The sequence below is a fragment of the Halomonas salipaludis genome (assembly GCF_002286975.1).
Lineage (GTDB): Bacteria > Pseudomonadota > Gammaproteobacteria > Pseudomonadales > Halomonadaceae > Franzmannia > Franzmannia salipaludis.
In genome coordinates this window covers 1-54,633 of record NZ_NSKB01000003.1, presented here as the reverse complement: position 1 = coordinate 54,633, position 54,633 = coordinate 1, and the positions used below count along the sequence as shown (strand labels likewise).

Below are 54,633 nucleotides of genomic sequence, written 5' to 3'. Positions count from 1 at the left end.
TGAGGAGTGAGTATGTCCGATACCCCCTATGACCAAGCCCTGGCCGCCATCGATGCGCTGCACGCTGAGGATCCGCGGTGCGTGGAGGTTGAGGGCGAGTCGCTGCCCCAGGAGCTGTTCTATGCGCGGCGCATGAGCGCCTGGCTGGAGACGCTGGCGGATTCGCCCAGTGAGCCGCTGCAGCTGGCGGTGCGTGCCCAGCATCTACAGCGCTGGAAGGTGCCGCGGGAGGCGTATCCCGAGGGCCGGGTGGGCTATCTGACCTGGCGTCGCGACCAGGGCAAGCAGGCCGGCGAGACCACCGCGCGGCTGATGGAAGAAGCGGGCTACTCGGCCGATGACGCGGCGCGCGCGGCGAGCCTGATCCGCAAGCAGGGCCTGGGCCGCGACCCGGAGACCCAGGCGCTGGAGGACTGCGCCTGCCTGGTGTTCCTGGAGAACTACTTCGGCGACTTTTCGCGCCAGGTGGAGCACGACCACCTGATCCGTATCGTGCAGAAGACCTGGAAGAAGATGTCGCCCGAGGCCCACGCGCTGGCGTTACAGCTGCCGATGAGCGCGGAGGCGCGGGGGCTGGTAGAAGAGGCGCTGGCCGGATGATAGCGCGCTGGGCCTAGCTTGACAGGGTGGCGGTGGCGGCCTAGATTCTCAATTGCAAATGATAATTTTTGTCGTTTGATTGAGCTGTCAAGGAGGCCGCGATGACATACAACGCCAATACCCCTTGCGAGGGGCCTACTCCGTCGCTGCAGGTCTGCGATGCCACCTCGAGCTCGGTACGCCTGGCCTGGCAGCGTCCGCGCCGAGCGGACCCGCTCTCCGAGGAGCAGCAGGTGCTGCTGGCGCTGCAGCACGAGGAGGCGGTGCACGAGCTGGTCCGCCGCCGGTTCCTGCTGACCACCGAACGCTACCTCAAGAGCGATCTGGGCACCCTGCTGGGCTAAGCGAGGCTGACGCTCAGCGTCTCCTCGGCCTCGCAGGGGTAGCCGTGGCGCAGGTGCAGGGTGCGCTCGTCGAGGGTCATCACCACCGCGAACAGGGTCTCCATGCGCTCGGCCTCGGGCATGCCCGGGTCGGTGTGCTTGCAGATCGCCATGGGCGCGTTGTGGTGGTCGCTGAGGACCTCGAACAGCGCGCCGACGCTGGCCGCTGGCGGTGGGTCGAGCAGCTCATCGAGGCGGCGCAGCCGCACGTGGGAGTCGGGCTTGGGGAAGTCGGCCACGCAGGCGGTGGCGGCCTCGGCGTAGAGGTGGTTGGTGTGGGTCACACGCCCTTCGCTGGGCTCGAGCACGCCAGGCGGCCCGGGCTGGACCTCGAAGCCGGCGGCCTGGCCGTCGGCGCTGGCGACCAGGAAATGCGCCGGCGAGGCGACGCGGTCCTCCTCGATGATGCGCCGGGCGCTGGCGAACCCATCGCTCTCGAGAATCTTGCGCAGCGCAAAATGAATCGGCAGGCCGTCGCCGCAGGTCTGTGAGCGGATGGCGTTGAGGCATACGCCGAGGCCGTGGGCGTTGAGGCCGATCTTGGCGACCATGCCGGCCTCGCCAACGCTGACCAGCGGCGGGGCGTCGTCGCCTTCGATTCGCAGTATCACCACGTTGTCGAGTTGGTCGGCGCGCCAGTCCCAGTTCTGAGCCAGCCACTGGTGTCCATGCTGATGGAGGGAAAATGCCGAACAGCCGCCGCTGGCCTGGGTCAGCGAGATCTCGCTGCGGCAGTTGAGGGTGAGGATGTCGTCGCGCTCGAGGCCGGCGCCCTGGGCGATGCCCGCCAGCTCGTCGAGGATCGCCGCAAAGCCGCGCTCGATGGCCGGCACGAAGCGCTGCGCCTCGCGCTTGGCAGCGGCCCAGTCTAGCCCCACGAAGTCCTGGAACAGCCGGTCGTACACCGCGATGCTGCGGCGAATCTGCGCGGCGTGGCGCTGGCCGTGGGCCAGGCCGATGGCGCGGCGGCTGCCGTGCAGGTGGGTCACGTCGAGCATGCGGGGCGCTCCTTGGCGAGTGAATTTCTCCCAGCCTACCGCGTGCAGCGTTGAAGTGCAGCGGGCGGCGCGGAGCGGCAATGAAAACCCACCGATTTTCAACAAGCTAGACACGTTCAAACGGCCGCTTGCGTTAACGCCGCAGCGCTTGTGTTTTTGCGTAAACACTTCCAGAGTTATGGAGGTACTAATTTAACTGGCAACAGCGAGAACAACCATGAAGAAAGCTCTGTTAGCGATGGCGGTGGCTGCATCCTCCGCCACGTTCATCGGTGCGGCGCAGGCTGACGAGGTCAAGATCGGGTTCCTGGGCGGCTTCACTGGCCCCATCGAGAGCCTCACGCCGCCGATCTTCGACGGCGCCCAGCTGGCCGTGCAGCATGTCAACGAGCAGGGCGGCATCCTCGGTGGCCAGACGTTGGTGATGCCGAACGCCGATACCACCTGCGCCGATGCCTCGGCGGCGTCCAACGCCGCGGACCGCATGGTCAATACCGAGAACGTTACGGCCATCGTCGGCGCGCTGTGCACCGGGGCCACCGTGGCCGCGGCCAACAACGCCGGCATCCCCGGCGGCGTGGTGATGGTCTCGCCGGCCTCCACGGCGCCGGCGGTCACCGACCTGGACGACAACGACCTGGTGTTCCGCACCGTGCCATCGGATGCCTTCCAAGGCGAGATGCTGGCCAGGTTGCTGGTCAGCAAGGGCATCACCGACGCCGCGGTGACCTACGTCAACAACGACTATGGCCAGGGCCTGGCCGATGCCTTCAATGCCACCTTCGAGGCCGAGGGCGGCATGGTCTCGGCCAGCGAGGCGCATGAAGACGGCCGCGCCGACTACCGCTCGGAGCTGGGCTCGCTCTCCTCCGGCGGCAGCGAGACGCTGGTGGTGCTGGCCTACGCCGACGGCTCGGGCCAAACCATCCTGCGCCAGGCCTACGAGAGCGGCATGTTCACCCAGTACGTGGGCGCCGACGGCATGGTCGGCGACAGCCTGGTCGAGGCGATTGGCGCCGACGTGCTCGAGGGTATGATCGCCACCCGCCCGGGCAGCCCCGACACCCCGGGAACCGAGACCTTCGAGGCGCTCGCCGCCGAGGCCGATATCGACCCCAGCGCGGTGTTCGCCGCCCAGGCCTACGACGCCGCCTTCCTGCTGGCCCTGGCCATCGAGCAGAATGGCAGCGCCGAGCGCGAGGGCCTCTCCGAGGCGCTGCGCAGCGTCGCTTCCGCCCCCGGCGAGCAGATCCTGCCCGGCGAGTGGGAGAAGGCCGTGGAGCTGATCGCCGCCGGTGAAGAGATCGACTACGAGGGTGCCTCGGGCAGCCACGAGTTCGACGAGAACGGTGACGTGCCCGGCGTGGTGATCGAGATGGTGGTGGAAGACGGCAGCTTCGTCAGCCAGGGCTTCCTGGATCCCGAAGCGCTGTAAGGCTCGACCTTCCCGTCGTCACTGGAGGGCAATACACCGCCCCGGGAGGCCAGCCTCCCGGGGCGGTGTCGTGATGCGAGGGGATGTTGGAGGTCTAGCCCATCAACAGCTGGCTGGCCAGGCCGCCTCCTACGATTAGCATGGCGAACAGTATCATGCCCAGAATGAAGGGGCGGATGCCCAACGCCTTGAGCTTCTCGAGGCGTGTCTCGAAGCCCAGCGCGGCCATGGCCATGGCCAGGGCTACCTGTCCAGCAATGACTAATGTCTGGTGCAGGCTGCTGGGCAAGTCGACGACACTATTGAACCCGACCATGACCATGAACCCGAAGGCGAACCATGGAATCACCAGTTTACCGGCCGCTGGACCTGCTCCCTCCTGGGCTGGCCGGCGCAGCCACCACTGCCCCACGATCAGCAAGAAAGGCACCAACAACATCACTCGTACCAGTTTGACGACGACGGCATTGGCGAGTGCCTCCTGGCCCACCGCATCACCGGCGGCCACGACTTGGGCGACCTCATGCACGGTCGCGCCGATATAGATGCCGTATAGCCCTTCGTTCATCCCGGAAAATTGGTAGAGCAGGGGATAGACGAGCATCGCCAGGGTGCCGAAGAGCACGACGGTTGCCACGGCCATCGAGGCGGCGGCGGGACGCGAGCGAATGGTGGTCTCGGTGGCAAGTACCGCGGCGGCACCGCAGATGGCGCTGCCGACACTGGTCAGTAATGCCGTCTCACGGTCTAAGCGCAATACCTGGGTGCCGATGTAATAGCCGCTGAGCAGCACGCTGATGACCACCACCAGGTCGAGCAATAGTACGCCAGGCCCAAGGGCGACAACCTGATGCAGCGTCAATGACAAGCCGAACAGCACGATGCCGCCGCGCAACAGGTAGCGGGTGGCGAACTTAAGGCCCGGTTGCATATCTGGCAGATGGCGTGCGAATGGCAGGTTGCCCACCATGAGGCCCATCAGCAAGGCGAAAACGAGGGGGCTGATACCACTAACGGCGAGTGCGGGCAGGCGGGCTAGCGCAAAGCTTGCCAGGGTCAAGGAGCCACATAGAAATAGACCTTGCCACATGATGACGTTATTCCTTCCGGGAGTATGCGTCACCAGCCTATGCAGTTATATTCCTTATGGTTATCATCAAATAACGATATGGCTATTCGGTAGAACCGATTTATGACGCCTCATGTGACGTTCCGACAGATGCAAGTCTTTGTCGCCGTGGCACGCGAGGGCACGGTGGTGGCCGCTGCACGACGCTTGAGTCTATCGCAGTCGGCTACCAGCCAAGCGCTATCCGACCTCGAGCGTCAGTTAGGCATTGATCTGTTCGAGCGGCTGGGTAGACGTTTGCGGCTCAATGACCTGGGGCGCCACCTCTTGCCGCGAGCCGAACGCTTGCTGGACGGTATGGCCGAATTCGTGGCAGCGGCTCAAGAACCCGAAGGCGACTTGCAAGGCACGCTCAATATCTCGGCCAGCACGACCATTGGCACCTACCTGTTGCCCCCCTTGGCAGGGCATTTCAGTAATCAGCACCCAGGAGTGGACCTGCGGCTCAGGTTGCGCAATACGGGAGAAGTGATAACCGACCTGCTGCGCTTCGATGCGGATATCGGGATGATAGAGGGGCAGTGCCATGAGTCGCGTCTGACTAGCGAAGCCTGGTGCCAGGACCAGCTCGTTATCGTCTGCTCGCCTCTGCACCCCCTTTCCGGGAAGGCGTGGCTCGATGACGCCGATCTAGCTGCTACGCCGTGGATATTGCGCGAGGCAGGCTCGGGCACGCGTGAAATCTTCGAGGCCGCTGTACTGCATCGCGTGGAACGGCTGCAGGTGCGCATGGAGTTGAGCCAGCATGAAGCCATCAAACAGGCCGTCAAGGCTGGCTTCGGACTAGGGTGCTTATCACGCCTCAGCGTGGCGGGGGAGCTCGAGCGTGGCGAGCTGGTGGCACTGGAGAGTGGCCTGGAGCTTTCCAGGATGTTTTCACTGCTCTGGCATCCTGATCGCTACCGCAGTCCACTGTGGCAGGCGTTCAAAGTCTTTAGCCTCGAGTATCCACGGTGGCTTGGTTGAGGTGTCCGTGACCGGCAAGTGTGATCGTTTTCTGCTCCCCGCGGCAGGAAGAGGGCAACGTGAGTGTGTGCCAGTGAGGGAGGGCATGCGAAGATATTGCATAACCAATGCTTATGCTTTTGTATTTTTTGTTTAATTGTTCTTATAAGTGTTTGGCGATAGCGTTAGTAAGGTCCCGACCCATAAAACACAACACGACCAAGGACCCTTACTATGTCAGTTATCCCCTTGAGAATCGCTGTCGTCCTGCTCGCTGGATTGTCGAGTGGTGCGCTTCATGCAGCCGACTACCCCCAGAAGAACATCGACTACATCGTGCCTTTTGCCCCCGGCGGAGCGGTTGACTTCACCGGTCGACTCATTGCCGAGGCAGCGCCTGAGGTCTTCGACGGACACGGTTTCGTCGTCAAGAACATGCCTGGCGGCGGTGCAGTCATCGGCCAGACCCATGTCAGTAGGGCGCCCGCCGACGGTTATACGCTACTGGCCATGACATCTTCCGTCATCAACAACGCGTTGACCAAGCCGGTCAGCTACGACCTCGATAGTTTTACGCCCCTGGCGCTGTTCAACCTCGACCCTGGCGTTATCGTGACCGCTACCGACGGTGAGTTGGAAGATCTCCAGGCCTTCTTGGATGCAGCGAGTAGTGACTCGGTCAGCATTGCCACGCCGGGCGATTCGACGTCGCACCATGTTACGGCGTTGGCTTTGGCCGAAGAGGAGGGGCTGAACTTCCGTTACGTCCACAACACGAGCGCTGCCTTGCAGTTACACCAGCTCATGGGTGGGCACGTGCAGGCAGGGTTCATGTCGCTAGGCGAAGCCATTGGTCCAGTGGAAGATGGCAGTATTCGCATCCTCGCGCTATTGGATGGAGCGCGCAACGACCTCGCTCCCGAGGCGCCAACCTACCAGGAGGTCACGGGGCACGAGTTCCAGTGGGGGACGTTCCGTGGCATCGCTGCGCCCGCTGGCCTGGCGGATGATGTAAAAGAGGAGTTGGAAGCGCGGCTTGGCGAGCTGCTTACCTCTCCCGACTTCGTGGAACGCATGGGGGAGGCAGGATATCGCGTCGATTACCGCGATGGCGATGCCTTCAGCGAGCTGCTGGAAGGGACCGCTGAGCAGATGTTGCGCGTGTTGCCCCTGCTGGAAACGGCGTCATGACCCAGCGACGCCTCTTTGCCCTGTCCGGCCACTGGCTGGACAGGGGACTGTCGCTGGTGTGTCTGGCCTTGGGTGCGGGCGTATTGATGATCGCCAAGGGCTACCCCACGTCGGCAGGAGCCTTGCCGATGATCCTTGGATGGCTGCTGATGGGCTGTGGAATCGGCCTATGGCTGTTTCCTGGAAAGCGCGCTGACATGCGCAATGTACGCATTGGCGGCTTGCTCTGGGGGATGGCCGTTTTCGTTGCGGTGTTATGGCTGTTTGCCTCGCTGGGTGCGGATGTCGCGCTGTTTGTGCTGTTCGTGGGGTGTGCCGTGCTATCGGGGTATCCACCGGGGCTGCGGTTAGTCGCAACTGCCTTGCTGTTTGTCATCCTGGTGGGGGCCATATTCGGGGGGCTGCTCGGCGTGCCGTTGCCCGGTCCTGTTTTCGCACTCTTCAGCGCATAACGTCCCACTCTAGCTCTCCGAGAGGAACGCATCATGGATTACTCGGCTCTGCTGGCTGCTGGAGCGCATGCCTTTTCCTTGTGGCCACTCTTGAGTCTCTTGGCCGGTGTTTCGCTGGGCCTGGTGGTCGGCTCCATCCCAGGCCTTAATGACACCATCACGCTGGCCGTGTTAGTGCCAATTACCTTCGCGCTGCCTTCTAATATCGCGTTTCCATTATTGGTTGGCGTCTATTGTTCGGCGTGTTTTGGCGGCGCCTTCCCCGCCATTCTGTTGAAGATCCCCGGCACGGCCTCCTCCGTGCTAACTGCTGTTGACGGCCATGCCATGACACGGCAGGGGCGAGCGGGTCAGGCCTTGGGGATTGCGACATACAGTTCGACGTTTGCCGGTACGCTGTCAGCGTTGGTGTTGATTTTCTTTGCGCCGATTCTCGCGCAGTACGCGCTACGCTTTGGGCCAGCAGAGTACTTTGCGCTGTGCATCCTGGGGCTGTCGACCGTCGTTGGGATGGGCGCCGGGAATGCCATGAAGAGCGCACTTGCCTGTCTGTTGGGATTGCTGGTGGCCATGATCGGCATGAGCCCCGAGTCGGGCTATCCGCGCTTCACGTCCGGAAATTTCTGGTTGTACGAGGGACTGCCCCTCACGCCTATTCTCATCGGCCTTTTCGGATTGAGTGTGGTGTTCGAGATGTTGTCGAGCGAGCGTTCCAATGCGCGCGACAAGGGCGCTGACGAAGTGCCGGTGCGCTTCGCCGACATGCTGCTTCCATGGAGTATGGTGCGTAGGTTGCTGCCGACCTGGTTGAATGCCTCCGCACTCGGCAACCTGGTGGGCGTTCTCCCCGGGGCAGGAATGTTAGTTGCCATCTACATGGCTTACGAGCGGGTACGTCGCAAGTTTGGCGAACGCTGTGGGCAGGGGCTGCCGGAGGGGATCGCCGCCCCGGAAGCGGCTAACAACTCGGTCGTCGCCAGCTCCATGGTGCCCTTGCTCTCCCTGGGCATCCCGGGGAATTCGACATCCGCACTTTTCCTGGGAGCATTGTTGATCCAAGGATTGCGGCCGGGCCCTTCGCTGTTTACCGATACACCTGATATTGCCTACCTCATCGTCATATGTTTCTTGATTGCAAACCTTGCGATGTTTCCCCTTGGGCTGTTGTTGGCCCGCATCATTCCCAACATGATCCGGTCGGTGCCGCGGGCACTACTCGCTGCCGCTATTGCTTGTCTCTGTTTCACTGGCGCCTTCGCCATTGGCAATAGCGTCTTCGGTATCATGGTCGCTGTGGCTTTCGGTATTATCGGTTTCATGTTCAACCGGCTCCAGGTACCCCTCTCACCCTTCATTCTGGCCCTGGTGCTGGCTCCGGTCATTGAGCGTGCGTTCTTTCAGAGCATGTCGCTGTCGGGCGGTTCGGTCGCATACTTCGTCACTCAGCCACTGAGTGCTGCCATGCTGCTCTTCACCTTGATTTTCATGGTGTGGCCACTCGGCAAGCTTATCATCCGGCGGCGTCGCCAAGTGCCGGGCTAGGCGCTGGCGAAGCAGCGCCGCCGACCTGGCTCGCCAGTAGCTGGTAGAGCTTGGTGGCCGCCTCGCTGGGATTGTCGTCGCGAAGATAAAGGTAGAAGTTGACGTTGGGTAGCGGCGGCAACCCCTGGCGTTCGCTCAAGACGCGGAACTCCGGTGTCACGACCTCGATGCTGCGCGCGGTGATGCCGAGCCCAGCGCGCACCGCCGACTTGATACCCGCCAGGTTGGGCGAGATGTAGCTCTCCTTGTAGCTCTGCCCATGCTCCTGTAGCGCCTCCAGGGCGATACGCCGGAAGATGCTCGGCTCGTCGGCGAGCACCAGGGGTAGTGGCCCGAGTTTGTCGAACTGGTAGTCGCTGGCTGCGATCCATACTACTGGCGAGTTGCGCAACACTATATGTGGGAAGTCCGGGGCCTCGCGGGTGGAGATGGTGAGATCCAGCTCACCGGCGAACAGCATATCCATCAAGTCTGGGCTGCGACCCACATGGATTGCCATCGACAAGCGCGGGTTGGCACGCGCGAAGCTTTGTAGAATCCCCGGTAGCACGGTATCGGCGATATCCGCCGGGGCCCCTATTCGGACGGGGCCGCTGAGCTCCTCGTCGTGTAGGGTAGCCCAGAGTTCGTCATGCAGGGCCAACAGGCGCCGAGCATACTCTTCGAGGCGTATGCCGGCCGCAGTGAGCTGCTTCTGGCGTCCTCGTTTGACGAACAGAGCCACCTGTAGCTCGCTCTCCAGACGCCCCATTTGTTGGCTGATCGCCGGTTGGGATTTATGTACCTTGTGGGCGGCCTTGGCAAAGCTGGTTTCATCACAGATAGCCACGAACGTTCGCAACAGAGATAGATCCAGATGGCGCATATGGTTAACCCCTACTTATGTTTTGTTCTTTAAAGCTTATTATATTTCTAAAGTTTGTTGCAGTACCTTGTAGAGGTGTTCTCATCACTACGGGATAAATTCATGGTGCATGCAAAGACGGTTCGCCAGCAGGCGGTGAACGACGTTCTCGATCGCGTACGACACGTCCTCGATCAACAGCAACTGAGTCGCCAGGCGCTTGACGACATACTCTTCGAGCTCAAGCAATTAGCGGCATGTGGCGAATTCTGGAACGCCGAGGACTTTCCGCCACCAGCAGAGGATGAACGCCAGGCTCGCTATCTGATCGACCAGCAAGACGATCAGACCATTGCGCTCTATCTCAATGTCATGCGGCCCGGTAAGCGGATTCCACCGCACAACCACACGACCTGGGCATGTATCGCTGCCGTTGAGGGCGAAGAAAGCAATACGCTTTACCGGCGCCTCGACGATGGCCTGATCGCTGGTAGAGCGACGCTCGAAGTGGATCGGGAGGTCGTTATCGGCCCCGGCCAGGGTATTGCTATGATGCCCGATGACATTCACTCGGTGATGATAGAAGGCGAGACCCCGATTCGGCATCTGCATCTCTATGGACGAGCCTTGGAGACGCTGACAGAACGTATCGCCTTCGATGTGGATGCGGGTACTTGCCGGATCATGGATATCGGCGTCAAGACACGCCAGCAGGGGGCTCGTTGATGAGTGCGATGACGCCCTGTGCACTCAAGCAGCACCTGGCGACCCCGGGGCGGGAAATAGCCTTTCTCGATATTCGTGAGTTCGGCGAGTATGGCATGGGACATCCCTTTCATTCCGTCAACCTGCCCCTCAGCCGGCTCGAAGCTGGCATTGGCCGACTGGTGCCGCGTCGCTCGGTGAGCGTCGTGGTCATGGACGAGAAAGACGAAGGACGTGCTCGCCATGCCAGGCAGTGCCTGAGCGATCTTGGTTACCGTGACGTGTCATGGTTGGCTGGGGGCGTCGAGGCCTGGAAAGAGGCGGGCCATGGCGTTTTTTCCGGCGTCAACGTGATGAGCAAGACGTTCGGTGAGCTGGTACATGAGCATTACCACACCCCATCGATCGCGGCATCGACGCTGGCTCATTGGCTGCAACGAGGGAAGTGCGTCCACGTCATTGACGGGCGTCCGCTCGATGAATACCGCAAGATGAACATTCCCGGCAGTATTTGTTGCCCTAATGGCGAGCTGGTCAAGCGACTCCCAACCATGCTCGATGGCGACACCTCGACGCCGGTGGTCATCAACTGCGCGGGGCGCACCCGCAGCATCATCGGCGCTCAGACCTTGCAATGGTTGGGGCTCGAGAACCCTGTCTTCGCACTGCAAAATGGTACCCAGGGGTGGCGGCTGGCTGGCCTCGAGCTAGAACATGGAAGCAACCGCCACTATCCCGCTGAGGTCATCCCCGGTTCACCGAACGGCGCCGCCGCGCGACGGCTTGCCGAAGCGCGTGGGGCTCAGGCGATCGATGCACAGACGCTGAGGACCTGGCTGGAGGACGATCAGCGCACCACCTATCTTTTCGACGTGCGTAGTGCCGAAGAGTACCGGCAAGCCACTCTTGCGGGGGCTGTGCATGCCCCGGGCGGGCAGCTGATCCAGGCCACCGATCATTGGGTCGGCGTTCACGGTGCTCGACTGGTACTGGTCGATGACGATGAGTGCCGTGCCCCCGTCATAGCGGCTTGGCTGGTCCTGATGGGCTTCGAGGCCACTTGGCTGAGTGGCGGCACGCAGCATTGGGCAGCATTGGCGCCTTGGACCGAAAACGCTGCGCGTGGTGGTGCCCGGCCACCTTCTCCTCCGGCTGTCACTAACCTCGACACTGCCCTCGATCCACTGACGCTGACGCTGGACGTACGTCCCGGCATGCAGTTTCGTCTCGGGCACCTGCCCGGAGCGCGCTGGATCAACCGGGCCCTGCTCGAACATCAACTGGACGATGCCGATACCAGCCACCCGGTGGTACTGGTTGGTGATGCGGAGGGGGCGGCATGTCTGGCGCCGGATCTCGAGGCATGGGGGTTCGATCGGATCGGCTGGCTGCAGGATGACCTCGATGCCTGGCAACAGCAAGGCATTGAGTTGGAAAGCACCCCGAATGACCCTAGCGATGCTGACTGTATCGACTACCTGTTCTTCGTTCATGATCGCCATGACGGCAACTTGGAGGCCTCCCGCCGCTATCTCGCCTGGGAGACCGGCTTGCTGGCCCAGTTGGATGAACAGGAACGTGCCACTTTTGCGCTTTAGGCGTGCCGAGAGGAAGCAAAGCATGCAACTAGAGACTGATCTGATTCACGTGGCTCGTCCTGAGCAGCGTCCCGCCCCGGTCAACCCTCCGGTGGTGCGGACCAGTACGGTGACCTTCGAGTCGTTGGCGGAGATGCGTGACACCAAGCAGCGCCGTGAGCAAGGTGAGCGGATGTTCAGCTATGGACGTCGCGGTACGCCTACCACCTACGCGTTGGAAGATGCCATTTCGCGCCTTGAACACGGCGAACACACTCAGCTGCTGCCATCCGGTGTCGCTGCGATCAACCTGGTATTCATGAGCTTGTTGGGGCCTGGGGCGCACGTAGTGATTGCCGATAGCGTCTACCAGCCGGTGCGCCGTATCGTGGAAGGGTGGCTACGGCCCTGGGGCGTGGCGGTCGATTACTTCGACGGCAGCGCCGAGCACCTCGTGGCAACGCTGCGCGACGATACCCGCTTGATCTATACCGAAGTGCCGGGATCGTTGGTGTATGAGATGCAGGATCTCCCGGCACTGGCCGCTATCGCCAACGAGCGGGGGATTCCACTTGCCGTAGACAATACCTGGGCGAGTGGGATCCGCATGCAGCCTCTAGCGCATGGTGCCGCGGTCTCTCTGATGGCGGGGACCAAATACTTGGTCGGGCACTCGGATGTCATGCTGGGCAGTGTGACGGCGAATGGTGATATCGGCCAGCGGCTACGTGAGACGGCGATCACCATGGGGCAGAGCATCGGTGGCGACGATGCCTACCTGGCGTTGCGCGGGGTGCGTACCCTGGCCTGCCGCATGGAGACGCATGACCGGCAGGCCAGGGAGCTTGGCGAGTGGCTGGTGGGCCAGCCCCAGGTGGTGCGTGTGCATCAGCCATCGCGCCCAGAGCATCCTGGCCATGCGCTATGGCAGCGTGATTTCACCGGTGGCAACGGCTTGTTGACGGTGGAGTTCAGCGCGGACACTCCGGCCCAGCGGGTCGACACTCTCGTGGATAGACTGACGCTATTCGCTATCGGTTCGTCCTGGGGAGGGTTCGAGAGCCTTGCCTTGCCATGCAACATCGCCGCCGCCCGTCAGTTGGATACCCGTTGGGCGTCGCGAGGCCCGTGCTTGCGCCTGCATGTCGGCCTAGAGGCCGTCGATGATCTAAAAGCGGATCTCGAGCAGGCTTGGGCAGCCGTACAAGTGGCGTAGGAACTGCTGCCAGCGCCCCGGCGCGTCGCCGTGGCGCTGGCGTATCACGCCCCCCTCACTGGTGGTGGGGCACCTTCTCCGGCATCAGGCCGCGCGGGGCGTAGCGCAGCACCAGCGAGATCAGCAGGCCGATGACGAACACCCGCGCCTGGAGCGCGCGACTCGAGATGTTCGACGGCGGCTCCCAGCCGAACCAGCCCTCGCCGATATACACCGCGATGTTCATCAGGAACAGCGCCAGCGGCTCGGACATCAGCCAGATGATGTAGACCAGCACGGCGCCGAAGATGGTGCCGAGGTTGTTGCCCGGCCCGCCGAGGATCACCATCACCAGCACCAGGAAGGTGTGGTTGAGCGGCAGGTAGCCCTGGGGGTCGAAGATGCTGTTGAAGTTGGTCAGCGCGGCACCGCCGATGCCCATCAGGATGCAGCCGAAGACGAAGATCTCCAGGCGGCGCTTGTTGATGTCCTTGCCCATCGCCGCGCTGGAGACTTCGTTGTCGCGGATGGCGCGGATCATCCGCCCCCAGGGGGCGTGATAGGCGCGGTGCAGCAGGAAGAAGATGCCGGCGATCACCACCGCGGTGAGCGACAGGTAGATCGCCCGGGACAGCACGAAGCCCAGCTCGCTGGGCCCCGGGGTTGGCCAGGGCAGCGGCGAGACGGTGGCGGTGCCGCGGGTCAGCCAGTCGGAGTTCTTGAGGAACGCCTTGATGATCTCGGCGATGCCCAGGGTGGCGATGGCCAGGTAGTCGCTGCGCAGCCCCAGGCAGATGTGCCCGATGTAGTAGCCGATGAAGCCGGCCAGGGCGCCGCCGGCGATCCAGCCGATCCACGACGGCAGCCCCAGGCCGCCGATGAAGCCGGCCTGGGAGCGAATCTCGTCGGTTACTTCGCGCAGCAGGCTGATCACCACCAGGTAGAGCACCACCGCCAGCAGCACGGCAAGGATGGTGCGCAGGCGCTTGGGCACGCCTAGGCGGTCGAGCTTGGTGGCGCCCCACACCAGCAGCACGGCGCCGACGATATACAGCAGCACCTGGCCCAGCTCGCCGGGCAGCTGGCTGTCCCAGAAGTCCTCGTTGACTGGGATGCCGAAGAACATGGCGCAGAAGCCGCCCAGCGCCACGAAACCCATGACCCCGGCGTTGAACTGGCCGGCATAGCCCCACTGGATGGTCAGGCCCAGGGCGATGATCGCGTAGCAGGCGGCCTCGACCAGCATGCGCGTGCTGTAGGCCGCGCCCATTACCGCATAGACGCCGAGGATGGCGACCAGCAGGGCGCCGAACAGCAGCAGTTCGCGCAGCGGCAGGCGGCGGGCGGGGCGTTCGCTTGTGTTGGGCGTCGTCATCAGATCACCTTCCCTTTGAACAGGCCGGTGGGGCGCCACACCAGGATCGCCACCAGGATGAAGAAGGGCACCACGATCTTGTACTCGGTGCCGACGAAGGCCAGGTTATTGGGCAGCGCCAGCCACTCGGGCAGGCGCTCCTGGAAGGGCCGCAGCAGTACCGCCCAGTTGAACACCGCCAGGGTCTCGGCGAAGCCGACCACGAAGCCGCCGGCAATCGCGCCGTAGGGGTGGCCGACGCCGCCGACGATGGCCGCGGCGAAGATCGGCAGCAGCAGGAAGAAGCTCAGGTCGGGCTTGAAGGTCACGTCCATCGACAGCAGGGTGCCGGCCACCGCGGCCAGGCTGCCGGCGATGACCCAGGTCACCGAGACGATATGGTTGGTGTTGATGCCCGAGGCGCGGGCCAGGTCGGGGTTGTCGGACATAGCGCGCATCGCCTTGCCGGTGCGGGTCTTGCTGAGGAACAGGTGCAGCCCGACCACCGCGGCCACCACCAGGATGAATAGGGTCACCTGGGGTTCGGTGACGATGATCGGGCGGGTCACCGCCTCGAAGGGCAGCTCGAGGCGGTAGATCTCCTTGCGCTCGGCGACGTACATGTTCTGCGGGCTGGTGCCGGCGAACAGGCGCAGCAGGCCCTGTAGCATCAGCGTCACGCCCAGCGAGCCGATGACGATGACGATTGGCTTGACGCCGTGGGCTCGCAGCGGCTTGTAGAACGCCTTGTCAATGCCCACTGCCACCAGCGCGGTGACCAGCATGGCGATGGGCAGCATGACGATGGCGGTGGGCAGGCCCACCACGCTGCCCGCCCCGGGGAAGGCCAGGCTCAGCAGCAGCGCCACGAAGGCGCCCAGCGTCATCATGTCGGCGTGGGCGAAGTGGGCGAAGCGCATGATGCTGAACACCAGCGTCACGCCGATCGCCCCCATGGCGTAGATCGAGCCGGTCACGCTGCCGGCTACCACCACGTTGTTGATGAAAAACACCAGTTCGTTCAAAGCGACATCTCCTGCGTTGGCACGCTGGCCACTGTTCTTGTGTCGGTCTTGTCGTCGCGGCGATCAGCCGCCCAGGAAGCTCTTGGCGACGTCGGGGTCGTTGAGCAGCGCTTCGCCGGTATCGGTAAAGCGGTTCTGCCCGGCGGCCAGCACGAAGCCCTTGTGGGCAATCGCCAGCGCCTGCTTGGCGTGCTGCTCGACCATCAGGATGCCGACCCCGGCGGCGTTGATCTTCTTGACCCGCTCGAAGATCTCGTTCATGAACAGCGGCGACAGCCCGGCGGTAGGCTCGTCGAGCAGCAGCACGCTGGGCTCGACCATCAGCGCGCGGCCCATGGCGACCATCTGGCGCTGGCCGCCGGAGAGTTCGCCGGCGGGCTGGCGGCGCTTCTCCAGCAGCGGCGGAAAGAAGTCGTAGATCTGCTCGAGCATGCGGCTGACGCCTGACGGGCGGATATAGGCGCCCATCTCGAGGTTCTCCTCGACGCTCAAGCTGGGGAAGATGTTGTTCTCCTGGGGCACGAAGCCCATCCCCAAGTGCACCAGCTTGTTGGGCGCGAGGTTGGTGATCGGCTCGCCGCGCAGGCGGATCTCGCCCTGGTTGACCTGCAGCAGGCCGAAGATCGCCTTGAGCATGGTCGACTTGCCGGCGCCGTTGGGGCCGACGATGACGCCGATCTCATCGGCCTCGATGCTCATGTCGACGCCGTTGAGGATGTTCATGCCGCCGTAGCCGCCGTGAACGTCCCGTGCTTCGAGTAGGGGCATGGTGGGTTCCCTGGATATTGTTCGCTATGCGGCGGCCTAGGCGGCGCCGGCACCGAAATAGGCTTCGATGACCTCGGGGTTGTTCTGGATCTCCTCGATCGAGCCCTCGACCATCACCTGGCCCTGGGCCAGCACGATCACTGGGTCGCAGAGCCGCGCGATCATGTCCATGTCGTGCTCGATGACCAGGAAGGTGTAGCCCATCTCGCGGTTGAGGCGCTCGATGTTGGTGATCAGCTCGCCGAGCAGGGTGCGGTTGACCCCCGCGGCGATCTCGTCGAGCAGCACCACCCGGGCGTCGGTCATCATGGTGCGGCCCAGCTCGAGGAGCTTCTTCTGGCCGCCGGAGAGGTTGCCGGCCAGCTCGTTGCGCACGTGGCTGAGGCCGACGAAGTCGATCACCTCCAGCGCGCGCTGGCGCACCTCGGTCTCCTGGGCACGCACCTGGCCGGGCTTGAACCAGGCCGCGTAGAGCGACTCGCCAAGCTGCCCGGGTGGCACCATCATCAGGTTCTCCAGCGCGGTCAGCTGGGAGAATTCGTGGGCGATCTGGAAGGTGCGCAGCAGCCCCTTGTGGAACAGCTGGTTGGCCGGCAGGTTGGTGATGTCCTCGCCGTCGAGCAGCACCTGGCCGCTGTCCAGCGGCAGGGCGCCGGCGATGATGTTGAACAGCGTCGACTTGCCGGCGCCGTTGGGGCCGATCAGCCCGGTGATCGAGCCGCGCTCGACGCTGATCGAGCAGTCGTCGATGACGGTCAGGCCACCGAAGGCCTTGTGCACGTGCTTGACGTCGATGATGGAAGGCATGAAGTGTCCCGCGAGTAGCTGTTGTTATTGGCATGCGGCGCCGGGCGGACGGCCACCTGCGGTGGCCGTCCGCGGGATCAGCGCGCGCTGCCCTCGACCAGGAAGGTGCGGCCGGCGGCGAAAGCGCCGACGATGACGATAGCACCCAGCGTGGGGATCAGATAGCCGTCGACCTGCGGAATGGTGCGCAGGAACACGAACGACACCGCCGCCGGCGCCACGAAGCGCACCAGGAAGCGCCAGGTCTTGAACCAGCCGTCGCTGGTGCGCAGCTCCTTCATGACCTCGCTCTGGGTCAGCGCCCAGCCGGCGAACAGCGCGATCAGCAGGCCGCCCAGCGGCATGAAGATATTGGTCAGCAGCTCGATGAAGTCGAAGGCACTGCGCCCGAACAGCGTATGGAAGATGGTGCCTTCGGCCCAGACGTTGAAGCTGACCACGGTGAGCAGGCCCATCAGCCAGGCGCCCAGGGTCACCAGGCTCACCGCCTTGGGGCGGGTCAGGTCGAAGCGCTCGACCAGAAACGCTGCCACCGGCTCGATCAGCGAGATCGACGAGCTGATCGCCGCGCCCAGCACCAGGATGAAGAACACCCCGCCGACCAGCGCGCCGAGCGGCATCTCGGCGAAGGCCAGCGGCAGGGTCACGAACATCAGGCCGGGGCCCTGGCCGGTCTCGAGGCCGGCACCGAACACCAGCGAGAAGATCGCCAGGCCGGCGACCATGGCCACCGCGGTGTCGACGAAGGCCACCGAAATGGCGGTGCGGGTCAGCGACACCTCGCTGGCCATGTAGGCGCCGTAGGCCATGATCGCGCCCATGCCGAGGCTCAGGGTGAAGAACGACTGACCCATGGCCTGCAGCCAGCCCTCGAGGCTCAGGTCGGCGATATTGAAGGTGAACAGGAAGGTGGCGGCAGCACCGATGTCGCCATTGGCGATGCTGTAGAACAGCACCAGTAGCAGGATCGCGAACAGCGCCGGCATGATGATGCGCAGGCCGTTCTCGATGCCCTTGTGGATGCCCATGCCGACGATCAGCGCCGAGGCGATGATAAAGACCGTGTGGTAGAGGGTCAGCAGCCCCGGCGAGGCCAACAGGGCGTCGAAGCCGGCGCCGATGGTCTCGGCATCGGCGCCGACCAGCGCGCCGGAGAACATCTGGCCGGTGTAGTGCACGGCCCAGCCGGCGATGACCGAATAGAAGCTCAGGATCAGGAACGCCGAGGCGGCGCCCAGCCAGCCGATCGACTCCCAGGCTCGCGAGGTGCCGTGGGTTCTGGTCAGGTGGCGCATGCCCATGATCGGACTGCGGCGGCTGGTGCGACCGAGCATGGTCTCGGCAATCAGGATCGGGATGCCCACCGCAAAGATAGTCAGGGCGTAGACCAGGATGAAGGCGCCGCCGCCGTTCTCACCGGTCAGGTAGGGGAAGCGCCACAGGTTGCCAAGGCCTACTGCCGAGCCGACCGCGGCCAGCAGGAAGGTGCCCTTGTGCGTCCAGACGTTATGCGTACTCATGTTGTGTGTCCTGAAGCTTGAACATTGGCCTTGTGAGCCATCGTGGCCATGCACGCGGGATGGCGCGGCATGACAGAGTCATGGCGAGCGCGGAGTTTACTCGCCTGTGGCGCATTCGTTAAGAGGGCGTTGGTCGCCGCGGCATCAGTCGTCGCTGTCGTCCCGATCAGGGTCGTCGCTGGGCTGCGGCTCGAAGGCGCGCGCCGCGTCGGGCAGGCGTACGGTGTCGCCGAGTACCAGCTTGCCGCACGACTTCATGCGCTCGCCGTTGGCTGGGTCGATCAACGCCACCACGTCGCCGATGCTGGTGCCGTCGACGTAGGCGGCGACCTTGATGCGCACCACCATGCCGTTGAGCCGCGCCGAGAGCACGTCGCCGGCGCCGGGCTCGACGTAGCGCTCCGGGTGGTTGGCAAAATGGTCGGCGACGCTATCGCGCCCCGGGGCGTCCCACTCCACGTGCTTGTGCATCGATTGGCCTCGCTCTCGAACGTGCGTTTGTCACCCCAAGAGTAGACAGGTTTCTACGCCACGAAAAAAGCCCACCTTGGTGGTGGGCTTCAACGCTGCGCTGGCGCGCGGCGATCGACGAGGGGTGTGCATCAGTTGCCGAGCTGTTGTTTCACACTGGCAAAGGCATCGAGTGCGGTGTCCAGATCGTCGCGGCTGAAGGCCGCCGACATCTGGGTGCGAATGCGCGCCTGGCCCTTGGGCACCACCGGATAGGAGAAGGCGGTGACGTAGATGCCGCGCTCGAGCATGGCATCGGCGAAGCGTGCCGCCAGCGCGGCGTCGTGGAGCATGATCGGCACAATGGGGTGCTCGCCGGGCAGCAGCTCGAAGCCGAGGCGCTCGAGGCCGGCGCGGAAATACACCGTATTGTCGGCCAACTGCTGGCGTAGCTCGCTGGAGTTGGCCGCCAGTTCGAGCGCCTTGAGCGCGCCGGCGACCACCGGCGGCGCCACGCTGTTGGAGAACAGGTAGGGGCGCGAGCGCTGGCGCAGCAGTTGGACGATCTCGCGCCTGCCGCTGGTATAGCCGCCGCTGGCGCCACCCAGCGCCTTGCCCAGGGTGCCGGTGGTGATGTCGACGCGTTCGATGCAGCCATGGTGTTCAGGGGTGCCGCGCCCGCCTTGGCCCATGAAGCCGGTGGCATGGCAGTCGTCGACGTGGACCAGGGCGCCGTAGCGTTCGGCGAGGTCGCAGATCTCGTCGAGGGGGGCGATATAGCCGTCCATCGAGAACACCCCGTCGGTGGTGATCATGATGAAGCGCGCGCCGTCGCGCCGGGCGGCCTCGAGCTGCGCCTCGAGGTCGGCCATGTCGCGGTTGCGATAGCGGTAGCGCTTGGCCTTGCACAGCCGCACGCCGTCGATGATGCTGGCGTGGTTGAGGGCGTCGGAGATCACCGCATCCTCGGGGCCGAGCAGGGTCTCGAACAGCCCGCCGTTGGCGTCGAAGCAGGACGGATAGAGGATGGTTTCCTCGCTGCGCAGGAACTCGCTCAGCGCATGCTCGAGCCGCTGGTGCAGGCGCTGGGTGCCACAGATGAAGCGCACCGAGGCCAGGCCGTAGCCCCACTCATCGAGGCCGACTCTGGCCGCCGCGGCGACCTCAGGGTGCTGGGCGAGCCCGAGATAGTTGTTGGCACACAGGTTGAGCATCTCGCCCTGGGGCGTGCCGATACGCGCGCCCTGGGCCGAGGTCAGCGGCCGCTCGTGCTTGGTCAGGCCGGCCGACTCGATGGCCTCGAGCTCGCGCTGCAGGTGATCCTGAAATTCGCTGTACATGTGTCACTCCCAGTTCAAGATGACCTTGCTGGCGTCTCCCGACAGCATGGCATCGAAGCCCTGCTGGAACTCGGTGTAGGGCAGCCGATGGGTGATCACCGGCGAGATGTCGAGCCCCGATTCGATCATCACCGACATCTTGTACCAGGTCTCGTACATCTCGCGCCCATAGATACCCTTGATGGTGAGCATGTTGAAGATCACGGTGTTCCAATCGATGGCGATCTCCTCGCTGGGAATGCCCAGCATCGAGACCTTGCCGCCGTGGCACATGTTGGCCAGCATGTCGCGGAACGCGGCCGGGCTGCCCGACATCTCGAGGCCGACGTCGAAGCCCTCGGTCAGCCCCAGATCGCGCTGCACCTCGGCGAGGCTCTCATGGCGCACGTCTACCGTGCGGGTGGCGCCGAGGCGCTTGGCCAGCGCCAGGCGACCGGGGTTGAGGTCGGTGACCACCACGTGGCGGGCGCCGGCATGGCGGCACACCGCCGCAGCCATGGCGCCGATCGGCCCGGCGCCGGTGATCAGCACGTCCTCGCCCAGCAGGTCGAACTGCAGTGCGGTGTGCACCGCGTTGCCCAGCGGGTCGAAGATCGCCGCCACGTCGAGATCGATGCCTGGCTTATGCTCCCAGACGTTGGACATCGGCAGCACCAGGTACTCGGCGAAGGCCCCGGGGCGGTTGACCCCCACGCCGCTGGTGTGGGCGCACAGGTGGCGGCGCCCGGCCAGGCAGTTGCGGCAGCGCCCGCACACCACGTGGCCTTCGCCGGAGACGATCTGCCCGGGGTGGAAGTCGTTGACGTTGGAGCCCACCTCGACGATCTCGCCGACGAACTCATGGCCCACCACCATCGGCGTGGGGATGGTCTTCTGCGCCCAGCTGTCCCACTTGTAGATGTGCACGTCGGTGCCGCAGATGGCGCTGCGCTTGACCTTGATCAGCACGTCGTTGATACCCACCTCGGGGATCGGCACGTCGTCGAGCCAGAGTCCCGGCGCGGCGTCCTTTTTGACCAGTGCTTTCATGGAGTCTCCTTGTTATCAGGCTGGCCTATCGCGCCAGGAGGTTTACTATGCAAGAATTAATTCCAGTATTGCAGACGATTTCTCGTATGCAAGACTTTTTTCCTGGATATGGGATTTTAGTGTAGGCCATGACGCAAATGCATGAGAGTGAAAGCGGCGCCCACGCCAGCGGCGATCTCGGCAGCCAGGTGCTGTCGAGCCGGGTGACCGAGCTGCGCAAGAAGCGCCAGATGACCCTGGAGCAGCTGGCGGCGGCCTCCGGGGTCAGCCGTTCGATGCTGAGCCAGATCGAGCGCGGCCGCGCCAATCCGACCCTGGCGGTGACGCTGCGTATCGCCCAGGCGTTCGGGCTTAATATCGGCGAGCTGGTCGACCAGCCGTGGGCGGCATCGCGCATCGACGTGGTGCGCAGCGACGATGCCAGTCAGCTGTTCCGCGATGACCAGGAGTGCCGTATCCGCACCCTCTCGCCGCTGCACCTGGAGAAGCGCATGGAGTGCTACGAGCTGTGGCTGGCGCCCCACGCCCGCCTGCACAGCGCCGCCCACTTCGAGGGTACCCGCGAGCTGCTGAGCATTACCCAGGGCCAGGCGCGGGTGGCATCGGGCAGCCACCGCTGTGAACTCGGCCAGGGCGACTCGGCGCACTATCACGCCGATGTCGAGCACACCATCGAGAACGTCGGCGATACGCCGCTGCTGGCCTTCCTGGTGGTGACCTACGAATAGCCGGGCATGAAAAAGCCCACCGCGAGGGTGGGCTCGATGCCTGGCGAGTGGCTTGGGCCGATCAGCCCTTGCTGGCGCGCTTGCGCTCGTTTTCTTTGAGGTGCTTCTTGCGCAGGCGGATATGGTTGGGGGTGATCTCGACCAGTTCGTCGGAGTCGAGGAACTCGATGGCCTGCTCCAGCGAGAACTTCACCGGCGGCGTCAGCACGATGTTCTCGTCGTTGCCGGTGGAGCGCATGTTGTCGAGCTTCTTGCCCTTGGTGGGGTTGACCACCATGTCGCTGGCGCGGTTGTTGATGCCGATCAGCATGCCTTCGTAGACCTCGGTGGCATGGTCGATGATCAGCTTGCCGCGCTCCTGAAGGGCGTAGAGGGCATAGGCCAGGGCCTTGCCGTCGACCATCGACACCAGCACGCCGTTGCGCCGCTCGATGGAGGCGTCGGGCTTGAGCGGGCCGTAGTGGTCGAAGCGGCTGGTGAGGATGCCGGTGCCCGAGGTCAGGGTCAGGAACTGGCCGCGGAAGCCGATCAGGCCGCGCGCCGGGATCATGAAGTCGAGGCGCACGCGGCCCTTGCCGTCGGGGTTCATGTTGGTCAGCTCGCCCTTGCGGTAGCCGAGCTCTTCCATGATCGCGCCCTGGTGCTGCTCCTCGCAGTCGATGATGACCTCTTCGTAGGGCTCCTGCTTGATGCCGTCGACCTCGCGGATGATCACCTCGGGGCGGCCCACGGCCAGCTCGAAGCCTTCACGACGCATGGTCTCGATCAGCACCGAGAGGTGCAGCTCGCCGCGGCCCGATACCTTGAACTTCTCCGGTGTCTCGCCCGGCTCGACGCGCAGCGCCACGTTGTGGATCAGCTCCTGGTCGAGACGCTCCTTGATATTGCGGCTGGTGACGTACTTGCCGTCGCGGCCGGCCATCGGCGAGTCGTTGACCTGGAAGGTCATCGACACGGTGGGCTCGTCCACCGACAGCGGCGGCAGTGCCTCGACGTTGGCCGGGTCGCACAGGGTGTCGGAGATCGACAGGTCGTCGATGCCGGTGATGCACACGATGTCGCCGGCGTCGGCCTGCTCGGTCTGCACGCGCTCGAGGCCGAGGTGGGTCATGACCTGGCCGATCTTGCCCTTGCGGGTCTTGCCGTCGGTGCAGATCACGCTGACCTGCTGGTTGGGCTTGACGCTGCCGCGCTTGATGCGGCCCAGGCCGATGACGCCGACATAGCTGTTGTAGTCGAGCGCCGAGATCTGCATCTGGAAGGGGCCGTCGAGCTCGACCTTGGGCGGCTCGACGATATCGACGATGGCCTGGAACATCGGATCCATATCATCGGCCAGCTCGTCCGGATCGGGGCCGGCAATGCCGTTGAGCGCCGAGCAGTAGATGATCGGGAAGTCGAGCTGCTCATCGGAGGCGCCGAGGTTGTCGAACAGGTCGAAGATCTGGTCGATGACCCAGTCGGGGCGTGCGCCGGGGCGGTCGATCTTGTTGACCACCACGATCGGCTTGAGGCCCTGGGCGAAGGCCTTCTGGGTCACGAAGCGGGTCTGCGGCATGGGGCCGTCGACGGCATCCACCAGCAACAGCACCGAGTCGACCATCGACATCACGCGCTCGACCTCGCCGCCGAAGTCGGCGTGTCCCGGGGTGTCGACGATGTTGATGTGGTAGTCGTGCCAGCGAATCGCGGTGTTCTTGGCCAGGATGGTGATGCCGCGTTCCTTCTCCTGGTCGCTGGAGTCCATGATGCGCTCCTGCCCCTCGGCCTTGCGGTCCAGGGTGCCGGACTGGCTGAGGAGCTTGTCGACCAGGGTGGTCTTGCCATGGTCGACGTGGGCGATGATGGCAATATTCCTGATTTTCTCGATGTGAGAACCAGTTACGTCTGTGCTCATAGGGTTGTAGCTCGTCTTTATGTACGCACCTATGTACACGGTCTTGTAACGTACCCTAGGCGCGGGGTAGGGAAGGTTGGTGGCGCATTGTACAGACTCGGCGCGCGGGGTAATAGCACTATGGCGCGGGGCCGGCGCCAGAGGGGGCCGGCTGTGTGCGGATTACGCCTAGAAGCGCCAGGTAGCGCCCAGCAAGGGGCCGCTCATCTCGATATCCAGCCGGGTGCCGTTATCCTCGTAGCGAAGCTCCAGGTGGCGATAGCCGGCGGAGAGGTATAGCGCATCGTTGAGCCGGTAGTTGAGGCTACCCACCGCTTGCCAGGTCGCGTCGGAGCCGACGCCGAAGCCGCCGACGTCGGCATACACAATCGCCGACCAGTCCGCGGTGAAGTCGCTGCGCAGCCTGGCGGCCAGCAGCGGGTCGACCCAGCGCTCGGACTCGGCGGCGCTCAGGCCGAGCGCCGGTACGTCTACCGACGCCCGGGCTCGCCATAACCGCGCACCGGCGAGCAGGTCGACGGAGAGGTCCGGCGCTTGCACGACCTGATAGCCGGCCGCTGCCGTCAACGATGTCTGCCGCGCCCGCCCCTCGATGCTCACGCCTGGCGCCAGGCTGGCGCTGGTGCTCAAGGAGGCGTGCGAGATATCGCCGAACAGCACCAGGCGATCGCGTCGCGCGGTGGCGTGCAGGAAGAACGCCGCGTCCAGCTCATCGAGGATATCGCCAAAGGATTGCCGGGTGCTTAGCGTCGGCGCGCTGGACGTGGGGCGGATGTCGCCGGCCAGGCTCGGCATCCACACATAGGGCGTCACCTGGCCGCGCCAGGTATCGGCCGCGACGGTTGCCGAGAAGATGCCTGTGAGCAGCACGGCAACCAGCAGGCGAGTCTTCATAGGGAGTCCTTGTAGATGCGGCCATCCTTCATGATCAGGCGCAGGTTGCGCTCAGGGTCATCGAGAAAGTCGAGGCTCGCGTTGGGGTCGCCGTCGACCACCAGCAGGTCTGCCAGGGCACCCGGTATGAGTCGCCCCAGCTGACCCGGGTAGGGGTTGCGGGGCCCCGACAGCGCCAGCAGCTCGGCATTGCTGCCGGTCGCCATGGCCAGCACGTCGAGGGGCGCGTAGAAGCGGGTCAGCTTGGCCAGCTGCCGGCCCTGGCTGGGCGTGTTCTGGGGACTGAACAGAATGTCGGTGCCCCAGGCGGTCTTAATGCCGAAGCGCTGGGCCATCTCGTAGGCACGCAGCGTTCCCTCGGCCACCTGACGCTGGCTCTCGCGACGCTCGGCATCGGGGTAGACGTTGGCGTCCTCGTCCTGCAGGAAGGGCTGCAGGCTCCACCAGGTGCCTTCGTCGGCCATCATCCGCACGCTGTCCTCGTCGGCCAGCTGGCCATGCTCGATGGATTTCACCCCGGCCGAGATGGCGCGCTGAATGCCGCGCGGCGTATAGACATGCGCCGTTGCGTAGGTCCCCCAATCATCGGCTGCCTCTACCGCGGCGCGTAGTTCACGCTCGGAGAACTGGGTGCTGTCGAGCGGATCGTAGCTCGAGGCAACGCCGCCGCCGGCCATCAGCTTGATCTGCGAGGCGCCCAGCATCAGCTGCTCGCGGGTGCGTTGCAGCACTTCCGCTTCGCCGTCGGCGATGGCGCTCACGCCCATCAGCTCGCCAGCGCTGAGTGGCGTGGTCGTGCCTCGCGGTATCTCGTGGCGCATACGAAAATCGCCGTGGCCGGAGGTCTGCGAGATCATGGCGCCGGCAGGAAAGATGCGCGGGCCGTGGACGATGCCCTCGTCGATGGCGCGCTTCAAGGCGAACGCCGGACCTCCTACGTCGCGCACGGTGGTGAAGCCGCGCAGCAGCGTGCGCTCCGCCTCCTGGGCAGCCACCAGGTGCACGTAGCCCGGGTCGGCGGTCATTGCCGTGGTCTGGGTGATGGCCGCCAGGGTGGCATGCCAATGGGCATCGATCAGCCCCGGCATCACCACCCGTCCGCCGCAGTCGATACGTTCTACTTCCCCGGTTTCCGCCTGGGCCGGCAGGATTTCCTGAATGCGCCCCGCGTCGACCCGTATCGAGACATCATCGCGCAGTGGCGCACCGCTGCCATCGAACAGCCGCAGGTTGGTCAGCAGAATGGGGGGACCGTTACCACGCGGCTGGGCGCCAATCACGCTGGGCGTCCGCAGTCCTGCAAACAGCGCCATGACGGCGGCGCTGCCGCCGAGAAACTGGCGCCGGGTAAGATCGGCCATGATGCGCTCATGAAAGCGTTGCAGCAGCGGCGATCCGCACAGGCAGGCGCCAGTGGCATGCCCGCCGTGGGACGGGCATAGAGAGGGCTGGGCGAATACAGGCATCAGGAATCCTCCACGTGAAACTTCACTATAGAAGAGGCGCTGGAGGTCTGGGTATGAAATGGCAGACTACGCTGCGCCCGGCGGGTGTGCCGTCTCTCAGTTCACGGTGGCACGGACATCGATGGGCTGCCAGCTGCTCAGCAGCCAGTCGTAGAGTCGCCCGGGGCTTTGGGCCACCGGCTGGCTGATGGGGATGCGCGGGATCGCCAGGGGGTCGAGCTGCGGGACCAGCCAGCCGCCGCGCCCGGCCAGCGCCTGGCGCACGCCGCAGCGGCGGGCCAGGCGCCGCAGCCGCGCCGAGGGTTGCTCGTCGGGGTAGGCGAAGGCCTCCAGTGGCGCCTGGCAGAGTCTTGCCAGGTCGTCGCGGGAGCGGCGAATATGCCAGCAGACCCGGGCATCGCTGAGCGGCTCCAGCGACTCCGACAGCACGCCGTGGGCGCCGAAGCGAAATAGCCCGCCGTGCTCCAGACGCCTGACGCTGAACGGGTCGAGACCGTGCGGCGGCTGGTCGAGGTCGGGGTAGAGCGCTTCGGCCGTGGCGTTGACCGTCAGCGGGTCGTACTGTCGCAGCTGGGTCAGGTAACCCAGTAGGGCTTCGCTATAGGCGTGACCGGGATGGGCCGGGGGCAGCGGTGGCGCCGGCAGCCCGGCGTCGCAGAGGGCGTCGTGGATGCGCTGGGTCGCGCGGCCTTGCCATAGCCCCTCGCCGATCACTTCCCACCATACGCCGCGCGGGCGGCCGAGCAGGCCGGTGGTAACGAAGATGCTGGCCGGCAGGGCGTAGTGCTCGAGCAGCGGTGCGGCGACCTCGGCGTTGTCACGCCAGCCGTCGTCGAAGGTCAGGGCGATGCAGGCGCGCGGGTCGTGGTGGGGCTTCAAGGCGGTGTCGAGACAGACGATGCGCGATACCTCGACCAGCGACATCAGCAGGTGCTTGAAGCTCTCCGGGCCGAGGCAGTAGGGCGCGCGATGTGGCAGCCGGGCGGCGGCTTCATCGGGCAGTACCCGGTGCAGCACCAGGATCGCACGGCGTCCCTGCAGCGGCACGCGCAGGCTGCGCCGCCAATGCCCACGTAACCGCTGGGCCATGTCCAGGGCGAGGTTCCAATGGGTCATGGCGAACCTCCTGCACGGATCGTGTCTTCTGATGTCAGTGTAATGCGCTTGGTCATATTGCGCGCATTGGTGGACTACAGCGGGAACTCGAGTACCCGTGCCTGGCAGGCGCGCAGCCGCACCAGCAGGTCGCTGTGGGCACTCTCGTCGAGGCTGGGGTCGAAGCCGCCGATGCGCTCGAACCAGTCGCGCCGTACGCACAGCGTGCCGGCCCCCGACTCGCGCTGCCAGAGGCGCTTGAGCCCCTGCGGTAGAGGACGCCGACGCGGGGTGAGCAGTACCGCGTCCCACTGATGATGGGTCAGCAGGTGATCGACCTTGTCCAGCCAGTCGGCGATCAGATGCATGCGTGGAGTGGGGAAGATCAACGTATTGATCGGCGTGCGGCGTACCGCTTCATTGCCGCGGGCGCCGATCGAGCGCAGCGGTACCGGCTCGAAATGCGCGCCGATGCGCCGTGTCAGGGTCGCCAGGGAGTCATTGTCATCATCGCTGACCACGCGGATATCGACCTTGTCGGGATAACGCGCCACCGCATGGTTCAGTGTGGCCAGGCAGCGCGGCAGACGCGCGGCCATCAGCCGAGAATCGATAATGATGCAGTAGGCGTCCATCACATCGTGCCCTTAGCGCATTGCCCCGGCCGAGAGAGTGGCGGCTAGGCGGCGGATCGGTCGCGTCATGCTGGCGCGAGACGCAAGCATGTTCTTGTGTAAGCGATAGTAGCCTTTGGTTTCAAAAGGTATCAATCATTTTGTCGGCTGATTTTTCTAGCGGGGGACGCCGAGGCGTGACTGATGTCGGTGCATGGCCACAATTACGTTGTATATAACGGTTTTGCACCACGATGATGCGTTGGCTTTATTTTTGCACCCATATGGTTCAATCGGCACCCTGTCAGGCTGCCGGATGGCTCGATGCAAAATCATGGTGCAATATGGCTGAATGGAAAAAATAATTAAAAAACATGTGCTTGACTGTTTTATGCGACATTTTGCGCCATTTTGGCACGCTGCCTGCATTGCACAGTGCAGAAGCATCAACCGAGCCGTCGTCCAAGCTGGCCGTCGTGGGCAAGCAGCCTTCGCCGTGCTACAAACGACGCTGGACACGCAACGCCAATACCCGAGCAACGCTCACTGTGGAGGACACTATGTCTGAGAAGACCCTCGCCCTGATCGAAGAACACGACATCAAGTGGGTCGATCTGCGCTTCACCGATACCAAGGGTAAAGAGCAGCACGTCACCATTCCGGCGCGCGACGTCGACGATGAGTTCTTCGAGAACGGCCAGATGTTCGACGGTTCGTCCATCTCCGGTTGGAAGGGCATCAACGAGTCGGACATGATCCTGCGTCCGGAAGACGGCTCGGCCTTCCTCGACCCGTTCACCGAAGACGCCACCCTGGTGCTGCGTTGCGACATCATCGAGCCGGCCACCATGCAGGGCTACGAGCGCGACCCGCGTTCCATCGCCAAGCGTGCCGAGGCCTACCTGCAGTCCACCGGCCTTGGTGACACCGCTTTCTTCGGGCCGGAGCCGGAATTTTTCATCTTCGATGAAGTGCACTGGAAGGCCGATATCGAAGGTGCGATGTACAAGATCACCTCGGAAGAGGGCGCCTGGTCCACCGACCGCAACGTCGACGGCGGCAACCTGGCCCACCGTCCGCGGGTCAAGGGCGGCTATTTCCCGGTGCCGCCGGTGGATAGCTTCCACGACATCCGCAGCGCCATGTGTAACACCCTGGAAGCCATCGGCCAGAGCGTCGAAGTGCATCACCACGAGGTGGCCAACGCCGGCCAGAACGAGATCGGCGTCAAGTTCAACACCCTGGTGAAGAAGGCCGACGAAGTTCAGGAAATGAAGTACGTGATCCACAACGTGGCCCACGCCTACGGCAAGACCGCCACCTTCATGCCCAAGCCGCTGGTCGGCGATAACGGCTCTGGCATGCACGTTCACCAGTCGTTCTGGAAGGACGGTCAGAACCAGTTCGCCGGTGACGAGTACGCCGGGCTGTCCGAGATGGCGCTCTACTACATTGGCGGCATCATCAAGCATGCGCGTGCCCTGAACGCCTTCACCAACGCTTCCACCAACTCCTACAAGCGCCTGGTGCCGGGCTTCGAAGCGCCGGTCATGCTGGCCTACAGTGCCCGCAACCGTTCGGCGTCGATCCGTATCCCGTACACCGCCAGCCCCAAGGGCAAGCGTGTCGAGGCGCGTTTCCCGGATCCGACTGCTAACCCGTACCTGTGCTTTGCCGCCATGCTGATGGCCGGCATCGACGGCATCAAGAACAAGGTTCATCCTGGCGACGCCATGGACAAGAACCTCTATGACCTGCCGCCGGAAGAGGGCAAGGCGATCCCCACTGTCGCCGAGAGCCTCGACCAGGCCCTCGAGGCGCTGGACAAGGATCGTGCCTTCCTCACCGAGGGTGGCGTGTTCACTGACGACATGATCGATGCCTACATCGAGCTCAAGGAAGAGGACGTGGAGCGCCTGCGCATGACCACGCACCCGGTCGAGTTCGACATGTACTACAGCTGCTGATCACGCGCCGCTGCGGCGGCGCATGGTTGCAGCGAGCAGCAAGCGAAGGGGTTCCGCCACGGCGGAACCCCTTTTTGCACTAGACTATCTGATTCCCCATCCCCCCTCACCTAGCGGACCCGCTCGGGGCGCCACTGGTTGGAGCAAGGTGTATGAGCGTCTCGTTAATCAATGCCGCTCGCTGCGTGCTGCTGGTCGCCCTGCTGGGCGCCGCCAGCGGTGCTCAGGCCACGTCGATCTATCGCACCACCGATGCCCAGGGCAACGTGGTGTTCACCGATAACCCCGGGCGCGGCGGTGAGGAGGTCGAGCTCAACCCGCTAAGCGTGGTGCCATCGGGCCAGCGAGCGCCGGCGCCGCCGGCACCCGCCGAGACCACGCGCCCCTCGTCCGCTTCATCCGAGTCGCTGTCGTCCCCCTTTATGCCCTATTCGACGTTCCGCATCGCCTCGCCGCGCAACGAGGAGACGCTGCAGACCGGTGAGGCCGGCAACCTGCAGGTCGAACTGGGCATCGAGCCGGCCCTGCACGAGGATCATCGCGTGCGGCTACTGGTGGATGGCGCGGTCAGCCAGTCGGCGCTGCATGGCGATGTGTTCATGGTTGGCAATCTCGAACGCGGCGAGCGCGTGCTGCAGGCCGAGCTGCTCGATGCCAGCGGCGAGGTGCGCCATCGCAGTGCGCCGGTAACGCTTTACGTGCAGCGCGCCAGCGTCCACCTGCCGCAGAATCCCAATAACCCCAATTAGCGGCCCTCGCGCCGGGCGCCTCGGTCGCCGTGCCCGGACGGCAGCCCCAGACCCTGCCGCTCGAGTGCGCCGCAGACGAGCAGCATGGACGCCTTCGACCAGGCCGAGCGGGTGCGCGACAACAGTGCGCTCGACTATCGGGCCGGTTCCAGCAGCGCCGCTCGTGATCGCCAGCCCCCGCCGTCGCGGCGCGGAGCCGACGACTGAGGGCGACGATGCACCGCGCTGATCGCTACACTCTCAGCCTTGCACTAATATGGTGCGATAGTGTCTCTTGCACCCTCCTGGAACGCCGACGATAGGCGCTTGCCAGGCTGGCGCGCTTCTTGCACAGCAATAGTGAACTCAAGGACGGCGGAATGCCCCATGTATCAACGTCTGCTGGAACACCTCACCACGGCGGTGCTGCTGCTCGACGGCACCCTGCGCCTGCGGTGGATGAATCCGGCCGCTGAAGCGCTGCTCGCGGTGAGCGTAGGTCGCGTACGAGGCACCCGCCTGGAGAGCCTGGAAGGCGTCGACGGTGCAGTGGCCAGCGTGCTCGGCAAGGCCCGCAGCGAGTTTCACCCCTTCACCCAGCGCGAGGCGGTGCTGGCCCTGGCCGGCGGCGAGAGCGTCACCGTCGACTTCACCGTCACCCCGCTTTCCGATGACGAGCTGCTGCTCGAGATCGAGCCCCGCGACCGGCTGCTGCGGATCTCCCGCGAGGAGGCACTGATCGCCCGCCAGGAGACCATCAAGACCCTGACCCGTGGGCTGGCCCACGAGGTCAAGAACCCCCTGGGTGGCATTCGTGGCGCCGCCCAGCTGCTCGAGCGCGACCTGCCCGATCCGCAGCTGGCGGAGTTCACCCGCATCATCGTCGAGGAGGCCGACCGCCTGCGCGACTTGGTCGACCGCATGCTCGGGCCCAACCAGGTCACCCACCATCAGCCGCTGAATATTCACCGGGTGCTGGAGCGGGTGCGTTCGCTACTGCTCGCCGAGCAGCCGGCGGTGACCATCGAGCGCGACTACGACCCCAGCCTGCCGGATCTTCATGGCGACGAAGCGCGCATGATCCAGGCGGTGCTCAACGTGGCGCGCAACGCGGTGGAGGCGATGACCGAGAGTGAAGTCGCCGCTCCGCGACTGATTCTACGCACCCGTGCGCGGCGCCAGTTTACGCTCGGCGCCGAACGCCATCGGTTGGTTTGTGAGGTGGCGATCATCGACAACGGCCCGGGTATCCCCGAGACCCTGCGCGAGACGCTGTTCTACCCGATGGTATCGGGTCGCGCCGAGGGTAGCGGCCTGGGGCTCTCGATTGCTCAATCGATCCTGCATCAGCATCAGGGCCTGATCGAGTGCGACTCGCAGCCCGGGCGCACCGAATTCCGGCTATTAACGCCACTGGAGGCGCCGCCATGAGCCGCGCTTCCAACGCTTTTACTCGTGCCACGGCTGACCGCTGTCGTGATGTTTTCTGGAGGCTTGCATGACAGATCCTGCCCGTATCGTGATCGTCGACGATGACCGCGCCATTCGCTGGGTGCTCGAGCGCGCGCTGGCCCAGCCCGACCTCGAGGTGGAGAGCTTCGAGCGCGCCGACAGTGCGCTGGACGGCCTGCTGAAACGCCCCCCCGACGTGCTGGTCACCGATATCCGCATGCCCGGCCTCGACGGTCTCGACCTGATGGCCAAGGTACGCGAAGCGCATCCCGACATGCCGGTGATCGTGATGACCGCTCACTCCGATCTCGACAGCGCCGTCGCCTCCTACCAGGGCGGCGCCTTCGAATACCTGCCCAAGCCGTTTGACGTCGACGAAGCCCTAGCGCTGGTGCGCCGGGCGGTGGCCCACGCCCGCGAGCGGCAGAGCCCGGCGGTAGCCCCGGAGGGGCTGTCGGCGGAGATCATCGGCGAGGCGCCGGCGATGCAGGAGGTGTTCCGCGCCATCGGCCGGCTCTCGCAGTCGCATATCACGGTGCTGATCAACGGTGAGTCGGGCACCGGCAAGGAGCGCGTCGCCCAGGCGCTGCATCAGCACAGCCCGCGGGCCGGCAATCCGTTCATCGCGCTGAACATGGCGGCGATCCCCAAGGACCTGATGGAGTCGGAGCTGTTCGGCCACGAGAAGGGTGCCTTCACCGGGGCTACCGCCCAGCGTCGCGGGCGCTTCGAGCAGGCCGACGGCGGCACCCTGTTTCTCGACGAGATCGGCGATATGCCGCCTGACACCCAGACCCGTCTGCTGCGGGTACTGGCCGACGGCGAGTTCTATCGGGTCGGCGGGCATCTGTCGGTTAAGGCTGACGTGCGCATCATCGCCGCCACCCACCAGAATCTCGAGACGCTGGTCGAGGACGGCCGCTTCCGCGAGGATCTGTTCCACCGCCTCAACGTGATCCGCGTGCACCTGCCTAAGCTCGCCGAGCGCCGCGAGGACATCCCGCGGCTGGCTCAGCACTTCCTCGCCGAGGCCGCCCGTGAGCTCTCCACCGAGGCCAAGGTGCTGACCAAGGATGCCGAACAGCACCTGACCCGACTGCCGTGGCCGGGCAATGTGCGCCAGTTGGAGAACACCTGCCGCTGGCTGACGGTGATGGCCTCGGGGCGCGAGGTATTGATCGACGACCTGCCGCCGGAGCTACGCACCACCGAAGGTAGCGAGGCCGCCGCCGGCGACTGGCGCGCCGCCTTCCGCGACTGGGCCGACCGCGCCCTGGCGGCGGGCCACACCCACCTGCTGGAGGAGGCGGTACCGGATTTCGAGAGGATACTCATCGAGACCGCGCTCAAGCACACCGGCGGGCGCAAGGGTGAAGCCGCCGAGTTGCTGGGCTGGGGCCGCAATACCCTGACCCGCAAGGTCAAGGTGCTGCTGCCGGCGCTCGCCGACGGGGATTGACGGCGGGGCAGGGCAATCGCAGTTGCCCCTAAGCGTAGGACGCCGGGGGCAGGCCGAAGAGGAGGTTCTACGCCATGGATGGCGTAGGTAGCGCCCAGGGATGGTTTACAGCGCCTCCTCGCAGGCCTGCCGACGGATTAGTCCGAGCGTGCCGGGCTAGCGAGTGTGCCGGGCTAGCGAGCGTGCCGGGCTAGCGAGCGTGCTGGCCTAGCGCCTGGGGCCCAGCACTGCCAGAATACGCCTCTCAAGGAGGCCTCATCCATGGCGCAGATGCACTGGGAGCGACTGCTCGACCCGAGCCGGCTCAACGATAAGCCGCGTTCGGCGAGTAACGAGATCGGCCGCAGCCCGTTTCACAAGGATCACGACCGGATCGTCTTCGCCGGTTCGTTCCGGCGCCTGGGGCGCAAGACCCAGGTGCACCCGCTGACCGACAACGACCATATTCACACCCGCCTGACCCACTCGCTGGAGGTGGGCTGTGTGGGCCGTTCGCTGGGCATGATCGTCGGCGAGCAGCTCAGCCACCGCCTGCCGCAGTGGATCACCCCGGCCGATCTCGGCGTTATCGTGCAGGCTGCCTGCCTGGGCCACGATATCGGCAATCCGCCATTCGGCCATGCCGGGGAGTATGCCATCCGCGACTGGTTCAAGCGCGCCGAGCAGGACGGCAGCGGGCTGCTGGCCGGCCTGTCCGCGCTGGAGCGCGCCGACCTGTTGACCTATGAAGGCAACGCCCAGGGATTTCGCGTCGTCACCCAGATCGAGTACAACCAGTTCAAGGGCGGCATGCGCCTCACCGGCGCGACCCTGGGTACCCTGCTCAAGTACCCCTGGACCGTGGAGCACGGCGGCGTGGCGGGTAAGTTTGGCAGCTACCAGTCCGAGGCACACCTGCTCGCCGACGTCGCCGAGCGGCTGGGCCTGCTGCCCAACGGCGAGGGGCGCTGGTGCCGCCACCCGCTGGCCTGGCTGGTCGAGGCCGCCGACGACATCTGCTATGCGCTGCTCGATCTCGAGGACGGCCTGGAGATGGGCATCCTGCGCTATGACGAGGTTGCCGAGGTGCTGACCCAGATCGCCGGCGGCAAGCCGCCGGAGTACGACACCATGCTGCGCGACGGCGTCTCCCAGCGGCGGCGTATCGCCGCGCTGCGTGGTGCCGCCATGGAGCGTGCGGTCAGCGACGTAGGGGCGGTGTTCGTGCAGCACGAGGGCGAGCTGCTGGGTGGTGCCCTGGAACACGACCTGCTGGAGCTGTGCCACCCGGATCTCGACTGGGGGGTCAAGGCCGCCAAGCAGCTGGCCCGCGAGCGGATCTTCCAGAACGAGCGCAAGGCCAAGCTGGAGATCGGCGCCTACACCACGCTGGGGATTCTGCTCGAGGCCTTCATCGGCGCCGCTCACGAGCTGCACTACCACGGCGAGTCGAGCTTCAAGCACCAGCGGGTGCTGGCGCTGATCGGTGAAAACACCCCGCGGCCCTCCTGGTCGCTGTACGCCAGCTACCGGCGCATGCTCGACTTCATTGGCGGCATGACCGATCACTACGCCGTCGATCTGGCCCAGGAGATGGGCGGGCGGCTCAGGGGTGACTGAGGTGCGGCGCTGCCTCGCCGGCCTGCTGCTGGCGCTGCTCGGCATGGGCCTCGCCGCGGCCGATTCGCTGGGCCTCGACGGCGAGGGCTTCGATCACTATACCCTGGCCTTGACCTGGCACTCTGGCTTCTGCGACACCCATTCACGGCCGCCCGAGGAGTGCCGCGAGCGCCAGGCGGGGCAGGGCTTCGTGCTGCACGGGCTGTGGCCATCGCTGCCCGAGCGCTTTGCCCGCGACGGCGTCGACCGCCCGCAGTGGTGGCGCAAGGGCTGCTTTATCGAACAGCCGCGTGCCGACGGCAGCTTCTGCCGGGCGCATCCGCCCTTTCAGCTGCCCGCGCCGCTCGCCGAGGCGCTGGATGACGGCATGCCCGGGCGCGCCAGCTGCCTGGATCGCTATCAGTATGCCAAGCACGCCGCCTGCCTGGCGCTGGACGCCGAGGACTATTTTGCGGCCTCGCTTACGCTGCTCGAGCGGGTCAATGCCAGCGCCTTTGCCGACTTCGTCGTGCTCAACCAGGGCGGAGAGGTCGCGCGTAACGAGCTGATCGGCGCCTTCGAGGCGGCCTTCGGTCGCGACACCGGCCGCGCGCTGCGCCTGGAGTGCCGCGGCCGCGGCAACCGCCGGCTCAGCGAGGTGCGCATCGGCATTGCCGTGGATCGGTTGAGTGACTTTCCGGATGCCGAGAGCCTGGTCGAGCAGCGCCCCGGGCGCTGCCATAGCCGCGTGCAGATTCCCGCCGCAGGATAACCTGGGCATTTTCTGAAAGCCGCCGCGCGGGCACTCTTCGGCACGGTGATCGCAGTTGCCTCTAAGCGAAGGAACGCCGGGGACAGGCCGAAGAGGGGGTTTGCGCCATGGGTGAGGAGCATGTCTCCGAACGGGCTGGCCATGGATGGCCAGCACCGGTCCTGTAAGCGGAGCAGGATGCGAGAGCGCAGCAGGGCGCAAGGTAGCGCCCAGGGATGGGTTCACAGCGCCTCCTCGCAGGCCTGTCGACGGATCAGTTCCGAATGGTGCTGACTATCTGCGATAGTCCTGTACGCTTCGGGTGATGGCTAGACGGAAGGCTCCTGCAGGTGCTGCAGCTCGACCAGTGCGGCGCGCTGCATCAGGGCACGGATGGCGCGATCGTGGGTGGCATCGTCGAATGGGCCGAGCGGCATTGCGGCGAGCTGCTCGGCAAGCCGGTCGCCGCCGACCACCAGCAGGTCGTCGTCGGCCTGGCTGGTGTCGATCTCCCAGCCGGGCAGCGCCAGCACCCCCATCACCGGCACCGCGGTGCCGCACTCCTGGGCCAGCCACTTGCGCACCCACTTGACGGCTTGGCGGGTCTTGAGCAGCGGGCGGCGCTCGCTCCAGCCGGGGAAGCGCAGCCGCTGGCGCTCCACGTAGACCTGGTTGCGCCCCTCGCCGCCGGGGTCCACCGGCCAGGTACGCGCCCGGGTCTCGATCACGAACACCCCGTGGGGCGTGACCGCCACATGGTCGATGGTATAGGTGTCAGCGGGGATATCATGGAAGATGTGATAGGGGTGGGCGTCGGGGCGCACCAGGCGCTCGAGTTCCTGGCCGATCACCAGCTCGCAGGCCAAGCCGAGCTTGAGGCGGCGGATACGCTGGTAGTCGCGGATCAGCAGGAAGCAGAATACCATCACCAGTAGCGTGCTGAGCAGCCCGTAGAGGCTCCACTCCACCCAGTCCTGCTGAGTGGCGAACAGCATGCGGCCCATGCCGTAGACCAGCGGCGCGAGTACCACGATGGGGCCCAGCGCGCCATTGAGGAATAGGCTGGCAAAGGCGCGGTCGAGACGGTCGCGCAGCGCCTGACCGGGTTCGCGCAGCGGGTGGGCGTCGAACGGCGAGCGCACTCGGGCATCGTGCAGGTTGCGCAGCGCCAGCACGATCACCGCGGTGGCTCCCAGCGGAAACAGGAAGATCAGCGGCAGTAGATATTCCAGCCAGGCCATCGGCAGCGGTCCTTGCCTAGTGGGATGGATCGCCATACGGCGGGGACGATTGCGCGTTCATTCTAGCTAACCTCGGCAGACTTGGGTGAACAATGTGGTCATTTCCGGCTCCAAGATCACCGTCTGCGGCCAGCCAGGGCAATGCCAACCATGACCACCATGCCTTATTGCGACGCTTCCGGGATTGATGCTGTGACCCCTGAGTCACACCAGGTGAGCCAGGCCGCCGCGGCCCTTGCCCAGTTCATCAGCTGCCATCCGCGGCTGGTGGTGCTCAGCGGTGCCGGCGTCAGCACCGACAGCGGCATCCCCGATTACCGCGACCGCGGCGGGGCCTGGAAACGACCACCGCCGATGAATCATCAGGACTTCATGGCCAGCCATGCGGCACGGCAACGCTACTGGGCGCGCGCCCTAGTCGGCTTCCGCGCGCTTAGCGAGGCGCGCCCCGGCGCGGCTCACCGCGGCCTGGCGCTGCTCGAGCGGCGCGGGCGCCTCGACACCCTGATTACCCAGAACGTCGATGGCCTGCATCAGCGTGCTGGCAATCGGCGCGTTATCGACCTTCACGGCCGCGCCGAGATCGTACGCTGCATGAGTTGCGATGCGCGGCGTATGCGCCACGACCTGCACGCTGAATTGGCTGCCGCCAATCCCGACTGGCTGTCCGTCGAGGCGCGCGTCGGTCCCGACGGCGATGCCGACCTGGAGCGCGACTTCGGCGACTTTGAGGTGCCCGGCTGCTGGCGCTGCGGGCGCGGCATCTGGAAGCCCGACGTGGTGTTCTTCGGCGACCAGGTGCCGGCGGAACGCGTAACGGCCGCGCGTGCAGCGGTCTCGCGTGGCGATGCGCTGCTGGTGGTGGGCTCGTCGCTGATGGTCTATTCCGGCTACCGCTTCGCGCGCCAGGCGGCGGCCGAGGGCAAGCCGCTGGCCTGCCTCAACCTCGGTCATACCCGCGCCGATGCGCTCTATGCGCTCAAGCTCGAGACACCCATCGGTGCCACCCTCGAGGCGCTGCCGGAGCACCTCGAGGGCTGAGGCCGCTCAGCGTGGCGCCAGCGGGATCTCGATGCGCTGCTGGCCGAGCTGCGCGCCAGTCAAGGTGACCTGCTCACTGTTGCGATGAGTGACGCGGCCCGCCTCGCGAATCTCGGCGATCAGCGCATAGTCGCGCTCGGCGTCCAGGGCGCGGCCGTCGAACTGCAGGCTGATGTCCATCGGCGCATCGCTGACTCGGCTGGAGAGGGTCTCGGCGATCAGCTCACCGCGGGCGCCGTCGGCGTCGAGGGATTCGAGGGCCACGCGCAGGGCGGCATCGTCACCGGCCTCGAGCGGCGCCTCGGGCACCACGCGGGTGTCGAGGGTCGCAAAATCGGGGCGTCCGGCGCAGGCCGCCAGCAGCGCGACGGCGAGGCACAGCGCGGCGATGTGCCACAGGCGGCGAGGGCCAAGGGTGTCAACGGTCATGGGTGTCTCCTGGTCAGCCGCCGGCCAGCTTGACGCGATAGCCTTGGCGGGTGAGTGCATCACGCAGGGTGTCACGATGATCGCCCTGGATCTCGATGATGCCGTCCTTGACGGCGCCGCCGGTGCCGCAGCGTTTCTTGAGCGATTTGGCCAGCGCCTTGAGCTCGGTGTCGCCCAGCGGCACGCCGCTGATGGTGGTGACGCCCTTGCCCTTGCGGCCGCTGGTCTCGCGGCGGATGCGCACGACGCCGTCCAGCTCGGCCAGGCGTGCTTGCTCGGCCTGCGCTGCGCATGCGCAGTCGTCCAGCGGTGCCCGGCACTCGGGGCAAATATCGCCATGCTCAGTGGAGTAGACCAGCCCGCTGAGCTGGTCGCGAAGGGATGCCATGCTGATGCTCCTGCTCCGGGGTGTCCGAATGAGAGTGTCGGGCCATGATACCTGAGGGCCGCGACCCCCGGCAGGGGGCAAGTTATCCACTTCGCTGGCGACGCCGGGGTGTGGATAAGTCGCGCCAATCAGAGCGAGGCGGTCTCCGGCAGCAGCAGGCGGCCGACGATGGTCGGCAGCTGGTGCATGTTGCTGATACTGATGGCGCCGTCCGGGGTGGTTTCGACATCGGGGAAGCGGTTGAGATGTACCACCCGCATGCCGGCGGCCAGCGCCGCCTTGACGCCGACGATGGCATCGTCGATCGCCAGGCACTCCTCGGCGCGGTAGCCCATGATGCTGGCGGCGTGGATATAGAGGCAGGGGTCGGGCTTCCAGCACTTGGCGGTATAGCCGCTGAACAGGTTGTCGCCGAAGGCATCGGCCAGGCCGGTGGCACGCAGGCCGGCGCGGATCTTGGTTTCCGGCCCGTTGGAGACCACCGCACGGGGAAAGTCGGCGAGGGCATCGAGCGCTTCACGCACGCCCGGCAGCGGCAGCAGCTCGCTGTCGATGCGATCGGCGAGCTTGCGGCGCATCTCGCCCTCGGAGTGGCTCAAGCGTTGGGGGTCGATGGCACCGTGGCGACGCTGCAACTCGGCGACGATATTGGAGAAACGCGCGCCGCGGAATTCGCCCATGTAGTCGCTGGGCGAAAACGGCAGGCCCACCTGGGTGAGGCTTTCCGCCATTTCGGCGGCCAGCAGGGGTTCGCTGTCGACGAGAGTTCCGTCGCAGTCGAATAGCAGGCATCGAGGTATTGCCATTGCCAGACCTCTATCGGCGCAAGTCAAGGACTTATAGCCCTAGTGTTACAGATATCGGCGCATCACGCCTAATATTGAGGGCCAGTTTCCGCATTTTTTGAACACTGTTCGCCAACGCACAGTGTGCCGCTGCCGAGGTATCGCCCCGCGTGTCCCTCTCTGGCACACCCCGCTAGCGTGTCGAATCTGCCCCATGTGTCATATGTCGCCACTTCCAAGGCCGTGTCACGGCGCTGCATGGGTGTCAGTTGGTTCGCAGCAATTTATATAGATTATTGTTTTTATTCAGTTTTTTGTTTATGTGGCATGAGGTGGCATGGCCTCTGCAATATCTTGGGTGAGAGACGAACAACATCGAAGCGAGTCAGCATGATCGATTCGATACCTAGCAATAGGCAGTGCGTCTTCAAACTCAGCAAGCACTGAAGTCAAATGGAGGTGCGAGCATGATGTCCAAGGAATTTCTCAAAAAGATCGGTATTCTCGGCGTTTCTTTCGGCCTGATCGCCAGCCCGCTGGCCATGGCCGGCATGGACGACGAAGAGTATGAGCCGCAAGACCCGGCGCCGCAGGAAGAGCCTGCACCGGATGTTGATGGCAACGATGAGTTCGGTAGCACGGATTACGATACCGAATACGAGGATGAGGAAGAAGAGTTCACCTTCGATGACGAGGAAGAGAACGAAGAGGAAGAGTGGGAGACTCCTGAAGAGGACGACGAAGAGCAGACCTGGTAACAGCGGCTGACTCGGGCGCCCATGGAAGGGCGCCAGCGACCACAGGGATGCTTTGATTCAGACGTTATCGACAGCGTCACATGACGCGCCCCAATGGAGGATGTACGACATGATGTCCAAGGACTTTCTGAAGAAAATCGGTATTCTGGGTGTTTCGTTCGGCCTGATCGCCAGCCCGCTGGCCTTCGCCGACATGCATGAGGAAGAAGAGTACGAGCCGCAGGATCCGGCGCCGCAGGAAGAGACGGCACCTGATGTCGATGGTGGCGATGAATTCGGCACCAACGACGACGCGTTCGACACTGAGTACGAAGACGAGGAAGAAGAGTTCACCTTCGATGAAGAGGAGGAGAACGAAGAGGAGGAGTGGGAGACTCCTGACGAGGACGATGAAGAGCAGTCCTGGTAATTCCTGACCCGTTCCCTTGCAAGGTGATGCTGCCCAGGGATGGGCGGCGGGCTCACCCCCTCGAGCCCCAACGTGTCTCCACTGCACGTTGATCACAGCACTGCCGCTTCCGGCCACCCCCGGAAGCGGCCTTTTTTGCAAGGTTATGTCGGACTGACATGAGCCGCCCTCACCGGGGCGGCTTTTTCATGCTGGCCGTTCAGCCGGTGGTGCGGCGCGACGCCCAGGCGGCGTCGTTGACCAGGTTGATCGGCCGCTCGCCGTTGAGTGCCAGCGTCAGGTTGTCCACGGCACGCTGGGCCATGGCGGTGCGTGTCTCGTGGGTCGCCGAACCGATGTGCGGCAGCGCCACCACGTTGGCCAAGTGCGGTAGCGGCGAGTCGGCGGCCAGCGGCTCCTGCTCGAAGACATCCAGGCCGGCGCCGTGCAGCTGGCCACTCTGCAGCGCCTCGATCAGCGCCGCTTCGTCGACCACCTTGCCGCGGGCGATGTTGATGAAGATGGCGCCGGGCTTCATCAGGCCGAACTCGCGGGCGCCGATCAGCTTCTCGGTCTCGGCGCTGAGCGGCACCGTGATGCACACGAAGTCGGCCTCGGCCAGCAAGTCGTCCATCTCGCGGCGGCGAGCGCCCAATTCGGTCTCGAGCTGCGGCTTGGGCGAGGCATTGGAATAGAGAATCGGCATATTGAAGCCCAGCGCACCGCGCCGCGCGATGGCCGCACCGATCCGGCCCATGCCAACCATGCCCAGGGTCTTGCCGTGGACGTCGCTGCCGAACTGCGCCTCGCCGATGCTCTCCTGCCAGTCGCCGCGCTTGATGAAATCGGCCAGCTCCACCACTCGCCGCGCACTGGCCATGATCAGCGCGAAGGCGGTGTCGGCGGTGGTTTCGGTGAGCACGTCGGGGGTATTGCAGAGCAGGATGCCGCGTTCGGTAAGGGCCTCGACCGGGTAGTTGTCGTAGCCCACCGAGATGGTCGCCACCGCCTCGAGCTGGGGGGCGGTGTCGAGCAGTGCCGGCGTCAACGGCAGGCCGGCGCCGATCACGCCGTGGGCCTGACTTAGCGCCTCACGAAAGGCCGGATCGTCGGTGGTGGCGAGATCGGCGAAGTAGTCGACGTGAAAGTCGTGCCGCAGCGCCGCGAGCTGGCTGTCGCTGAGGCGCCGATAGGCGACGATACGCTTGTGCATGAGAGCCCCCTGTTGCGTTGATGAGATGCCGATCAAGAGACTAACACGCAAGGTGCATTTCTATGCGCTGCCGCCTGGACTAGTCTGAAATGGCGCCGCTCCCCGCGCGGACGCACCATCCCGATCATACAAGGAGATTACCGGATGCGATTGATACCCTGGTTGACCACCGTCGGCCTTACTGCCGCCCTGATGCTGGGCACCACCACCCTGGTGCACGCCGACGAAGCGATGAGCGATGCCGAGCTCGAGGAGGAGTACGGCATCAAGGCTGGCTCGCTGGTACGCGATGACGACGACGGCGAGGCGCGGGACGAGGACGCCTCGACCAACGACAGTGGCAACGACGAGGAAGAGGCTCCCGAGGCCGGCACCGGTGGCTCAGGCAGTGCGGAAGACGCCCACGACGGCAGCGAAGAGGAGTAGGACGCCGCCGAGAGTAGCGGCAGTGATAACGAGGACGCACGCTGTCTACGGCGTCTTGCCGAGTCGCTAACTTAGGCGTCTTACCGTTATCGTGATGGCTTGGACAAGTGCTCCCGGAGGATCAGAGCGGCGATAATGGTGGTGGCCAGCCCCGCGAGCAGAGCGGGAGGTGTCGACCATACGAAGGTTATCGGAATCAGCAGGGTGAAGAGGGCCGCCGCCGCCAGCCGAGATCGTGTGGCCGGGTAGCGGCGGTCGCTGGCGACCAGGCACAGCAAGGCAAGGAACAGGGCTAGCGAGCCGAGATAGAGCGCCGAGTAGAAAGGGTTGAGGTGACCACTGAACACGGACTCGAATAGTTTGGTCTTGGCCACCGCGGAAGTGATTAACACCAGTGCCAAGGGCAGGTGGGCGAAGAGCCAAGGTGCCGGATTGTCCTCGCAGAGTATGCGCGCCGCGGCGTTGTCGTTGTCGATGGCGGAGAAATAGAGCCACCAGAGGCCGAAGAAGGTGGCGATGGCTGGGGCAGAGAAGAGGGCGGTATCCAGTGACAGGGGCGGCGGCGACGCGACGGTGATGCTCTTGATGAAGGTCTCGCCCAGTACCAGGATGATCAGGGTGCCGAAGCGCTCGATCAGGTGGTGGGTATGTGCCGGGAAGCGCCGCAGCAGGGCGAGGAAGCGCGGTGCCATGGCGTTGTATGCTTCCCACAGGAAGGTGCTCACCCAGACCCAGGGTCGCCATTCCACCGGTAGCAACAGTGAGCCGGCCCAGAGCAGGGCGCCGGGCAGGTGGAAATGGGTGATATGGCGCAGCAGCAACTCGCGCTGGTCCGGCGCGTAGCGCAATGATCGCGCATACATGGCGACCATGGTGGCGCGGAAGCCGATATAGCAGATCACGAACTGGGTGCTGGTATCGCCGAAGGCCTCAGGCACGCTCAGCCCCATCCAGGCGATGAAGAAGAGTTGCACCAGCAACAGCAGGCGATGCACGACGTCGTCGACGGCGAAGCGGTTCATGTACCAGGCGACATTGGCCCAGACCCACCACAGCGGGGCGAACAGCACCAGTACCTGGAGAAAGCCTGCGGCGCTTAGATCATGACTCAGCTGATCACCGATCTGGATAAAGACGGCAACGAACACCAGGTCGTAGAAGAGCTCCAGCCAGGTGGGTTTGGCCGCCTCCGGCTCGGGTAGGCGGTGGCGCAGGCGCATCGAGGACCGTTCCTTGGCGTGATTACTGCCGGGAAGCGGGGCGAGTCGTGAAGCGCCGCCAGGCCCAAGCTGCCGCGAGAGCTGGAATGCCAAACAGGAAGAGGTGCACCAGTAACTCCTCGGCCAGGGAGTAACCGTGGGAGAGCCCCACGCCGAGGTTGACGGCACTGACCGCCAACCAGGTGGCGATAAAGCCCAGGGCGACGCGGGGGCGCCATGTCGGACGGCTCAGGGCCAGTGCCACGCCCAGCAGAAGCAGGCCGATAAGGATGAAAGCGAGGGTGCGCATGATTCGGGGGTCCTTGCTTTTGGAGTTGTCTTCCTAGTCTATAGCCTAGTCACCAAACGAGTAGGGGGAGAGGGCGAGGTGGGCGGACCCACCTCGCTCAGCCAAGGGCTATCGGGTGGTATAACCGCCGTTGGCGAAGATCGTCTGGCCAGTGATCCACCAGCCATCGGTGGCGAGGAAGCGCACGATGGGTTCGATGTCCTCGATCCTGGTCAGGTCACCATGCATGGCCTGAGACTTGTGGAAGGCGACGCGCTCCGGTGTCTCCTGGCCGTAGAAGAAGGGCGTGTCCATCGGTCCCGGTCCCACCGCGGTGACTGAGATGCCGCGAGGGCTGAACTCCTTGGCGGCGGCACGTGTGAAGTGCTCGACGGGCGACTTGCCGCCGGCATAGGTGGAGTAGCCATCGGTGAAAGCGGCCAGCAAGGAGGTGACGATGGTGATGATCTTGCCGTCGTCGTTGAGGGTTCGTCCCGCCTCCTTGATGAAGAAGTAGGCTGCCTTGGCGTTGATATCGAACATCGAGTCATACTCCTCCTCGGAAGTCTCGACGATCGGTTTGCGCAGCACCTTGCCGACGGTATTGACGGCGATATCGACCCTACCGAAGTGGGATTTCGCCGCTTCGAACAGTGCGGTGATATTGGTTGGCTGCGTCAAGTCACCCTGGAAGGCGAAGGCGTCGCTGCCGGCCTCCTGAACTGCCTGTACGGTGGCCTCGGCGTCAAGGCGGGTGGCGTCGCCATGATAGTGCACTGCGACCTTGGCCCCTGCTTCGCCCATCTTGCGGCTGATGAGTCCGCCCAGGTTCTTGGCGCCGGCGCCGACCACGACCACCTTGCCGTCGAGAGAATGTATGGTCATCTTTCTCATCTCCTTTCTGTACAGCGTCCCATGAAGGGACCGCTCCTGGTGAACAGGAAGGAGTATGGCAAGGGTGGCGCCGGAGATAATCACCGTTCCCTCGACAGCACTATCCCGTGATGGCGAACAGTGAGGCGATCAGGAGGAGAGAGCCAGGGGCGGGGAGAGCCCCTGAATCTCCTGGCTGAGCAAGGTTTCCACCCAGGCGATAAAGACACGCAGCAGGCGCGAGCGATGATGGCGGTGAGGGTAGAGGATGGTGAGCGGCATGGGAGCGGCCCGGTGATTGGGTAGCACCTCGACGAGGCGCTCCTCTCGCAGATGGTGTTGGACGTCGTAGGTCGGCACCTGGATCAGGCCGAGTCCTGCCAGACAGGCGGCGATATAGCTCTCCGCATTGTCCACGACGACTCGGCCCGGCAGGGAGAGCGTCCGTGACTCCCCCGCCTCTCGATATTCCCAGTCTTCGGCGATGCTGCCGAAGGGGGAGGCGTAGTGAATGGCCTGGTGCTGCCGCAGGTCGTCGAGGGTCGTTGGGGTGCCATGCCGGGCCAGGTAGCCGGGGCTGGCGCAGTTGATGAGAGGCAACTGGCCGAGTGGGCGGGCGATCAGGCTGGATTCGGCGAGCTCGCCGACGCGGATGGCGCAGTCCACGCCTTCGGCCACCAGGTTGACGGGGCGGTCGCTGGCGCCGATCTCGAGCTCGATGCCGGGATAGCGCGCGAAGAAGTCCGGCAGGGCGGGCACGATGATCAAGCGTGCGATGCGCCCGGGGGCCTCAATGCGTAGCCTGCCATGGAGCTGGGTATCATCCTGTTGGAACAGGCCCTCGAGCGCCTCCAGTTCCCCAAGGAGCCGCAGGGCCCTGTCATAGAGTTCCTGGCCGTCATGGGTCAGGGCGACATGGCGCGTCGTGCGGCTCAGCAGGCGTGTACCCAGCCGGGTCTCCAGTTCCCGGATGGCCGTCGAGACGGTGGAACGGGGCATCTGCAGGCTGGCTGCGGCCCTGGTGAAGCTGCGCATCTCGGCAACGCGCAGAAAGGTGCGAAGGGTGTCGATACGATCCATGGCGAAGTCCGGGGCAGGGTTGGCCGGCGCTGGCCGTTGAGGATCAGGGTGCCAGACTCGCTCAGTGCTGGGAACCGAGTGTGTCTGGTGGTCGCCCAAAGAAGTCGGGCGGCCACCAGGGCCGCCCGAACGTGTCTTGCAGGGTAAGGTGTGCGATGGGATTACCGCACCTTGGGATCCAGCTCGCCGCTGTCGTAGCGGCCGACCATGGCTTCGAGGCTGATCGGCTTGATGCGGCTGGCGTTGCCGGCGGTGCCGAAGGCCTCGTAGCGGGCAATGCACACCTCGCGCATGGCGCTGACAGTCTCCTTGAGGAACTTGCGCGGGTCGAACTCGGAGGGATTCTGGGCCAGGAAGCGACGCACTGCGCCGGTGGAGGCCAGGCGCAGGTCGGTATCGATATTGACCTTGCGCACGCCGTGCTTGATGCCCTCGACGATCTCTTCCACCGGCACGCCGTAGGTCTCGGGGATCTCGCCGCCGTACTCGTTGATGATGGCGAGCCACTCCTGGGGCACCGAGGAGGAGCCATGCATCACCAGGTGGGTGTCGGGGATGCGCGCGTGGATCTCCTTGATGCGCTGGATGGAGAGGGTGTCGCCGGTGGGCGGCCGGGTGAACTTGTAGGCGCCGTGGCTGGTGCCGATGGCGATGGCCAGGGCGTCGACCTGGGTGGCCTTGACGAAGGCGGCGGCCTCTTCCGGGTCGGTGAGCAGCTGCTCCATGTCGAGCTTGCCTTCGGCGCCGATGCCGTCTTCCTCGCCGGCCATGCCGGTTTCCAGGCTACCCAGGCAGCCCAGCTCGCCCTCTACCGAAACGCCGCAGGCGTGGGCCATCTCGACGGCACGACGGGTGACGTCGACGTTGTAGGCGTAGTCCATCGGAGTCTTGCCGTCTTCACCCAGCGAGCCGTCCATCATCACCGAGGAGAAGCCCAGCTGGATCGAGCGCTGGCACACCGCGGGGCTGGTGCCGTGGTCCTGGTGCATGACCACGGGGATATGCGGGAACTCCTCCACCGCGGCCAGGATCAGGTGGCGCAGGAAGGGCGCTCCGGCATATTTGCGGGCGCCGGCGGAGGCCTGCACGATGACCGGCGAATCGGTCTGGTCGGCGGCTTCCATGATGGCGCGCATCTGCTCGAGGTTGTTGACGTTGAAGGCCGGGATGCCGTAACCGCGCTCGGCGGCGTGGTCCAGCATCTGGCGCATGCTGATCAGTGCCATAGTGTGTCTCGACGTTATCGATGATGGCGGCGCGCCCAACCGGGCGCGCCGCCTGTAGGGTAAAGTGGGATGAGGCCTAGCGGGCTGCCTCGTAGGCGGCCTCCAGCGCCGCTACCGCCGGCAGGGTCTTGCCCTCGACGTACTCGAGGAAGGCGCCGCCGCCGGTGGAGATGTACGAGACCCGGTCGGCGATGGCGTACTTGTCGATGGCCGCCAGGGTGTCGCCGCCACCGGCGATGGAGAAGCCGTTGCTCTCGGCGATCGCCTGGGACAGCGCCTGAGTGCCGTGACCGAACTGGTCGATCTCGAATACGCCCACCGGGCCGTTCCATAGGATGGTGCCGGCGTTCTTGAGCAGGCCGGCGAGGCGCCCAGCGGTGTCGGGGCCGATATCCAGGATCATCTCGTCATCATTGACCTGGTCGACCGGCTTGGTCACCGCGGTGGCGCGCTCGGAGAACTCGGTGGCCACGACCACATCGGTGGGCAGCGGGATCTCGACCTTGGCCATCAGCGCCTTGGCCTGCTCGACGAGGTCGGCCTCATACAGCGACTTGCCGACGTTGTGGCCCGCCGCGGCGATGAAGGTGTTGGCGATACCGCCGCCGACGATCAGCTGGTCGCACTTCTCGGACAGTGCATTGAGCACCTCGAGCTTGGTGGAGACCTTGGAGCCGCCGACGATGGCAGCCATCGGCCTCTGGGGCGTGGCCAGGGCCTTCTCCAGGGCGTCGAGCTCACCGGCCAGCAGCGGTCCGGCGCAGGCGGTGGGGGCGAAGCGCGCCACACCGTGGGTCGAGGCCTGGGCGCGGTGGGCGGTGCCGAAGGCGTCCATCACGTAGATGTCGCACAGCGCGGCGTACTGCTTGGCCAGGGTCTCGTCGTCCTGCTTCTCGCCGACGTTGAAGCGCACGTTCTCGAGCAGCACTACCTCACCGTCGAGCAGGTCGAGGGAGACGTCGAGGTAGTCGTCGACCAGGCGCACCGGGTGGCCGAGCAGCTCGCCGAGGCGCTCTGCCACCGGCGCCAACGAGAACTCCTTGGCGGGTTCGCCCTCGGTGGGGCGCCCCAGGTGGCTCATCAGCATGACCTTGGCGCCGGCCTCGACGGCCGCCTGGATGGTCGGCAGGGCGGCGCGCAGGCGGGCGTCGCTGGACACGCGGCCATGCTTGACCGGTACGTTCAAGTCTTCGCGGATCAGCACTCGCTGGCTGGCGAGTGGCAGGTCGGTCATCTTGCGTACGTTCATCGCAGGAAAGTCCTCGCGTTGAGATGCCAGAAGGGAAACGGCGTCATGTCGACGACGCTGGCGGTGGGCCGAGGCGCGCCAGGCGACCGGCGACGTCGAGCATGCGATTGGCAAAGCCCCACTCGTTGTCGAACCAGCACAGCAGCTTGATCAGGCGGCCGCCGGCCACGCGGGTCTGGGTGGCATCCACGATACCCGAGCGTGGGTCGTGGTTGAAGTCGATGGAGGCCATCGGCTCCTCGGTAAAGCCCAGCAGTCCGCTCAGACGGCCGTGGCTGGCGTCGGCCAGCAGGGCGTTGACCTCGGCGGCGCTGGTGTCGCGATTGACGCTGATGGCCAGGTCCATGGCCGAGACGTTGATGGTCGGCACGCGCACGTGCAGGCACTCGAAGCGCTCCGCCAGGTGCGGCATCAGGCGATTGATGCCGCGTGCCAGGCTGGTGTCCACCGGCACGATCGACTGCATCGCCGAGCGCGTCAGGCGCAGGTCGGTCTGGTGGTAGGCGTCGATCACAGGCTGGTCGTTCATCGCCGAGTGGATGGTGGTGGTCACGCCGTGGGCGATGCCCAGTGCCTCGTCGAGAACGGTGAGTACCGGGATCAGGCAGTTGGTGGTACACGAGGCGGCGGAGACGATGCGCTGCTCGGCGGCCAGGACATGGTCGTTGATGCCGCACACGATGGTGGCGTCGACGTCGCTCTCGGCGGGCTGCGAGAACAGCAGCCGCCCGGCGCCGGCGGCCAGGTGACGTTCGGCCATGTGGCGCTCGCTGAAGCTGCCCGAGCACTCCAGCACCAGGTCGATGCCGAGCTCGCGCCACGGCAGCTGCTGTGGGTCGGCGGCGGAGACTACGCGGATCTCGCGCTCGTCGATCAGCAGCCGCTCGCCGCGGCGTGCCACGCGCCCCGGGAAGCGCCCGTGGGTGGTGTCGTAGCGGGTCAGGTAGGCGATGGTGTCGAGGTCGGAGAGCTCGTTGATCGCCACCACCTCGAGATCGTCGAGATCGCGGCGCTCATGCAGCGCGCGCAGCACGCACTGGCCGATACGGCCGTAACCATTGATGGCGATACGATGGGCCATGAAGGAGCTCGCAGGCGGTGGCTGACGTCGGGAAAGACGCGATTCTAGCGCATTTGTCCCTTACAGGCCCACTAGTCGCCAGGCCAGCGGCAGGAACAACGCGCTGAAGATGCCGGTGAGGCTCATGCCTAGCGAGGCGAAGGCGCCAGCGGTGGGACCCAGCTCGAAGGCGCGCACGGTGCCGATCACATGGCCGTTGACGCCGAGCACGAAGCCCAGCACCCGCGGATCCTGCAATCGCAGGCGGCGGGCCAGCAGGCCGACGCAGGCGGTAGTTACCACCCCGGTGATCAACAGGCCGCCCATCATCAGTGGGATCACCCCGCCGAGCTGCTCGGTGATACCGATGGCGATCGGCGCGGTGACCGACTTGGGCGCCAGCGAGGCGAGCACATCCGGCGAGGCGCCCAGCAGCCAGGCGATACCGACGGCGTAGAGTGCTGCCAGCATCGCCGCCGGCGGCAGGCTGATCAGCAGCGGCTTCCATACCGCGCGGATGCGCGGCAGCTGCTGATAAAGCGGCACGCCGAGCGCCACGGTGGCCGGGCCGAGCAGCAGCATCAGCCAGCCGGCGCCGGCGCGGTAGTCGGTGTAGTCGATGCCCAGCACTACCAGCGCGGTGGCCAGCAGCATGGCCGAGAACAGGATGCCCGGGCACCAGCTCGGCTTGCCGAGGCGGGCGAACAGCCAGCCACCGGCGAAGAACGCCGCCAGGGTCAGGCCGATGGCCAGCATCGGCGTGGCCAGCAGCTGTTCGCGCAGCCCGTCCCAGGCGCTATTCATCGGCTGTCTCCGGCGGCATGAAACGCAGCATCAACCACAGCGTGGTGGCGACGCTGGCCAGGGTGCCGAGCAGCAGCGCCGCGGCCACCGCCAGCCACTGGCCGGCGAATTCGTCGGCAATGAAGAAGATCCCCACCACGCCGGGCATGATCAGCATCGCCAGCACCGCGATCAGCGGCTGGCTGGCGGCCTGGATGTCGGGGCCGACCCGACCGCGCAGGGCCAGCCAGAGGGTCATCAGCAGCATGCCGACCACCCCCGGCGAGACCGACAGCGCCAGCGCCCAGACCAGCGCCTCACCGCACAGCAGAAAACCCACCAGCCACAGGAACCCGCGCAGTGCCGTCATAAGCATCCTTGGTCGTGTAAAAAATCGTTGGCAGGGGCTTGAAAGCCGCTCGAGCGCTCCTATTTTGCAGATTATCGGGGCCTTGTCACAGACGGGCTTCATTCCACAACCTGCCACACGTAGGAGGTGTTCGATATGTTCGGAGATCTCAAGCGTTTCGATACCGCGCCATCCCAGCGCCTGGACTGGTTCCGCCAGCTGATCGACGAGGTGTTTCCCGACGGGCGCGCCGCCGATATTCGCGCCGTGCCCCGCGGTAGCTTCCCGATGATCAACGTGGCACGCAGCGACGAGGCGGTACACGTCTACGTGTTCGCCGCGGGACTGGCGCCCGACGACCTGAGCATCGATATCCAGGACAACGTGCTGACCCTGCGCGGTCGTCGCGAGCCCGTTGCCGGCAACGATGAACAGAGCCGAGCCCGGCCAGTGTTCCGCCGCGAGCGGGCCTGCGGCGAGTTCGTGCGCGCGATTGCGCTACCCGATGGCCTGGACGCCGAACGCGCCGAGGCGCGCCACGCCAACGGGGTGTTCGAAGTCGTGCTGCCCAAGCGCGAGGAGCTGAAGGCACGGCGTATAGAGGTCCAGGTCGCATAAAGGGAACACTGGATGAATATCTGCGCGGGCGAATCACTGCGTTGCGCGGTGCGCGGAATCCTCACCTATACCCCATAGGCTCCGGTTCCTGTGCTCCGTGCGCCTTGTGCTTCATCCCGCTCGAGGATTCATTCAGCGCTCCCGAGATCGTGATATTGCCAACAGGAGGTGATAGATCATGAACGAGGTCGTACATCAACATCAGCAGAGCCAGCCCGAGACCCAGCGCAGCGATAGCCGCGAGCCGGTTGCGCTGCTACCAGCGGTGGATATCTTTGAACACGCCGATGCGCTTATGCTGATCGCCGATATGCCCGGGGTGACCCGCGATTCGCTGCACCTCGAGGTCGACAACAACGTGCTCAGCCTGGAGGGCGAGATACAGCTGAGCATGCCCGAGGGGCTGACGGCGCTGCATGCCGAAGTCAGCGGTCAGCGCTTCGCGCGGCGCTTCACGCTTAGCCATGAAGTCGAGAGCGAGGCGATCTCCGCGCGCATTGATAACGGCGTACTCAGCGTTACCCTGCCCAAGAAAGACAACCATCGGGTGCGTCGCATCGAGGTCAAGGCCGCCTGAGCGGCTGCCTCAGGGAGTGCCGCCCCTGCATCGGGGCGGCAATTCCTCTACGCTAAGGGGGTTGCTTCGCGCCACGCATATCGCACCCAACCCACTTCACGGACGTAGAGGATGACACCATGACGGATATTGCCGCCTTGCTAGGCCAAGACGCTGATTCCCTGCTTGGCCACACCTGCCAGGGCGTGCGCCGCGACAGCCTGCACCTGCCCGGCCCCGATTTCATCGACCGCGTGATGGCCGACAGCGACCGCAGCCCGGCGGTGCTGCGCAACCTGCAGGCCTTCTACGGCCACGGCCGGCTGGCGGGTACCGGCTACCTCAGTCTGCTACCGGTGGATCAGGGCATCGAGCACTCGGCGGGGGCCTCCTTCGCGCCCAATCCGCTCTATTTCGACCCGGCCAATATCGTCGAGCTAGCCATCCAGGGCGGCTGCAACGGCGTGGCCTCGACCCTGGGCGTGCTCTCCTCGGTGGCGCGGCGCTATGCCCACAAGATCCCGATGATGCTCAAGCTCAACCACAACGAGACCCTGAGCTACCCGGCAATCTACGACCAGACGCTGTTCGCCGAGGTCGAGCAGGCCCACGACATGGGCTGCGCGGCGGTCGGCGCGACCATCTACTTCGGCTCCCACGAGAGCCGCCGCCAGATCATGGAGATCAGCGAGGCCTTCGAGCGCGCCCACCAGTTGGGCATGGTCACGGTGCTGTGGGCCTACCTGCGCAACCCGGCTTTCAAGCACGACGGTACTGACTACCATGTCGCCGCCGACCTCACCAGCCAGGCCAACCACCTGGCGGCGACCCTCAAGGCCGACATCGTCAAGCAGAAGCTGCCCGAGACCAACGGCGGCTATCGCGCGGTGGGCTTCGGCCATACCCACGACAAGGTCTACGACGAGCTGACCAGCGATCACCCCATCGACCTGGCCCGCTACCAGGTGGCCAACTGCTTCATGGGCCGCGCCGGGCTGATCAACTCCGGGGGCGGCTCCAAGGGGCACTCCGACCTCGGCGAGGCGGTACGCACCGCGGTGATCAACAAGCGTGCCGGCGGCATGGGCCTGATCTCCGGACGCAAGGCGTTCCAGAAGCCGATGGCCGAGGGCGTGGCGCTACTCAACGCCATCCAGGACGTCTATCTCGACAAGAGCGTGACGGTGGCCTAGGCCGCGTTGATCGCCAGGCAAATAAAAGGGCACGACCGCCAGGTCGTGCCCTTTGCGTATGGGTATGCCCCTGCCAGCGATTAGCCCAGCAGTGTCTCGGCCTTGTCGACCAGGTTGTCGACAGTGAAGCCGAAGTGCGGGAACAGGTCGCCGGCGGGGGCCGACTCGCCGAAGGTGTGCATGCCGAGGATGTCGCCATCCAGGCCGACGTACTTGTACCAGTAGGCGTAGTGGCTGGCTTCGATGGCGATGCGCTTGGTCACGCTGCGCGGCAGCACCGACTCGCGGTAGTCGGCGTCCTGGGCGTCGAAGGTGCCGGTCGAGGGCATCGACACCACGCGCACCGCGCGGCCCTTGGCCGCCAGCTCGGCGGCGGCGTCCATGGCCAGGCCGACCTCGGAGCCGGTGGCGATCAGGATCAGCTCAGGGGTGCCCTGGCTGTCCTTGAGCACATAGCCGCCGCGCTGGATATTGGCCAGCTGCGCCTTGTCGCGCTGCTGGTGGGGCAGGTTCTGGCGCGACAGCACCAGCGCGGTGGGGCCGCTATGCCGCTTGAGGGCGGCATCCCAGGCGGCGGCGGTCTCCACCGCATCGGCGGGACGCCAGGTCGCCAGGTTGGGCGTCGAGCGCAGTGCCCCCAGCTGTTCGATGGGCTGGTGGGTGGGGCCATCCTCGCCCAGGCCGATGGAGTCGTGGGTGAAGACGTAGATCGCCCGCTGATTCATGATCGCCGCCATGCGCACGGCGTTGTGCATGTACTCCATGAAGGTCAGGAAGGTCGCGCCGTAGGGCACGAAGCCGCCGTGCACGGCGATGCCGTTCATGATCGCGCCCATGCCGAACTCGCGTACCCCGTAGTGCAGGTAGTTGCCGCCCGGCGCGTCCTTGGCGATCGCCTTGGCGCCGCTCCAGAAGGTCAGGTTGGAGGGCGCCAGATCGGCGCTGCCGCCGAGCAGCTCGGGCAGCTGCGGGCCGAGCTCGTTGAGGCAGGCCAGCGAGGCCTTGCGCGAGGCGATGCTCTCGGCCTTCTCCTGGGCCTGCTCGACCAGCGCTTCGCTGCCCAGGTCGCTGGGCAGCTCGCCCTTGAGGCGGCGCTTGAGTTCGGCGGCCTCGGCGGGGAAGGCCTCGGCGTAGCGCGCCAGGCGCGCCTCCCACGCCTGCTCCAGCTCGGCGCCGCGGGCCGTGGCATCCCAGCCCTGGTAGATCGCTTCCGGCACATGGAAGGGCGCATGCGGCCAGTCGAGCTGGACCCGCGCCGCGGCCACCTCCTCGTCGCCCAGGGCGGCGCCGTGGCACTCCTCCTTGCCCTGCTTGTTGGGCGCACCGAAGCCGATGATGGTCTTGCAGATGATCAGGCTCGGCTTGTCGTCGTGCTGCTTGGCCAGCTCGATGGCGGCCTGGATCTCCTCGGGCTTATGGCCGTCGACGTTGGGCACCACGTGCCAGCCGTAGGCCTCGAAGCGCTTGGCGGTATCGTCGGTGAACCAGCCTTTGACCTCGCCGTCGATGGAGATGCCGTTGTCGTCATAGAAGGCCACCAGCTTGCCCAGCCCCTGGGTGCCGGCCAATGA

The 54,633-nt window shown here is 65.2% G+C and carries 56 protein-coding genes; 25 read left to right on the top strand and 31 right to left on the bottom strand.

What is annotated here, in order from left to right:
• Positions 1-12 precede the first annotated feature (12 nt).
• Both CK498_RS07850 and CK498_RS26140 read left to right on the top strand, forming a co-directional pair.
• Positions 13-600: a DUF4202 domain-containing protein gene (locus CK498_RS07850; RefSeq protein ID WP_095620331.1), complete on the top strand. Its 588-nt coding sequence runs from the start codon at positions 13-15 to the stop codon at positions 598-600.
• Positions 601-701: 101 nt separating this feature from the next.
• Positions 702-944 carry a hypothetical protein gene (locus CK498_RS26140; RefSeq protein WP_095620330.1) on the top strand — a complete coding sequence of 81 codons (243 nt, stop codon included), beginning with the start codon at positions 702-704 and terminating at the stop codon, positions 942-944.
• Here the strand turns inward: CK498_RS26140 and CK498_RS07840 are convergent.
• Positions 941-1,981 carry a C45 family autoproteolytic acyltransferase/hydolase gene (locus CK498_RS07840; RefSeq protein WP_095620329.1) on the bottom strand — a complete coding sequence of 347 codons (1,041 nt, stop codon included), beginning with the start codon at positions 1,979-1,981 and terminating at the stop codon, positions 941-943. The two genes, CK498_RS26140 and CK498_RS07840, sit on opposite strands and share 4 nt — an antisense overlap.
• Positions 1,982-2,198: 217 nt before the next feature.
• On the opposite strand from CK498_RS07840, the gene CK498_RS07835 reads away from it, so the two are divergent.
• On the top strand, positions 2,199-3,416 hold the full coding sequence (locus CK498_RS07835) for an ABC transporter substrate-binding protein (protein WP_095620328.1): 1,218 nt from the start codon (positions 2,199-2,201) through the stop codon (positions 3,414-3,416).
• Between the two features lie 94 nt (positions 3,417-3,510).
• On the opposite strand, the gene CK498_RS07830 is transcribed toward CK498_RS07835, so the two are convergent.
• Complete coding sequence (locus CK498_RS07830) at positions 3,511-4,506, bottom strand: YeiH family protein (protein ID WP_095620327.1); 996 nt, start codon at positions 4,504-4,506, stop codon at positions 3,511-3,513.
• Between the two features lie 129 nt (positions 4,507-4,635).
• On the opposite strand from CK498_RS07830, the gene CK498_RS07825 reads away from it, so the two are divergent.
• The 4 genes from CK498_RS07825 to CK498_RS07810 all read left to right on the top strand — a co-directional run bounded on the left by CK498_RS07825 (position 4,636) and on the right by CK498_RS07810 (position 8,675).
• Positions 4,636-5,511, top strand: a complete 876-nt coding sequence (locus CK498_RS07825; RefSeq protein ID WP_229359006.1) for a LysR family transcriptional regulator — start codon at positions 4,636-4,638, stop codon at positions 5,509-5,511.
• Between the two features lie 213 nt (positions 5,512-5,724).
• The gene (locus tag CK498_RS07820) at positions 5,725-6,681 is read left to right on the top strand and encodes a Bug family tripartite tricarboxylate transporter substrate binding protein (RefSeq protein ID WP_095620325.1); all 957 of its coding nucleotides are present in this window, start codon (positions 5,725-5,727) and stop codon (positions 6,679-6,681) included.
• Positions 6,678-7,133: a tripartite tricarboxylate transporter TctB family protein gene (locus CK498_RS07815; protein ID WP_095620324.1), complete on the top strand. Its 456-nt coding sequence runs from the start codon at positions 6,678-6,680 to the stop codon at positions 7,131-7,133. Before CK498_RS07820 ends, CK498_RS07815 begins: the two co-directional genes overlap by 4 nt.
• 33 nt (positions 7,134-7,166) lie before the next feature.
• The gene (locus CK498_RS07810) at positions 7,167-8,675 is read left to right on the top strand and encodes a tripartite tricarboxylate transporter permease (RefSeq protein WP_095620323.1); all 1,509 of its coding nucleotides are present in this window, start codon (positions 7,167-7,169) and stop codon (positions 8,673-8,675) included.
• On the opposite strand, the gene CK498_RS07805 is transcribed toward CK498_RS07810, so the two are convergent.
• Positions 8,644-9,540 (bottom strand): LysR substrate-binding domain-containing protein, encoded by an 897-nt coding sequence (locus CK498_RS07805; RefSeq protein WP_095620322.1) that lies wholly within the window; start codon positions 9,538-9,540, stop codon positions 8,644-8,646. The genes CK498_RS07810 and CK498_RS07805 overlap by 32 nt on opposite strands.
• Positions 9,541-9,642: 102 nt before the next feature.
• On the opposite strand from CK498_RS07805, the gene CK498_RS07800 reads away from it, so the two are divergent.
• The 3 genes from CK498_RS07800 to metC are packed head-to-tail and all read left to right on the top strand — an operon-like array spanning position 9,643 to position 13,017.
• Entirely contained in the window at positions 9,643-10,245 is a 603-nt protein-coding gene (locus CK498_RS07800) for a cysteine dioxygenase family protein (RefSeq protein WP_095620321.1), read from the top strand.
• Complete coding sequence (locus CK498_RS07795) at positions 10,245-11,822, top strand: rhodanese-like domain-containing protein (protein WP_095620320.1); 1,578 nt, start codon at positions 10,245-10,247, stop codon at positions 11,820-11,822. The genes CK498_RS07800 and CK498_RS07795 overlap by 1 nt, the downstream gene beginning before the upstream one ends.
• 22 nt (positions 11,823-11,844) lie before the next feature.
• The gene (gene metC / locus CK498_RS07790; RefSeq protein ID WP_095620319.1) at positions 11,845-13,017 is read left to right on the top strand and encodes a cystathionine beta-lyase; all 1,173 of its coding nucleotides are present in this window, start codon (positions 11,845-11,847) and stop codon (positions 13,015-13,017) included.
• Positions 13,018-13,072: 55 nt separating this feature from the next.
• On the opposite strand, the gene CK498_RS07785 is transcribed toward metC, so the two are convergent.
• The 8 genes from CK498_RS07785 to tdh form a co-directional block, all read right to left on the bottom strand.
• Positions 13,073-14,371: a branched-chain amino acid ABC transporter permease gene (locus CK498_RS07785; protein WP_095620318.1), complete on the bottom strand. Its 1,299-nt coding sequence runs from the start codon at positions 14,369-14,371 to the stop codon at positions 13,073-13,075.
• Positions 14,371-15,375, bottom strand: a complete 1,005-nt coding sequence (locus tag CK498_RS07780; RefSeq protein WP_095620317.1) for a branched-chain amino acid ABC transporter permease — start codon at positions 15,373-15,375, stop codon at positions 14,371-14,373. Before CK498_RS07780 ends, CK498_RS07785 begins: the two co-directional genes overlap by 1 nt.
• 63 nt (positions 15,376-15,438) lie before the next feature.
• Positions 15,439-16,143, bottom strand: a complete 705-nt coding sequence (locus CK498_RS07775; protein WP_095620316.1) for an ABC transporter ATP-binding protein — start codon at positions 16,141-16,143, stop codon at positions 15,439-15,441.
• 36 nt (positions 16,144-16,179) lie between these two features.
• Positions 16,180-16,950, bottom strand: a complete 771-nt coding sequence (locus tag CK498_RS07770; RefSeq protein ID WP_095620315.1) for an ABC transporter ATP-binding protein — start codon at positions 16,948-16,950, stop codon at positions 16,180-16,182.
• Positions 16,951-17,027: 77 nt separating this feature from the next.
• Positions 17,028-18,470, bottom strand: a complete 1,443-nt coding sequence (locus CK498_RS07765) for a sodium-dependent transporter (RefSeq protein ID WP_095620314.1) — start codon at positions 18,468-18,470, stop codon at positions 17,028-17,030.
• A gap of 144 nt (positions 18,471-18,614) precedes the next feature.
• Entirely contained in the window at positions 18,615-18,941 is a 327-nt protein-coding gene (locus CK498_RS07760; RefSeq protein WP_095620313.1) for a hypothetical protein, read from the bottom strand.
• A gap of 131 nt (positions 18,942-19,072) precedes the next feature.
• On the bottom strand, positions 19,073-20,260 hold the full coding sequence (locus tag CK498_RS07755; RefSeq protein WP_095620312.1) for a glycine C-acetyltransferase: 1,188 nt from the start codon (positions 20,258-20,260) through the stop codon (positions 19,073-19,075).
• Positions 20,261-20,263: 3 nt separating this feature from the next.
• Positions 20,264-21,289: an L-threonine 3-dehydrogenase gene (gene tdh / locus CK498_RS07750; RefSeq protein WP_095620311.1), complete on the bottom strand. Its 1,026-nt coding sequence runs from the start codon at positions 21,287-21,289 to the stop codon at positions 20,264-20,266.
• A 128-nt stretch (positions 21,290-21,417) separates the two neighbouring features.
• Between tdh and CK498_RS07745 the strand changes: the two genes are divergently transcribed.
• Complete coding sequence (locus tag CK498_RS07745; protein ID WP_229359005.1) at positions 21,418-22,017, top strand: helix-turn-helix domain-containing protein; 600 nt, start codon at positions 21,418-21,420, stop codon at positions 22,015-22,017.
• A gap of 61 nt (positions 22,018-22,078) precedes the next feature.
• Here CK498_RS07745 and typA read toward each other — a convergent pair whose 3' ends face one another.
• The 5 genes from typA to CK498_RS07720 form a co-directional block, all read right to left on the bottom strand.
• Positions 22,079-23,914, bottom strand: a complete 1,836-nt coding sequence (typA, locus tag CK498_RS07740; RefSeq protein ID WP_095620309.1) for a translational GTPase TypA — start codon at positions 23,912-23,914, stop codon at positions 22,079-22,081.
• 168 nt (positions 23,915-24,082) lie between these two features.
• Complete coding sequence (locus tag CK498_RS07735) at positions 24,083-24,808, bottom strand: hypothetical protein (RefSeq protein WP_095620308.1); 726 nt, start codon at positions 24,806-24,808, stop codon at positions 24,083-24,085.
• Positions 24,805-26,274 carry a metal-dependent hydrolase family protein gene (locus tag CK498_RS07730; protein WP_217987726.1) on the bottom strand — a complete coding sequence of 490 codons (1,470 nt, stop codon included), beginning with the start codon at positions 26,272-26,274 and terminating at the stop codon, positions 24,805-24,807. The genes CK498_RS07735 and CK498_RS07730 overlap by 4 nt, the downstream gene beginning before the upstream one ends.
• Positions 26,275-26,370: 96 nt before the next feature.
• Entirely contained in the window at positions 26,371-27,390 is a 1,020-nt protein-coding gene (locus CK498_RS07725) for a polysaccharide deacetylase family protein (protein WP_095620306.1), read from the bottom strand.
• Positions 27,391-27,464: 74 nt separating this feature from the next.
• Entirely contained in the window at positions 27,465-28,004 is a 540-nt protein-coding gene (locus CK498_RS07720) for a hypothetical protein (protein ID WP_095620305.1), read from the bottom strand.
• Between the two features lie 539 nt (positions 28,005-28,543).
• On the opposite strand from CK498_RS07720, the gene glnA reads away from it, so the two are divergent.
• From glnA to CK498_RS07690, 7 genes are all read left to right on the top strand, one after another.
• On the top strand, positions 28,544-29,950 hold the full coding sequence (gene glnA / locus CK498_RS07715) for a glutamate--ammonia ligase (RefSeq protein ID WP_095620304.1): 1,407 nt from the start codon (positions 28,544-28,546) through the stop codon (positions 29,948-29,950).
• Positions 29,951-30,102: 152 nt separating this feature from the next.
• Complete coding sequence (locus tag CK498_RS07710) at positions 30,103-30,699, top strand: DUF4124 domain-containing protein (protein ID WP_095620303.1); 597 nt, start codon at positions 30,103-30,105, stop codon at positions 30,697-30,699.
• 84 nt (positions 30,700-30,783) lie between these two features.
• Positions 30,784-30,906 carry a hypothetical protein gene (locus tag CK498_RS26690; RefSeq protein ID WP_267873745.1) on the top strand — a complete coding sequence of 41 codons (123 nt, stop codon included), beginning with the start codon at positions 30,784-30,786 and terminating at the stop codon, positions 30,904-30,906.
• 159 nt (positions 30,907-31,065) lie between these two features.
• On the top strand, positions 31,066-32,109 hold the full coding sequence (gene glnL, locus CK498_RS07705; RefSeq protein ID WP_095620302.1) for a nitrogen regulation protein NR(II): 1,044 nt from the start codon (positions 31,066-31,068) through the stop codon (positions 32,107-32,109).
• 67 nt (positions 32,110-32,176) lie between these two features.
• Positions 32,177-33,589 (top strand): nitrogen regulation protein NR(I), encoded by a 1,413-nt coding sequence (glnG, locus tag CK498_RS07700; RefSeq protein WP_095620301.1) that lies wholly within the window; start codon positions 32,177-32,179, stop codon positions 33,587-33,589.
• A gap of 261 nt (positions 33,590-33,850) precedes the next feature.
• The gene (locus tag CK498_RS07695) at positions 33,851-35,188 is read left to right on the top strand and encodes a deoxyguanosinetriphosphate triphosphohydrolase (protein WP_095620300.1); all 1,338 of its coding nucleotides are present in this window, start codon (positions 33,851-33,853) and stop codon (positions 35,186-35,188) included.
• On the top strand, positions 35,181-35,939 hold the full coding sequence (locus CK498_RS07690) for a ribonuclease T2 family protein (protein ID WP_229359004.1): 759 nt from the start codon (positions 35,181-35,183) through the stop codon (positions 35,937-35,939). The genes CK498_RS07695 and CK498_RS07690 overlap by 8 nt, the downstream gene beginning before the upstream one ends.
• Before the next feature lie 308 nt (positions 35,940-36,247).
• Here CK498_RS07690 and CK498_RS07685 read toward each other — a convergent pair whose 3' ends face one another.
• On the bottom strand, positions 36,248-37,159 hold the full coding sequence (locus CK498_RS07685; RefSeq protein WP_095620299.1) for a nuclease-related domain-containing protein: 912 nt from the start codon (positions 37,157-37,159) through the stop codon (positions 36,248-36,250).
• A 183-nt stretch (positions 37,160-37,342) separates the two neighbouring features.
• On the opposite strand from CK498_RS07685, the gene CK498_RS07680 reads away from it, so the two are divergent.
• Positions 37,343-38,200, top strand: coding sequence for an NAD-dependent protein deacetylase (locus CK498_RS07680; protein ID WP_407645838.1), 858 nt, complete (start codon positions 37,343-37,345; stop codon positions 38,198-38,200).
• Positions 38,201-38,206: 6 nt separating this feature from the next.
• On the opposite strand, the gene CK498_RS07675 is transcribed toward CK498_RS07680, so the two are convergent.
• From CK498_RS07675 to CK498_RS07665, 3 genes are all read right to left on the bottom strand, one after another.
• Positions 38,207-38,629: a YbaY family lipoprotein gene (locus CK498_RS07675; protein WP_176475746.1), complete on the bottom strand. Its 423-nt coding sequence runs from the start codon at positions 38,627-38,629 to the stop codon at positions 38,207-38,209.
• A gap of 13 nt (positions 38,630-38,642) precedes the next feature.
• Positions 38,643-39,017 (bottom strand): translation initiation factor Sui1, encoded by a 375-nt coding sequence (locus CK498_RS07670; protein ID WP_095620297.1) that lies wholly within the window; start codon positions 39,015-39,017, stop codon positions 38,643-38,645.
• A gap of 128 nt (positions 39,018-39,145) precedes the next feature.
• Positions 39,146-39,823, bottom strand: a complete 678-nt coding sequence (locus CK498_RS07665; RefSeq protein ID WP_095620296.1) for an HAD family hydrolase — start codon at positions 39,821-39,823, stop codon at positions 39,146-39,148.
• Between the two features lie 446 nt (positions 39,824-40,269).
• Here CK498_RS07665 and CK498_RS07660 point away from each other — a divergent pair, with 446 nt between their 5' ends.
• Together CK498_RS07660 and CK498_RS07655 are read left to right on the top strand one after the other, a co-directional pair.
• The gene (locus CK498_RS07660; RefSeq protein WP_095620295.1) at positions 40,270-40,560 is read left to right on the top strand and encodes a hypothetical protein; all 291 of its coding nucleotides are present in this window, start codon (positions 40,270-40,272) and stop codon (positions 40,558-40,560) included.
• A gap of 109 nt (positions 40,561-40,669) precedes the next feature.
• Positions 40,670-40,969 (top strand): hypothetical protein, encoded by a 300-nt coding sequence (locus CK498_RS07655; RefSeq protein WP_095620792.1) that lies wholly within the window; start codon positions 40,670-40,672, stop codon positions 40,967-40,969.
• Between the two features lie 199 nt (positions 40,970-41,168).
• Here CK498_RS07655 and CK498_RS07650 read toward each other — a convergent pair whose 3' ends face one another.
• Complete coding sequence (locus tag CK498_RS07650; RefSeq protein ID WP_095620294.1) at positions 41,169-42,161, bottom strand: 2-hydroxyacid dehydrogenase; 993 nt, start codon at positions 42,159-42,161, stop codon at positions 41,169-41,171.
• Between the two features lie 144 nt (positions 42,162-42,305).
• On the opposite strand from CK498_RS07650, the gene CK498_RS07645 reads away from it, so the two are divergent.
• A complete protein-coding gene (locus tag CK498_RS07645; protein WP_095620293.1) occupies positions 42,306-42,587 on the top strand; it encodes a hypothetical protein in 282 nt (93 codons plus the stop codon).
• An 86-nt stretch (positions 42,588-42,673) separates the two neighbouring features.
• Here the strand turns inward: CK498_RS07645 and CK498_RS07640 are convergent, their stop codons facing one another.
• The 9 genes from CK498_RS07640 to CK498_RS07600 form a co-directional block, all read right to left on the bottom strand.
• On the bottom strand, positions 42,674-43,807 hold the full coding sequence (locus CK498_RS07640; protein ID WP_095620292.1) for a low temperature requirement protein A: 1,134 nt from the start codon (positions 43,805-43,807) through the stop codon (positions 42,674-42,676).
• 22 nt (positions 43,808-43,829) lie between these two features.
• Positions 43,830-44,096 (bottom strand): hypothetical protein, encoded by a 267-nt coding sequence (locus CK498_RS07635; protein ID WP_095620291.1) that lies wholly within the window; start codon positions 44,094-44,096, stop codon positions 43,830-43,832.
• Between the two features lie 108 nt (positions 44,097-44,204).
• The gene (locus tag CK498_RS07630) at positions 44,205-44,960 is read right to left on the bottom strand and encodes an SDR family oxidoreductase (protein WP_095620290.1); all 756 of its coding nucleotides are present in this window, start codon (positions 44,958-44,960) and stop codon (positions 44,205-44,207) included.
• A 138-nt stretch (positions 44,961-45,098) separates the two neighbouring features.
• Positions 45,099-46,028, bottom strand: coding sequence for a LysR family transcriptional regulator (locus CK498_RS07625; RefSeq protein WP_095620289.1), 930 nt, complete (start codon positions 46,026-46,028; stop codon positions 45,099-45,101).
• Positions 46,029-46,189: 161 nt separating this feature from the next.
• The gene (fba, locus tag CK498_RS07620) at positions 46,190-47,254 is read right to left on the bottom strand and encodes a class II fructose-bisphosphate aldolase (RefSeq protein ID WP_095620288.1); all 1,065 of its coding nucleotides are present in this window, start codon (positions 47,252-47,254) and stop codon (positions 46,190-46,192) included.
• Positions 47,255-47,330: 76 nt separating this feature from the next.
• Positions 47,331-48,503 (bottom strand): phosphoglycerate kinase, encoded by a 1,173-nt coding sequence (locus CK498_RS07615; protein ID WP_095620287.1) that lies wholly within the window; start codon positions 48,501-48,503, stop codon positions 47,331-47,333.
• A 43-nt stretch (positions 48,504-48,546) separates the two neighbouring features.
• Positions 48,547-49,584: a type I glyceraldehyde-3-phosphate dehydrogenase gene (locus tag CK498_RS07610; RefSeq protein WP_095620286.1), complete on the bottom strand. Its 1,038-nt coding sequence runs from the start codon at positions 49,582-49,584 to the stop codon at positions 48,547-48,549.
• A gap of 60 nt (positions 49,585-49,644) precedes the next feature.
• Complete coding sequence (locus CK498_RS07605; RefSeq protein ID WP_095620285.1) at positions 49,645-50,367, bottom strand: LrgB family protein; 723 nt, start codon at positions 50,365-50,367, stop codon at positions 49,645-49,647.
• The gene (locus CK498_RS07600) at positions 50,360-50,716 is read right to left on the bottom strand and encodes a CidA/LrgA family protein (RefSeq protein WP_095620284.1); all 357 of its coding nucleotides are present in this window, start codon (positions 50,714-50,716) and stop codon (positions 50,360-50,362) included. Before CK498_RS07600 ends, CK498_RS07605 begins: the two co-directional genes overlap by 8 nt.
• A 135-nt stretch (positions 50,717-50,851) precedes the next feature.
• Between CK498_RS07600 and CK498_RS07595 the strand changes: the two genes are divergently transcribed.
• From CK498_RS07595 to CK498_RS07585, 3 genes are all read left to right on the top strand, one after another.
• The gene (locus CK498_RS07595; RefSeq protein ID WP_095620283.1) at positions 50,852-51,313 is read left to right on the top strand and encodes an Hsp20/alpha crystallin family protein; all 462 of its coding nucleotides are present in this window, start codon (positions 50,852-50,854) and stop codon (positions 51,311-51,313) included.
• Between the two features lie 178 nt (positions 51,314-51,491).
• Complete coding sequence (locus tag CK498_RS07590) at positions 51,492-51,890, top strand: Hsp20/alpha crystallin family protein (RefSeq protein WP_095620282.1); 399 nt, start codon at positions 51,492-51,494, stop codon at positions 51,888-51,890.
• Between the two features lie 119 nt (positions 51,891-52,009).
• A complete protein-coding gene (locus CK498_RS07585) occupies positions 52,010-53,062 on the top strand; it encodes a class I fructose-bisphosphate aldolase (protein ID WP_095620281.1) in 1,053 nt (350 codons plus the stop codon).
• Positions 53,063-53,142: 80 nt separating this feature from the next.
• Here CK498_RS07585 and CK498_RS07580 read toward each other — a convergent pair.
• The coding region (locus CK498_RS07580; protein ID WP_095620280.1) for a transketolase family protein at positions 53,143-54,633 on the bottom strand (1,491 nt) is incomplete at its 5' end.

Bases quoted from the DNA above. Each gene is read 5' to 3' on its own strand.
- CK498_RS07820 (WP_095620325.1), top strand. From the start codon at position 5,725: ATGTCAGTTATCCCCTTGAGAATCGCTGTCGTCCTGCTCGCTGGATTG.
- CK498_RS07840 (WP_095620329.1), bottom strand. From the start codon at position 1,981: ATGCTCGACGTGACCCACCTGCACGGCAGCCGCCGCGCCATCGGCCTG.
- CK498_RS07725 (WP_095620306.1), bottom strand. From the start codon at position 27,390: ATGACCCATTGGAACCTCGCCCTGGACATGGCCCAGCGGTTACGTGGG.
- CK498_RS07730 (WP_217987726.1), bottom strand. From the start codon at position 26,274: ATGCCTGTATTCGCCCAGCCCTCTCTATGCCCGTCCCACGGCGGGCAT.
- CK498_RS07630 (WP_095620290.1), bottom strand. From the start codon at position 44,960: ATGACCATACATTCTCTCGACGGCAAGGTGGTCGTGGTCGGCGCCGGC.
- CK498_RS07735 (WP_095620308.1), bottom strand. From the start codon at position 24,808: ATGAAGACTCGCCTGCTGGTTGCCGTGCTGCTCACAGGCATCTTCTCG.
- CK498_RS07830 (WP_095620327.1), bottom strand. From the start codon at position 4,506: ATGTGGCAAGGTCTATTTCTATGTGGCTCCTTGACCCTGGCAAGCTTT.
- CK498_RS07745 (WP_229359005.1), top strand. From the start codon at position 21,418: ATGACGCAAATGCATGAGAGTGAAAGCGGCGCCCACGCCAGCGGCGAT.
- CK498_RS07810 (WP_095620323.1), top strand. From the start codon at position 7,167: ATGGATTACTCGGCTCTGCTGGCTGCTGGAGCGCATGCCTTTTCCTTG.
- CK498_RS07675 (WP_176475746.1), bottom strand. From the start codon at position 38,629: ATGACCGTTGACACCCTTGGCCCTCGCCGCCTGTGGCACATCGCCGCG.
- glnA (WP_095620304.1), top strand. From the start codon at position 28,544: ATGTCTGAGAAGACCCTCGCCCTGATCGAAGAACACGACATCAAGTGG.
- CK498_RS07640 (WP_095620292.1), bottom strand. From the start codon at position 43,807: ATGCGCCTGCGCCACCGCCTACCCGAGCCGGAGGCGGCCAAACCCACC.
- CK498_RS07800 (WP_095620321.1), top strand. From the start codon at position 9,643: ATGGTGCATGCAAAGACGGTTCGCCAGCAGGCGGTGAACGACGTTCTC.
- CK498_RS07605 (WP_095620285.1), bottom strand. From the start codon at position 50,367: ATGAATAGCGCCTGGGACGGGCTGCGCGAACAGCTGCTGGCCACGCCG.
- CK498_RS07695 (WP_095620300.1), top strand. From the start codon at position 33,851: ATGGCGCAGATGCACTGGGAGCGACTGCTCGACCCGAGCCGGCTCAAC.
- CK498_RS07655 (WP_095620792.1), top strand. From the start codon at position 40,670: ATGATGTCCAAGGACTTTCTGAAGAAAATCGGTATTCTGGGTGTTTCG.
- CK498_RS07795 (WP_095620320.1), top strand. From the start codon at position 10,245: ATGAGTGCGATGACGCCCTGTGCACTCAAGCAGCACCTGGCGACCCCG.
- CK498_RS07645 (WP_095620293.1), top strand. From the start codon at position 42,306: ATGCGATTGATACCCTGGTTGACCACCGTCGGCCTTACTGCCGCCCTG.
- CK498_RS07595 (WP_095620283.1), top strand. From the start codon at position 50,852: ATGTTCGGAGATCTCAAGCGTTTCGATACCGCGCCATCCCAGCGCCTG.
- CK498_RS07710 (WP_095620303.1), top strand. From the start codon at position 30,103: ATGAGCGTCTCGTTAATCAATGCCGCTCGCTGCGTGCTGCTGGTCGCC.
- CK498_RS07825 (WP_229359006.1), top strand. From the start codon at position 4,636: ATGCAAGTCTTTGTCGCCGTGGCACGCGAGGGCACGGTGGTGGCCGCT.
- CK498_RS07805 (WP_095620322.1), bottom strand. From the start codon at position 9,540: ATGCGCCATCTGGATCTATCTCTGTTGCGAACGTTCGTGGCTATCTGT.
- CK498_RS07660 (WP_095620295.1), top strand. From the start codon at position 40,270: ATGATGTCCAAGGAATTTCTCAAAAAGATCGGTATTCTCGGCGTTTCT.
- CK498_RS07760 (WP_095620313.1), bottom strand. From the start codon at position 18,941: ATGCACAAGCACGTGGAGTGGGACGCCCCGGGGCGCGATAGCGTCGCC.
- CK498_RS07835 (WP_095620328.1), top strand. From the start codon at position 2,199: ATGAAGAAAGCTCTGTTAGCGATGGCGGTGGCTGCATCCTCCGCCACG.
- CK498_RS07585 (WP_095620281.1), top strand. From the start codon at position 52,010: ATGACGGATATTGCCGCCTTGCTAGGCCAAGACGCTGATTCCCTGCTT.
- CK498_RS07770 (WP_095620315.1), bottom strand. From the start codon at position 16,950: ATGCCTTCCATCATCGACGTCAAGCACGTGCACAAGGCCTTCGGTGGC.
- glnG (WP_095620301.1), top strand. From the start codon at position 32,177: ATGACAGATCCTGCCCGTATCGTGATCGTCGACGATGACCGCGCCATT.
- CK498_RS07665 (WP_095620296.1), bottom strand. From the start codon at position 39,823: ATGGCAATACCTCGATGCCTGCTATTCGACTGCGACGGAACTCTCGTC.
- CK498_RS07600 (WP_095620284.1), bottom strand. From the start codon at position 50,716: ATGACGGCACTGCGCGGGTTCCTGTGGCTGGTGGGTTTTCTGCTGTGC.
- CK498_RS07785 (WP_095620318.1), bottom strand. From the start codon at position 14,371: ATGACGACGCCCAACACAAGCGAACGCCCCGCCCGCCGCCTGCCGCTG.
- CK498_RS07650 (WP_095620294.1), bottom strand. From the start codon at position 42,161: ATGCACAAGCGTATCGTCGCCTATCGGCGCCTCAGCGACAGCCAGCTC.
- CK498_RS07615 (WP_095620287.1), bottom strand. From the start codon at position 48,503: ATGAACGTACGCAAGATGACCGACCTGCCACTCGCCAGCCAGCGAGTG.
- CK498_RS07610 (WP_095620286.1), bottom strand. From the start codon at position 49,584: ATGGCCCATCGTATCGCCATCAATGGTTACGGCCGTATCGGCCAGTGC.
- fba (WP_095620288.1), bottom strand. From the start codon at position 47,254: ATGGCACTGATCAGCATGCGCCAGATGCTGGACCACGCCGCCGAGCGC.
- CK498_RS07755 (WP_095620312.1), bottom strand. From the start codon at position 20,260: ATGTACAGCGAATTTCAGGATCACCTGCAGCGCGAGCTCGAGGCCATC.
- CK498_RS26140 (WP_095620330.1), top strand. From the start codon at position 702: ATGACATACAACGCCAATACCCCTTGCGAGGGGCCTACTCCGTCGCTG.
- glnL (WP_095620302.1), top strand. From the start codon at position 31,066: ATGTATCAACGTCTGCTGGAACACCTCACCACGGCGGTGCTGCTGCTC.
- CK498_RS07850 (WP_095620331.1), top strand. From the start codon at position 13: ATGTCCGATACCCCCTATGACCAAGCCCTGGCCGCCATCGATGCGCTG.
- CK498_RS07590 (WP_095620282.1), top strand. From the start codon at position 51,492: ATGAACGAGGTCGTACATCAACATCAGCAGAGCCAGCCCGAGACCCAG.
- CK498_RS07670 (WP_095620297.1), bottom strand. From the start codon at position 39,017: ATGGCATCCCTTCGCGACCAGCTCAGCGGGCTGGTCTACTCCACTGAG.
- CK498_RS07625 (WP_095620289.1), bottom strand. From the start codon at position 46,028: ATGGATCGTATCGACACCCTTCGCACCTTTCTGCGCGTTGCCGAGATG.
- CK498_RS07720 (WP_095620305.1), bottom strand. From the start codon at position 28,004: ATGGACGCCTACTGCATCATTATCGATTCTCGGCTGATGGCCGCGCGT.
- CK498_RS26690 (WP_267873745.1), top strand. From the start codon at position 30,784: ATGGACGCCTTCGACCAGGCCGAGCGGGTGCGCGACAACAGTGCGCTC.
- tdh (WP_095620311.1), bottom strand. From the start codon at position 21,289: ATGAAAGCACTGGTCAAAAAGGACGCCGCGCCGGGACTCTGGCTCGAC.
- CK498_RS07775 (WP_095620316.1), bottom strand. From the start codon at position 16,143: ATGCCCCTACTCGAAGCACGGGACGTTCACGGCGGCTACGGCGGCATG.
- metC (WP_095620319.1), top strand. From the start codon at position 11,845: ATGCAACTAGAGACTGATCTGATTCACGTGGCTCGTCCTGAGCAGCGT.
- CK498_RS07815 (WP_095620324.1), top strand. From the start codon at position 6,678: ATGACCCAGCGACGCCTCTTTGCCCTGTCCGGCCACTGGCTGGACAGG.
- CK498_RS07685 (WP_095620299.1), bottom strand. From the start codon at position 37,159: ATGGCCTGGCTGGAATATCTACTGCCGCTGATCTTCCTGTTTCCGCTG.
- typA (WP_095620309.1), bottom strand. From the start codon at position 23,914: ATGAGCACAGACGTAACTGGTTCTCACATCGAGAAAATCAGGAATATT.
- CK498_RS07635 (WP_095620291.1), bottom strand. From the start codon at position 44,096: ATGCGCACCCTCGCTTTCATCCTTATCGGCCTGCTTCTGCTGGGCGTG.
- CK498_RS07765 (WP_095620314.1), bottom strand. From the start codon at position 18,470: ATGAGTACGCATAACGTCTGGACGCACAAGGGCACCTTCCTGCTGGCC.